54 protein-coding genes, 2 rRNA genes, 4 pseudogenes and 1 riboswitch (1 of these 61 only partly in view) are annotated in these 55,782 nt (G+C 70.4%); of the genes and pseudogenes, 39 read left to right on the top strand and 21 right to left on the bottom strand.

Annotated features, from left to right (window positions below; translation table 11 throughout):
* The 12 genes from ACFU5K_RS06640 to ACFU5K_RS06695 all read left to right on the top strand — a co-directional run.
* Positions 1–73: ribosomal RNA gene (locus tag ACFU5K_RS06640) — 23S ribosomal RNA — on the top strand; the annotation flags it as partial.
* A 96-nt stretch (positions 74–169) separates the two neighbouring features.
* Positions 170–286: ribosomal RNA gene (gene rrf / locus ACFU5K_RS06645) — 5S ribosomal RNA — on the top strand.
* 145 nt (positions 287–431) lie between these two features.
* Positions 432–1,040, top strand: a complete 609-nt coding sequence (locus ACFU5K_RS06650; protein WP_384057666.1) for a CDP-alcohol phosphatidyltransferase family protein — start codon at positions 432–434, stop codon at positions 1,038–1,040.
* 109 nt (positions 1,041–1,149) lie between these two features.
* Positions 1,150–3,645 (top strand): sugar phosphate nucleotidyltransferase, encoded by a 2,496-nt coding sequence (locus tag ACFU5K_RS06655; protein ID WP_384057667.1) that lies wholly within the window; start codon positions 1,150–1,152, stop codon positions 3,643–3,645.
* Positions 3,646–3,743: 98 nt separating this feature from the next.
* Positions 3,744–4,664: a DUF881 domain-containing protein gene (locus ACFU5K_RS06660; RefSeq protein WP_384057668.1), complete on the top strand. Its 921-nt coding sequence runs from the start codon at positions 3,744–3,746 to the stop codon at positions 4,662–4,664.
* A complete protein-coding gene (locus ACFU5K_RS06665; RefSeq protein WP_003970459.1) occupies positions 4,661–4,993 on the top strand; it encodes a small basic family protein in 333 nt (110 codons plus the stop codon). Before ACFU5K_RS06660 ends, ACFU5K_RS06665 begins: the two co-directional genes overlap by 4 nt.
* A 5-nt stretch (positions 4,994–4,998) precedes the next feature.
* Positions 4,999–5,811 (top strand): DUF881 domain-containing protein, encoded by an 813-nt coding sequence (locus tag ACFU5K_RS06670; protein ID WP_384057670.1) that lies wholly within the window; start codon positions 4,999–5,001, stop codon positions 5,809–5,811.
* 190 nt (positions 5,812–6,001) lie between these two features.
* On the top strand, positions 6,002–6,751 hold the full coding sequence (locus ACFU5K_RS06675; protein WP_384057672.1) for an FHA domain-containing protein: 750 nt from the start codon (positions 6,002–6,004) through the stop codon (positions 6,749–6,751).
* 42 nt (positions 6,752–6,793) lie between these two features.
* Positions 6,794–7,537, top strand: coding sequence for a MerR family transcriptional regulator (locus tag ACFU5K_RS06680; protein WP_384057674.1), 744 nt, complete (start codon positions 6,794–6,796; stop codon positions 7,535–7,537).
* Positions 7,538–7,590: 53 nt separating this feature from the next.
* The gene (locus ACFU5K_RS06685; protein WP_006123076.1) at positions 7,591–8,064 is read left to right on the top strand and encodes a bifunctional nuclease family protein; all 474 of its coding nucleotides are present in this window, start codon (positions 7,591–7,593) and stop codon (positions 8,062–8,064) included.
* A gap of 169 nt (positions 8,065–8,233) precedes the next feature.
* On the top strand, positions 8,234–8,851 hold the full coding sequence (locus tag ACFU5K_RS06690; RefSeq protein WP_384057676.1) for a MerR family transcriptional regulator: 618 nt from the start codon (positions 8,234–8,236) through the stop codon (positions 8,849–8,851).
* Between the two features lie 78 nt (positions 8,852–8,929).
* Positions 8,930–10,378, top strand: coding sequence for a DNA polymerase IV (locus ACFU5K_RS06695; RefSeq protein WP_384057678.1), 1,449 nt, complete (start codon positions 8,930–8,932; stop codon positions 10,376–10,378).
* Here ACFU5K_RS06695 and ACFU5K_RS06700 read toward each other — a convergent pair.
* Positions 10,300–10,671, bottom strand: coding sequence for a PRC-barrel domain-containing protein (locus ACFU5K_RS06700; protein ID WP_384057679.1), 372 nt, complete (start codon positions 10,669–10,671; stop codon positions 10,300–10,302). The genes ACFU5K_RS06695 and ACFU5K_RS06700 overlap by 79 nt on opposite strands.
* Positions 10,672–10,805: 134 nt before the next feature.
* Positions 10,806–10,901, top strand: a riboswitch (glycine riboswitch).
* A gap of 193 nt (positions 10,902–11,094) precedes the next feature.
* Here ACFU5K_RS06700 and gcvP point away from each other — a divergent pair.
* Complete coding sequence (gene gcvP / locus ACFU5K_RS06705) at positions 11,095–13,980, top strand: aminomethyl-transferring glycine dehydrogenase (protein WP_384057681.1); 2,886 nt, start codon at positions 11,095–11,097, stop codon at positions 13,978–13,980.
* Between the two features lie 69 nt (positions 13,981–14,049).
* On the opposite strand, the gene ACFU5K_RS06710 is transcribed toward gcvP, so the two are convergent.
* Entirely contained in the window at positions 14,050–14,256 is a 207-nt protein-coding gene (locus ACFU5K_RS06710; RefSeq protein ID WP_384057683.1) for a DUF5999 family protein, read from the bottom strand.
* A gap of 287 nt (positions 14,257–14,543) precedes the next feature.
* Positions 14,544–15,140, bottom strand: a complete 597-nt coding sequence (locus tag ACFU5K_RS06715; protein WP_384057685.1) for a hypothetical protein — start codon at positions 15,138–15,140, stop codon at positions 14,544–14,546.
* Positions 15,141–15,633: 493 nt separating this feature from the next.
* On the opposite strand from ACFU5K_RS06715, the gene ACFU5K_RS06720 reads away from it, so the two are divergent.
* Both ACFU5K_RS06720 and ACFU5K_RS06725 read left to right on the top strand, forming a co-directional pair.
* Entirely contained in the window at positions 15,634–17,139 is a 1,506-nt protein-coding gene (locus ACFU5K_RS06720) for a glutamate-cysteine ligase family protein (RefSeq protein WP_384057687.1), read from the top strand.
* 92 nt (positions 17,140–17,231) lie between these two features.
* Complete coding sequence (locus tag ACFU5K_RS06725; RefSeq protein ID WP_384057689.1) at positions 17,232–18,011, top strand: CPBP family intramembrane glutamic endopeptidase; 780 nt, start codon at positions 17,232–17,234, stop codon at positions 18,009–18,011.
* Between the two features lie 23 nt (positions 18,012–18,034).
* Here ACFU5K_RS06725 and ACFU5K_RS06730 read toward each other — a convergent pair whose 3' ends face one another.
* A complete protein-coding gene (locus ACFU5K_RS06730) occupies positions 18,035–18,856 on the bottom strand; it encodes a PhzF family phenazine biosynthesis protein (RefSeq protein ID WP_384057691.1) in 822 nt (273 codons plus the stop codon).
* Positions 18,857–19,183: 327 nt separating this feature from the next.
* Here ACFU5K_RS06730 and ACFU5K_RS06735 point away from each other — a divergent pair, with 327 nt between their 5' ends.
* The 3 genes from ACFU5K_RS06735 (at position 19,184) to ACFU5K_RS06745 (ending at position 21,592) form a co-directional block, all read left to right on the top strand.
* Complete coding sequence (locus ACFU5K_RS06735; protein WP_384057693.1) at positions 19,184–19,768, top strand: PadR family transcriptional regulator; 585 nt, start codon at positions 19,184–19,186, stop codon at positions 19,766–19,768.
* Between the two features lie 204 nt (positions 19,769–19,972).
* Positions 19,973–20,503, top strand: coding sequence for a Clp protease N-terminal domain-containing protein (locus ACFU5K_RS06740; protein ID WP_384057695.1), 531 nt, complete (start codon positions 19,973–19,975; stop codon positions 20,501–20,503).
* A 63-nt stretch (positions 20,504–20,566) separates the two neighbouring features.
* Entirely contained in the window at positions 20,567–21,592 is a 1,026-nt protein-coding gene (locus ACFU5K_RS06745; protein WP_384057696.1) for a DMT family transporter, read from the top strand.
* Positions 21,593–21,599: 7 nt separating this feature from the next.
* Here the strand turns inward: ACFU5K_RS06745 and ACFU5K_RS06750 are convergent, their stop codons facing one another.
* Positions 21,600–22,286, bottom strand: coding sequence for a pyridoxamine 5'-phosphate oxidase family protein (locus ACFU5K_RS06750; RefSeq protein WP_384057697.1), 687 nt, complete (start codon positions 22,284–22,286; stop codon positions 21,600–21,602).
* A 36-nt stretch (positions 22,287–22,322) separates the two neighbouring features.
* Between ACFU5K_RS06750 and ACFU5K_RS06755 the strand changes: the two genes are divergently transcribed.
* Positions 22,323–23,654, top strand: coding sequence for an aminotransferase class I/II-fold pyridoxal phosphate-dependent enzyme (locus ACFU5K_RS06755; RefSeq protein WP_384057699.1), 1,332 nt, complete (start codon positions 22,323–22,325; stop codon positions 23,652–23,654).
* Here the strand turns inward: ACFU5K_RS06755 and ACFU5K_RS06760 are convergent.
* Positions 23,641–24,663 carry a DMT family transporter gene (locus ACFU5K_RS06760; RefSeq protein ID WP_384057700.1) on the bottom strand — a complete coding sequence of 341 codons (1,023 nt, stop codon included), beginning with the start codon at positions 24,661–24,663 and terminating at the stop codon, positions 23,641–23,643. The two genes, ACFU5K_RS06755 and ACFU5K_RS06760, sit on opposite strands and share 14 nt — an antisense overlap.
* 73 nt (positions 24,664–24,736) lie before the next feature.
* Here ACFU5K_RS06760 and ACFU5K_RS06765 point away from each other — a divergent pair, with 73 nt between their 5' ends.
* A complete protein-coding gene (locus ACFU5K_RS06765) occupies positions 24,737–25,651 on the top strand; it encodes a LysR substrate-binding domain-containing protein (RefSeq protein WP_384057702.1) in 915 nt (304 codons plus the stop codon).
* Positions 25,652–25,697: 46 nt separating this feature from the next.
* Here the strand turns inward: ACFU5K_RS06765 and ACFU5K_RS06770 are convergent, their stop codons facing one another.
* Positions 25,698–26,165 (bottom strand): pyridoxamine 5'-phosphate oxidase family protein, encoded by a 468-nt coding sequence (locus tag ACFU5K_RS06770; protein ID WP_384057703.1) that lies wholly within the window; start codon positions 26,163–26,165, stop codon positions 25,698–25,700.
* A gap of 699 nt (positions 26,166–26,864) precedes the next feature.
* Positions 26,865–27,020: pseudogene (locus tag ACFU5K_RS06775) on the bottom strand (cytochrome P450); the annotation flags it as partial.
* 295 nt (positions 27,021–27,315) lie between these two features.
* On the opposite strand from ACFU5K_RS06775, the gene ACFU5K_RS06780 reads away from it, so the two are divergent.
* The 7 genes and pseudogenes from ACFU5K_RS06780 (at position 27,316) to ACFU5K_RS06810 (ending at position 33,459) form a co-directional block, all read left to right on the top strand.
* Positions 27,316–28,200 carry a HipA family kinase gene (locus ACFU5K_RS06780; RefSeq protein WP_384057705.1) on the top strand — a complete coding sequence of 295 codons (885 nt, stop codon included), beginning with the start codon at positions 27,316–27,318 and terminating at the stop codon, positions 28,198–28,200.
* Positions 28,197–28,580 carry a DUF3037 domain-containing protein gene (locus ACFU5K_RS06785; RefSeq protein ID WP_384057706.1) on the top strand — a complete coding sequence of 128 codons (384 nt, stop codon included), beginning with the start codon at positions 28,197–28,199 and terminating at the stop codon, positions 28,578–28,580. Before ACFU5K_RS06780 ends, ACFU5K_RS06785 begins: the two co-directional genes overlap by 4 nt.
* Before the next feature lie 201 nt (positions 28,581–28,781).
* The gene (gene fabG, locus ACFU5K_RS06790) at positions 28,782–29,543 is read left to right on the top strand and encodes a 3-oxoacyl-ACP reductase FabG (RefSeq protein ID WP_384057708.1); all 762 of its coding nucleotides are present in this window, start codon (positions 28,782–28,784) and stop codon (positions 29,541–29,543) included.
* Between the two features lie 22 nt (positions 29,544–29,565).
* Positions 29,566–30,321, top strand: coding sequence for an SDR family oxidoreductase (locus ACFU5K_RS06795; RefSeq protein WP_384057710.1), 756 nt, complete (start codon positions 29,566–29,568; stop codon positions 30,319–30,321).
* A 119-nt stretch (positions 30,322–30,440) separates the two neighbouring features.
* Positions 30,441–32,022 (top strand): annotated as a pseudogene (locus tag ACFU5K_RS06800) (ABC transporter substrate-binding protein).
* 90 nt (positions 32,023–32,112) lie between these two features.
* A complete protein-coding gene (ung, locus tag ACFU5K_RS06805) occupies positions 32,113–32,832 on the top strand; it encodes a uracil-DNA glycosylase (RefSeq protein ID WP_384057712.1) in 720 nt (239 codons plus the stop codon).
* A gap of 75 nt (positions 32,833–32,907) precedes the next feature.
* Positions 32,908–33,459, top strand: a complete 552-nt coding sequence (locus ACFU5K_RS06810; RefSeq protein ID WP_384057714.1) for a hypothetical protein — start codon at positions 32,908–32,910, stop codon at positions 33,457–33,459.
* A 30-nt stretch (positions 33,460–33,489) separates the two neighbouring features.
* Here the strand turns inward: ACFU5K_RS06810 and ACFU5K_RS06815 are convergent, their stop codons facing one another.
* Together ACFU5K_RS06815 and ACFU5K_RS06820 are read right to left on the bottom strand one after the other, a co-directional pair.
* Positions 33,490–34,002 (bottom strand): DinB family protein, encoded by a 513-nt coding sequence (locus ACFU5K_RS06815; RefSeq protein WP_384057716.1) that lies wholly within the window; start codon positions 34,000–34,002, stop codon positions 33,490–33,492.
* Positions 34,003–34,026: 24 nt separating this feature from the next.
* A complete protein-coding gene (locus ACFU5K_RS06820) occupies positions 34,027–34,218 on the bottom strand; it encodes a hypothetical protein (RefSeq protein ID WP_384057717.1) in 192 nt (63 codons plus the stop codon).
* 208 nt (positions 34,219–34,426) lie between these two features.
* Here ACFU5K_RS06820 and ACFU5K_RS06825 point away from each other — a divergent pair, with 208 nt between their 5' ends.
* Positions 34,427–35,332 carry a Gfo/Idh/MocA family protein gene (locus tag ACFU5K_RS06825; RefSeq protein WP_384057718.1) on the top strand — a complete coding sequence of 302 codons (906 nt, stop codon included), beginning with the start codon at positions 34,427–34,429 and terminating at the stop codon, positions 35,330–35,332.
* Here the strand turns inward: ACFU5K_RS06825 and lnt are convergent.
* The 7 genes and pseudogenes from lnt to ACFU5K_RS06860 form a co-directional block, all read right to left on the bottom strand.
* Positions 35,256–36,881, bottom strand: coding sequence for an apolipoprotein N-acyltransferase (lnt, locus tag ACFU5K_RS06830; RefSeq protein ID WP_384057720.1), 1,626 nt, complete (start codon positions 36,879–36,881; stop codon positions 35,256–35,258). The two genes, ACFU5K_RS06825 and lnt, sit on opposite strands and share 77 nt — an antisense overlap.
* Before the next feature lie 106 nt (positions 36,882–36,987).
* A complete protein-coding gene (locus ACFU5K_RS06835) occupies positions 36,988–37,455 on the bottom strand; it encodes a nuclear transport factor 2 family protein (RefSeq protein WP_384057721.1) in 468 nt (155 codons plus the stop codon).
* 127 nt (positions 37,456–37,582) lie between these two features.
* Positions 37,583–38,907: pseudogene (locus ACFU5K_RS06840) on the bottom strand (MFS transporter).
* 260 nt (positions 38,908–39,167) lie between these two features.
* Complete coding sequence (locus ACFU5K_RS06845) at positions 39,168–39,341, bottom strand: hypothetical protein (protein ID WP_384057723.1); 174 nt, start codon at positions 39,339–39,341, stop codon at positions 39,168–39,170.
* Between the two features lie 457 nt (positions 39,342–39,798).
* A complete protein-coding gene (locus ACFU5K_RS06850; RefSeq protein ID WP_384057724.1) occupies positions 39,799–40,206 on the bottom strand; it encodes an ester cyclase in 408 nt (135 codons plus the stop codon).
* Between the two features lie 313 nt (positions 40,207–40,519).
* On the bottom strand, positions 40,520–41,392 hold the full coding sequence (locus ACFU5K_RS06855) for an undecaprenyl-diphosphate phosphatase (protein ID WP_384057725.1): 873 nt from the start codon (positions 41,390–41,392) through the stop codon (positions 40,520–40,522).
* A 195-nt stretch (positions 41,393–41,587) separates the two neighbouring features.
* Positions 41,588–42,310, bottom strand: coding sequence for a TVP38/TMEM64 family protein (locus ACFU5K_RS06860; protein WP_384057727.1), 723 nt, complete (start codon positions 42,308–42,310; stop codon positions 41,588–41,590).
* A 49-nt stretch (positions 42,311–42,359) separates the two neighbouring features.
* Here ACFU5K_RS06860 and ACFU5K_RS06865 point away from each other — a divergent pair, with 49 nt between their 5' ends.
* From ACFU5K_RS06865 to ACFU5K_RS06880, 4 genes are all read left to right on the top strand, one after another.
* Positions 42,360–43,079, top strand: coding sequence for a DNA alkylation repair protein (locus ACFU5K_RS06865; RefSeq protein WP_384057729.1), 720 nt, complete (start codon positions 42,360–42,362; stop codon positions 43,077–43,079).
* 77 nt (positions 43,080–43,156) lie between these two features.
* The gene (locus ACFU5K_RS06870; RefSeq protein ID WP_384057730.1) at positions 43,157–43,300 is read left to right on the top strand and encodes a hypothetical protein; all 144 of its coding nucleotides are present in this window, start codon (positions 43,157–43,159) and stop codon (positions 43,298–43,300) included.
* Positions 43,301–43,392: 92 nt separating this feature from the next.
* Complete coding sequence (gene tuf, locus ACFU5K_RS06875; RefSeq protein ID WP_384057732.1) at positions 43,393–44,562, top strand: elongation factor Tu; 1,170 nt, start codon at positions 43,393–43,395, stop codon at positions 44,560–44,562.
* 94 nt (positions 44,563–44,656) lie between these two features.
* Positions 44,657–45,502 (top strand): spermidine synthase, encoded by an 846-nt coding sequence (locus tag ACFU5K_RS06880; RefSeq protein ID WP_384057734.1) that lies wholly within the window; start codon positions 44,657–44,659, stop codon positions 45,500–45,502.
* Here ACFU5K_RS06880 and ACFU5K_RS06885 read toward each other — a convergent pair.
* Positions 45,464–46,209: pseudogene (locus tag ACFU5K_RS06885) on the bottom strand (MFS transporter); the annotation flags it as partial. The gene ACFU5K_RS06880 and the pseudogene ACFU5K_RS06885 overlap by 39 nt on opposite strands.
* Before the next feature lie 110 nt (positions 46,210–46,319).
* The gene (locus tag ACFU5K_RS06890) at positions 46,320–47,360 is read right to left on the bottom strand and encodes a hypothetical protein (protein ID WP_384057735.1); all 1,041 of its coding nucleotides are present in this window, start codon (positions 47,358–47,360) and stop codon (positions 46,320–46,322) included.
* A 94-nt stretch (positions 47,361–47,454) separates the two neighbouring features.
* Here ACFU5K_RS06890 and ACFU5K_RS06895 point away from each other — a divergent pair, with 94 nt between their 5' ends.
* Both ACFU5K_RS06895 and ACFU5K_RS06900 read left to right on the top strand, forming a co-directional pair.
* Complete coding sequence (locus ACFU5K_RS06895; RefSeq protein WP_384057737.1) at positions 47,455–47,907, top strand: DUF4442 domain-containing protein; 453 nt, start codon at positions 47,455–47,457, stop codon at positions 47,905–47,907.
* A 129-nt stretch (positions 47,908–48,036) separates the two neighbouring features.
* A complete protein-coding gene (locus ACFU5K_RS06900; protein ID WP_384057739.1) occupies positions 48,037–48,699 on the top strand; it encodes a DedA family protein in 663 nt (220 codons plus the stop codon).
* A 94-nt stretch (positions 48,700–48,793) separates the two neighbouring features.
* Here the strand turns inward: ACFU5K_RS06900 and ACFU5K_RS06905 are convergent, their stop codons facing one another.
* Positions 48,794–49,327: a gamma carbonic anhydrase family protein gene (locus ACFU5K_RS06905; RefSeq protein ID WP_384057741.1), complete on the bottom strand. Its 534-nt coding sequence runs from the start codon at positions 49,325–49,327 to the stop codon at positions 48,794–48,796.
* Positions 49,328–49,475: 148 nt separating this feature from the next.
* Between ACFU5K_RS06905 and ACFU5K_RS06910 the strand changes: the two genes are divergently transcribed.
* Positions 49,476–50,228 carry an acyltransferase gene (locus ACFU5K_RS06910; RefSeq protein ID WP_384057743.1) on the top strand — a complete coding sequence of 251 codons (753 nt, stop codon included), beginning with the start codon at positions 49,476–49,478 and terminating at the stop codon, positions 50,226–50,228.
* A gap of 235 nt (positions 50,229–50,463) precedes the next feature.
* Complete coding sequence (locus ACFU5K_RS06915; RefSeq protein ID WP_384057745.1) at positions 50,464–51,048, top strand: helix-turn-helix domain-containing protein; 585 nt, start codon at positions 50,464–50,466, stop codon at positions 51,046–51,048.
* A gap of 196 nt (positions 51,049–51,244) precedes the next feature.
* Here the strand turns inward: ACFU5K_RS06915 and ACFU5K_RS06920 are convergent, their stop codons facing one another.
* Positions 51,245–51,661, bottom strand: a complete 417-nt coding sequence (locus ACFU5K_RS06920; protein ID WP_384057746.1) for a CoA-binding protein — start codon at positions 51,659–51,661, stop codon at positions 51,245–51,247.
* Between the two features lie 82 nt (positions 51,662–51,743).
* On the opposite strand from ACFU5K_RS06920, the gene ACFU5K_RS06925 reads away from it, so the two are divergent.
* From ACFU5K_RS06925 to ACFU5K_RS06935, 3 genes are all read left to right on the top strand, one after another.
* Positions 51,744–52,379, top strand: a complete 636-nt coding sequence (locus ACFU5K_RS06925) for a YigZ family protein (RefSeq protein WP_384057748.1) — start codon at positions 51,744–51,746, stop codon at positions 52,377–52,379.
* 133 nt (positions 52,380–52,512) lie between these two features.
* Positions 52,513–53,679 carry an exonuclease SbcCD subunit D gene (locus tag ACFU5K_RS06930; protein WP_384057750.1) on the top strand — a complete coding sequence of 389 codons (1,167 nt, stop codon included), beginning with the start codon at positions 52,513–52,515 and terminating at the stop codon, positions 53,677–53,679.
* A protein-coding gene (locus ACFU5K_RS06935) for an AAA family ATPase (protein ID WP_384057752.1) crosses the window boundary here: on the top strand, positions 53,676–55,782 show its 5' portion. The gene runs 968 nt beyond the window's last position; 2,107 of the gene's 3,075 nt are visible here — the first part of the coding sequence; the start codon lies at positions 53,676–53,678; its stop codon lies off the right edge, out of view. The genes ACFU5K_RS06930 and ACFU5K_RS06935 overlap by 4 nt, the downstream gene beginning before the upstream one ends.

Consider the following 55,782-nt stretch of genomic DNA (forward strand, 5'->3'; position numbering starts at 1 on the left):
GTTGATAGGCCAGATGTGGAAGCCCGGTAACGGGTGGAGCTGACTGGTACTAATAGGCCGAGGGCTTGTCCTCAGTTGCTCGCGTCCACTGTGTTAGTTCTGAAATAACGAACGGCCGTGACTGTGCTTGATTAAGCGCAGTATCCGGTGTTGGTTAATTTCATAGTGTTTCGGTGGTCATTGCGTTAGGGAAACGCCCGGTTACATTCCGAACCCGGAAGCTAAGCCTTTCAGCGCCGATGGTACTGCAGGGGGGACCCTGTGGGAGAGTAGGACGCCGCCGAACAATTATTCCGGGAAAGCCCCGTGCCCTTGTGGCACGGGGCTTTTCTGCGTTCCCGGCCCGTTCCGCCCCCCTGTGCACCGTCTCCCGAGGACTGAGGGTAGGGTCAGGGGGCATCATTGGCACGTTCTTCACAGGAGGCCCCCGGGTGGAGGTCCAGGAGACTCGAGTTCAGACGGACCGAGTACTCACCATCCCCAACATCCTCAGCATGGCTCGCCTCGTCGGGGTCCCGCTTTTCCTGTGGCTGATTCTTCGCCCCGTGTTCGGTGGGCCCAACAGCGATGGCTGGGCCCTGCTCGTACTGATGCTGAGCGGTGTCAGTGACTACCTCGACGGCAAGCTCGCCCGGAAGTGGAATCAGATCAGCAGTCTGGGCCGGCTCCTGGACCCGGCCGCTGACCGTCTCTACATTCTGTCCACCCTTGTCGGGCTCACCTGGCGCGAGATCCTTCCGCTATGGCTGACGGCCGCGCTCCTCGCCCGGGAGCTGATGCTGCTCGTCATGGTGGCAATCCTGCGCAGGCACGGCTACCCGCCGCCCCAGGTGAACTTCCTCGGCAAAGCTGCAACCTTCAACCTGATGTACGCCTTCCCCTTGTTGCTGCTCAGCGACGGAAGTGGTTGGCTGGCAACGCTGGGTACGATTTTCGGATGGGCGTTCGCCGGATGGGGTACAACCCTCTATTGGTGGGCAGGGATCCTGTACGTGGTCCAAGTCCGCCGTCTGGTCAAGGCGGACGCAGTAGCCGATTAGCCCGTTGTCGTGGCGCCGTGCAGAGTCGCCGGCCCGCACCGCTCGCCGGTGCTGCCCCGACGGGTGAAGTCGGCTGGACCGTCGTCTCTTCGAGGAGGACGTTACCGACATGAAGGCCGTCGTGATGGCAGGCGGCGAAGGCACACGCCTTCGTCCCATGACTTCGAGCATGCCCAAGCCGCTCCTGCCCGTGGCCAACCGGCCCATCATGGAGCACGTGCTGAGGCTGCTCAAACGGCATGGGCTCAACGAGACCGTCGTCACCGTCCAGTTCCTCGCCTCTCTCGTCAAGAATTACTTCGGCGACGGCGAAGAACTTGGGATGGAGCTCAGCTATGCCAACGAGGAGAAACCACTCGGCACCGCGGGCAGTGTGAAGAATGCCGAGGAAGCCCTCAAGGACGACACCTTCCTCGTCATTTCAGGCGACGCGCTCACCGACTTCGACCTCACGGATCTCATCGCTTTCCACAAGGAGAAGGGCGCACTCGTCACGGTGTGCCTGACCCGGGTTCCGAACCCCTTGGAATTCGGGATCACCATCGTGGACGAAGACGGGAAGGTCGAGCGCTTCCTCGAAAAGCCGACATGGGGCCAGGTCTTCTCGGACACCGTGAACACGGGCATCTACGTCATGGAGCCCGAGGTATTCGACTACGTCCAGGCCGACACCTCCGTGGACTGGTCGGGCGACGTGTTCCCCCAGCTCATGAAAGACGGCAAGCTCATCTGCGGTTACATCGCGGAGGGCTACTGGGAGGACGTGGGCACGCACGAGAGCTACGTGAAGGCCCAGGCCGACGTGCTCGAGCGCAAGGTCGACGTGGAACTGGACGGCTTCGAGATCTCCCCCGGGGTCTGGGTGGCGGAAGGTGCCGAGGTCCATCCGGACGCTGTCCTCCGGGGCCCGCTCTACATCGGCGACTACGCCAAGGTCGAAGCGGGCGCGGAAATCCGCGAACACACCGTGATCGGCTCGAACGTGGTCGTGAAGTCCGGTGCTTTCCTGCACCGGGCCGTCGTCCACGACAACGTGTACGTGGGTGAGCACAGCAATCTCCGCGGCTGTGTCATCGGAAAGAACACCGACGTCATGCGGGCGGCCCGCATCGAGGACGGCGCGGTCATCGGCGACGAGTGTCTCATCGGCGAGGAATCGATCATCCAGGGCAACGTCCGGGTGTATCCGTTCAAGACCATCGAAGCCGGCGCCTTCGTCAACACCTCGGTCATCTGGGAGTCGCGCGGACAGGCACATCTCTTCGGAGCTCGCGGTGTCTCCGGAATCCTCAACGTCGAGATCACACCGGAGCTTGCCGTACGGCTCGCCGGTGCCTACGCGACGACGCTGAAGAAGGGTGCGACGGTGACCACCGCGCGTGACCACTCCCGTGGTGCCCGCGCACTGAAGAGAGCCGTCATCTCCGCACTGCAGGCCAGCGCCATCGACGTACGTGACCTGGAGAACGTGCCACTGCCCGTCGCGCGTCAGCAGACCGCCAGGGGCAGTGCCGGCGGGATCATGATCCGAACGTCGCCCGGTGTGCCCGACTCGGTCGACATCATGTTCTTCGACGAGCGGGGTGCCGACCTCTCCCAGGCGCGGCAGCGGAAGCTGGACAGGGTCTACGCGCGGCAGGAGTACCGCAGGGCCTTCCCCGGCGAGATCGGGGACCTGTACTTCCCGTCGAGCGTCTTCGACTCCTACACGGGCTCCCTGCTCCGCAACGTCGATACGGCGGGTATCGCCGACGCGGGTCTCAAGGTCGTCGTCGACGCCTCCAACGGCAGCGCCGGGCTCGTCCTGCCCAGCCTGCTCGGCCGCCTCGGCGTCGACGCGCTCACGATCAACCCCGGGCTCGACGAGTCCCGGCCGACCGAATCCGCGGAGTCGCGCAGGGCCGGCCTGGTGCGTCTCGGTGAGATCGTGTCCTCCGCACGCGCTGCCTTCGGCGTGCGTTTCGACCCGGTCGGTGAGCGGCTGTCCCTGGTGGACGAGAGGGGCCGCATCATCGAGGACGACCGGGCCCTGCTGGTCATGCTCGATCTCGTGGCGGCCGAACGGCGGAGCGGGCTGGTGGCGTTGCCGGTGACGACCACGCGCGTCGCCGAACAGGTCGCTGCCTATCACGGCACGCAGGTGGAGTGGACGACCACGTCCCCGGACGACTTGACACGGGTGGGTCGGGAAGACTCCACGATCTTCGGTGGCGACGGCCGGGGCGGGTTCATCATCCCCGAGTTCAGCAGTGTCTTCGACGGCGCCGCCGCCTTCGTCAGGCTCATCGGTCTGGTGGCGAGGACGCAGCTCACGCTCAGCCAGATCGACGCCCGCATTCCCCGCGCCCACGTGCTGCGCCGCGACCTCGCCACCCCGTGGGCGGTCAAGGGTCTGGTCATGCGCCGGGTCGTGGAGGCGGCGGGCGAGCGCAGCGTGGACACCACCGACGGTGTCCGGGTCGTCGAGACAGACGGCCGTTGGGTGATGGTCCTGCCGGACCCGTCCGAGGCGGTCACCCATCTGTGGGCGGAAGGACCCGACGAGGCGGCTACCCAGGCGCTGCTCGACGAGTGGGCGGCCGTCGTGGACAGCGCGGGCGACTGAAGCCGGTGACCTCGGCCCGGAAGCCCTTGCACGGCGGCTTCCGGGCCTATGGCGGGCGCATTCGGCGGCGGCAGCCATGACGTGCGACGATGTGCGGCATGTCGCAGCCGCCCCCCGATCGGAGTAGCGCAACGCCGCCTCCCCGCCCCGACGCGTCCATGTCGCTGCTGACCACGGTGATGGAGCACAGCCTCGACGAGGGATACGCCGAGGCCTCGGCACGTCGCAGGGCGGACGGCAGCGCCGGTATGCCGCGCACGCTCAAGGCGAAGATCGGCCTGGCGGCCGGGCTGGTGCTTGCCGCCCTCGTCGTGACCCTCGGCGCCGCGGAGGCCCGGGTCGCGGCCCCGGTCCTGGCCAAGGAGCGCGAGGAACTCATTGACCGCGTCAACGCCGAGACGTCCACGGCAGACGCGCTCGAGAAGGACGTTGAGGCCCTACGCGAAGACGTCGGCGAACGGCAGCGCAAGGCGCTCGAACAGCACGGCGGGGACCAGGGCGGGCTCGTGGCGCTGCTTTCCGGCGCAACTCCGGTCGAGGGGCCGGGCGTCAAGCTGGTCATCGACGACGCGGAGGACACCGACCAGGGCGGTGGTGGCCCGCGTGAGTCCACCGGCTTCGCGGACACGGGGCGGGTGCGTGACCGGGACATGCAGCGCGTCGTCAACGGCCTCTGGCAGTCCGGAGCGGAGGCCGTCGCCATCAACGGGCAACGGCTGACCGCCCTGTCGGCGATCCGTGCCGCGGGCGACGCCATACTGGTCGACAACAGGCCGCTGGTGCCGCCGTACACGGTGCTAGCGGTGGGGGACGGGAAGAAGCTCGTCAGTACTTTCCGCGACAGCGCGGACGGCCTGTATCTGCAGGCGCTGCACGAGAACTTCGACATTCGCACCAGCATCTCCGCCCAGGAGATGGTGCGTCTGCCTGCCGCGCCCAGCCTGATCGTACGAACAGCAGAGCCTCAGGCCGCAGACACGGGCAGTGGTGCGGCAGACTCAGGGAAGGGCACATCGTGATCGCCGTACTGGGCCTCGTCGTGGGAGTCGTGGTCGGACTGTTGGTCCGGCCCGAAGTGCCGGCGGTGGTCGAGCCGTATCTTCCGATCGCCGTCGTGGCAGCGCTGGACGCCGTCTTCGGCGGCCTGCGGGCCATGCTCGACGGGATCTTCGTGGACAAGGTCTTCGTGGTGTCGTTCCTCTCGAACGTCGTGGTGGCGGCACTCATCGTCTTCCTCGGCGACAAACTGGGTGTCGGCGCGCAGCTCTCCACAGGCGTGGTGGTCGTGCTCGGCATCCGGATCTTCTCCAACGCCGCGGCGATCCGCCGCCACGTCTTCCGGGCTTGAGGCCGATGAGCAACGAACAGCACTCGAGCAGCGAGGAACCGCCCGGCCCGCTCCCGGCGGAGACACCCGTGCCCCAGCCGTCGGCCGCGCCCGAGGAGGTCTCCGGCCGTCAGCGGCTGAGGGCCGGGCTCTGGCCGCCCAGGGTGAGCAGGGCTCAACTCATCGTCGCGCTGCTGCTGTTCGTACTCGGCCTTGGTCTCGCGATCCAGGTCCGGTCGAACAGCGACAACAGCGCGCTGCGAGGCGCCCGCCAGGAGGACCTGGTGCGCATCCTCGACGAGCTCGACAACCGCACCCAGCGCCTCGAGGACGAGAAGCAGCGCCTCGACGACCAGCGGACCGAGCTGGAGAACAGCTCCGACCAGGCGGAGGAGGCCCGTAGGCAGACGCTCGAGAAGGAGCGCCAGCTCGGGATCCTTGCCGGTACCGTCGCAGCGCACGGCCCCGGCATCACACTGACCATCAAAGACCCGAGTGGTGCGGTCGAGGCCGACATGCTCCTCGACACCATCCAGGAGCTGCGCGCCGCGGGTGCGGAGGCCATCGAGATCAACGGTGTCCGCGTGGTCGCCAACACGTACTTCTCCGGTGACGCGGGAGACCTGAGGGTCGACGGCCGGAAGGTCGAGGCTCCGTACGAGTTCAAGGTCATCGGCAAGCCGCAGGACCTGGAGCCGGCCCTGAACATTCCCGGCGGGGTGGTGCAGACGCTCGAGAAGGAGCAGGCCACGGCGGAAGTAGCCCGTGCCCAGGACATCGTCGTCGATGCCTTGCGCCCGGCGAAGCAGCCTGATTACGCTCGGTCGTCGTCCCGGTGAGGACGTGGTGCACAGTGGTCGAAGGACACGGGTGCGAGGTTGCGGGGGGTCGGCGCAACGGATCCGTGGCCCGTGGTGGAAACTGTCGGGTGGACACGGACGTTGTGAAGATGTCCGGGTCGGCAGGTGTGTTCGTTCAGGGTTCGTCCTGCCCCACGGGCGGGTCTATTTCGGTCAAGGGGAAACGCCCGTGAAGTTGTTTGCGAAGTTGTTCGGAAAGAGCGCACGCGAGGACAGCGGCAGTGCTGCCCGCCACCGTGCTCCGCGCCAGGGCCAGGGGGCCGAGGAGCAGGGCACTGAGCGCCCGCTCTTCCGCGATGAGATGCCGGGTTCCCCCGGCGGGTCCGGCGCGTCGTCCGGCGGCCCCGCCGGTGCAGGACGCATAGGCTTCGGTGGCCCGTCGGCCGGTGGTGGGCTGGTCTGTCCGAGGTGTGGGCACGACAACGCAGAGGCCGGCCGCTTCTGCTCCAACTGCGGTGCGCCGCTGAGGGGCGGGATTCCCGAGCGCGCCTCGGAAACGACGTCGACGATCTCGATCTCCGGCATCGAGGCGTACGAGGCCGAGGCGACAGGCCAGACGGTCCTTCCGTCGCTCTCGCCCGAGGCTCAGGCCGCGGTCGACGCCCTGCCTGCGGGATCGGCGCTCCTGGTGGTCCGCCGAGGCCCCAACTCGGGCAGCCGGTTCCTGCTGGACGGTGACCTGACGACGGCCGGCCGGCACCCGCAGGGTGACATCTTCCTGGACGACGTGACCGTGTCGCGGCGCCATGTGGAGTTCCACAGGAATTCGGACGGTAGTTTCACGGTGGGCGACGTCGGCAGTCTCAACGGCACCTACGTCAACCGTGAGCGCATCGATTCCGTCGCGCTGTCCAACGGCGACGAAGTCCAGATCGGGAAGTACCGACTGGTCTTCTACGCGAGTCAGCGAGGCGTGTGACCCTTCCCCGGACTCCGTCCGGGGGGACCCCCAGGAAGGTCCATGCTGCGAACACCGACAGGCGGTGCCGGTCACGGCACCGCCGCCGCGGTCGAGCGTGCGATGAGCATCGGCACGGTGCTCCTCCAGCTGCGCGACGAGTTCCCCGAAGTCACCATCTCCAAGATCCGCTTCCTGGAGGCGGAAGGGCTCGTCGAGCCGGAGCGGACACCATCGGGCTACCGGAAGTTCTGTTCCGCCGACGTCGAGCGGCTGGCCCAGGTCCTGCGGATGCAGCGGGACCACTATCTGCCGCTCAAGGTCATCCGGGAGCACCTGGACGCCTTGGAGCGCGGTGAACAGCCCACCCTGCCCTCCGGAGGAGCACCGGGCGAGCCCGGCGATGCTCCCTGGGACCAGGGCGCCGGACGGACCACAGCCTCCCGCATCGGACGCTCCGAGCTCCTGGCGGCCGCCGGGATCAGCGAGGAGCAGCTCGTCGAGTGGGAGGCGTACGCCCTGGTCGCGCCCGCGGCAGGGGGCAGCTACGACGCCGAGGCCGTGACCGTGGCCAGGCTGGTGGCGGATCTGGGCCGATTCGGCCTGGAACCCCGGCATCTACGGGCTGTGAAGGCCGCCGCCGAGCGGGAGGCCGGTCTGGTCGAGCAGGTGGTCGCGCCCCTGCGCCGACACCGGAATCCGCAGACCAGGGCCCATGCGGAGGCCACCGCGAGGGAGCTTGCGGACCTGTCCGTCCGGCTCCACGCGGCACTCGTGCAGACGGCGCTCAAGGCCGGCTTCCACTGAGTCCGGAGGGGCCCGACTATCCAAACATGGCGAGCACGTCCTAGGGTTGCTGTGTGAACGAGCTCGACGTTGTGGGTGTCCGGGTGGAAATGCCCTCCAACCAACCGATCGTGCTCCTGCGTGAAGTGGGAGGCGACCGGTACCTCCCTATTTGGATCGGCCCTGGGGAAGCGACCGCGATCGCCTTCGCCCAGCAGGGCATGGCTCCGGCCAGGCCGCTGACCCATGATCTCTTCAAGGATGTGCTCGAGGCCGTGGGCCAGGAGCTCACCGAGGTCCGGATCACGGACCTCAGGGAAGGGGTCTTCTACGCGGAGCTGGTCTTCGCCAGTGGTGTCGAGGTGAGCGCGCGGCCTTCCGACGCCATAGCGCTCGCCCTGCGCACCGGTACGCCTATCTACGGCAGTGACGGTGTGCTCGACGACGCCGGCATCGCCATTCCCGACGAGCAGGAGGACGAGGTGGAGAAGTTCCGCGAGTTCCTCGACCAGATCTCGCCGGAGGACTTCGGTACCAACAGCCAGTGACCGTCCGCCGGTGGCCGGCATCAGCGCATCCGACAAGCCGTTCCCGGAAATCAGTCACGGGAAACCACCCTCAGGGTGATTATCACTCGGCGTGCCGAGTGTGGCGATCGTTGACGCACCCCTGGTGACTGCCTACCTTCGAGATGGCAGGTCAAGGACGGAGGTCGGCGTGAGAAGCAGCGGCGACGGTACGGCTGAGGGTGGGCCGTACCGGCAGCACGGCAGTGCGGCCGGCCACTCCATCAGACAGCCGGTTCAGCCGGCAGTGGTGGCAGCGGACGGTGTGGCAGTGGCAGGGGACATCGGCTATCGGGGGCCCACAGCGTGCGCGGCGGCCGGGATCACCTACCGACAGCTCGACTACTGGGCACGCACGGGGCTCGTGGAGCCGAGTGTGCGTCCGGCGTACGGTTCGGGGACTCAGCGTCTCTACAGTTTCAGGGACGTCGTACTCCTCAAGATCGTCAAACGGTTCCTGGACACAGGTGTGGCGCTCCAGAACATTCGCACCACCGTCCAGCATCTGCGGGCCCGCGGGTTCACGGATCTTGAGCGGATGACCCTCATGAGCGACGGGGCGACGGTCTACGAGTGCTCCTCGCCCGACGAGGTCGTCAGTCTCCTCCAGGGAGGACAGGGGATCTTCGGCATCGCCGTCGGCGTTGTCTGGCGGGACGTCGACGTGGCACTCTCGCAGCTCCATGGCGAGCGCATCGACACCGGCGAGACGCTGGTCGGCAACAACCCCGCCGACGAACTGGCCCGGCGGCGCAACCGCGCGGGCTGAGACGGCATCGCCACTGACAACCGCCCCGCACGTGCCGTGCGGGGCGGTTGTCAGTGGTGTAGGGCAGCATCGGTCCATGTGAGACCAGTGCCCACCATCCTGCATCTGGACATGGATGCCTTCTACGCCTCTGCTGAGCAGGCGGCGAAGCCCAGCCTGCGTGGCAAACCGGTGGTGGTGGGCGGCCTCGGCATGCGGGGCGTGGTCGCCACCGCGTCATACGAGGCCCGGCGCCTGGGTGTGCACTCGGCGATGCCGATGGCGCAGGCCAGACGACTGGCGCCCAACGCGGCGTATCTGGTTCCGCGCTTCGCGCTGTACCGGACCGTCAGCGACCAGGTGATGGAGCTGCTCGGCCGGCTCTCCCCGCTCGTCGAGCCGCTCAGCCTGGACGAGGCCTTCGTCGATCTGGAGGCCGGCGGCGTCGCGGACGACTCCGCCTCGGCACGCGCCCTCGGCCTGCAGTTGCGCACGGTGATCAGGGCGGTCACGGGACTCAGCGGATCCGTCGGCCTGGCCGGGTCGAAGATGCTGGCCAAGATCGCCTCGGAGGAGGCGAAGCCCGACGGGCTGATGCTGATCGAGCCGGGCACCGAGCGAGAGCTCCTCGCGCCGAAGTCCGTGCGGATCCTTCCCGGTGTGGGACCTGCCACCGGTGACCATCTCCGGCGAGCCGGGATGACCGTGGTCCAGGACCTCGCGGAGGCCGGTGAGGCGGAGCTCGTGCGCCTGCTGGGCAAGGCGCACGGGGTCGCGCTCCACCGCATGGCCCGGGGCTTCGACGACCGTCCCGTCATCGCGGAGCGCGACGCGAAGTCGGTCTCGGTCGAGGACACCTTCGACGTCGACCTGCACGACCGCGTCCGGGTCAGGACCGAGGTGGAACGCCTCGCGGACCGCTGTGTGCGGCGGCTGCGCGGCGCCGGGCGGTCCGGCCGGACGGTTGTGCTCAAGGTGCGCCGCTACGACTTCTCGACGCTCACCAGGTCCGAGACCCTGCGGGGCCCCACCGACGACCCCGGGGTGGTAAGGGAGGCCGCCGCCAGGCTCCTGGAGGCCGTGGACACCACCGGCGGCGTGCGGCTGCTCGGGGTCGGAGTCACGGGGCTCGCCGACTTCACGCAGGAGGACCTGTTCGCGCAGGCGGCTGAGGCTGAGCAGGCCGGGGTGTCCGCAGCGGCCGACGCCGTCCCGGCCGAACCCGCTGCCACCGGCGAGGAGGAGGCTCTGGAGGGCGCCGTGCTGCTCTCCGCCCGCCGCTGGCCCGCCGGACACGACGTACGGCACGAGGTGCACGGGCACGGCTGGGTGCAGGGCAGCGGTGTCGGCAGGGTCACCGTGCGGTTCGAGGAACCGTGGACGGCGCCGGGAAGGGTGCGCACGTTCCGGGTCGACGACCCGGAGCTCCAGCCGGCTGATCCCCTTCCCCTCGTGCGGGATCCGGTGGACTACTCCTCGTGGCCGGCCAGCCTTCCGAAGTCCCTGTCAGGGGCGGGCGAGCCGGGCGCGGCGGAGTCCAGCCCGTAGTGGCGGTAGAGCTGCAGCTCCTGCTCGGGTGAGAGGTGGCGGCCCACCCCGAAGTCCGGCGCATCCTTGATCAGCGCCCGGTCGAAGGGGATCACCAGCGAGCCGTCGACGAGTTCGCTCGGCTCCAGCGGGACGAACGCGTCCCGGGTGAACAGGCCGGTGCGTACCGCGGCCCATTCGGGCACACCCGTCGCGTCGTCGAGATAGACCTCGTCCACGGTTCCGATCTTGGCACCTAGGCGGTCGAAGGCCTTGCGGCCGATCAGGCTGCGCGGATCGATGTCGGTCTGCACGGTGCCTCCCACTGCTCGCAACTGCGTCAGGGTGGTCGCGACTGCTCCACAGGCACTACAAAAGGCCAGATCCGGGCCGTCGGCCACTCGAGACGGGCATCGCCCGGCCCGCTGGTAGGCTGGAACACGGCTGCTGACCCCGCGCGGGAGAGTCCTTCGGAGCGATCCGGAGGCGCCGAAGGAGCAACTCCTCCCCGGAATCTCTCAGGCCCCCGTACCGCACGGACAAGGCCACTCTGGAAAGCAGGACGGAGTCCATGCGGCACCAGCCGCGGCGGGCACCGCCCTCACCGACGGTGAAAGCCGGTGTGCCGCAGGGCGTGCCGGTGAAGCTCTCAGGTCGAGATGACAGAGGGGGAGGCCGTACGGGCAGCCACGCCGTGGCGCCCCTCGCAGGTCGTGACAGACCAGGAGGCCTCCATCATGACCCCCCGTCGCACTCCGCTCTCCCAGCTGGAGCAGGGCATCCCCTTCGAGCAGCGCCACATCGGGCCCGATGCCGAGGCCCAGGCGAAGATGCTGGCCCAGGTCGGCTACGGCTCCCTCGACGAGCTGACCGCCGCCGCGGTGCCCGACGTGATCCGGAGCGCCGAGGCGCTCGACCTTCCCGCGGCGCGCACCGAGGCCGAGGTCCTGGCCGAGCTGCGGAGTCTCGCGGACCGTAACCAGGTGCTCACCCCGATGATCGGGCTCGGCTACTACGGCACGTTCACCCCGCCGGTCATCCTGCGGAACGTCATGGAGAACCCTGCCTGGTACACGGCCTACACGCCGTATCAGCCGGAGATCTCCCAGGGCCGCCTGGAAGCCCTGCTGAACTTCCAGACGATGGTCGCCGACCTGACGGGGCTCCCGACCTCGGGTGCCTCGCTCCTGGACGAGGGCACGGCCGCCGCGGAAGCGATGGCACTGGCGCGGCGCGTCGGCAAGGTGAAGGACGGCGTCTTCCTGGTCGACGCCGACACCCTGCCGCAGACCGTCGCCGTGATCGAGACCCGCGCCGAGCCGACCGGCGTCGAGGTGGTCGTCGCCGACCTCTCTGACGGTATCCCGGCCGAGATCGCCGAGCGGGGCGTGTTCGGTGTGCTCCTCCAGTACCCGGGCGCGTCCGGTGCGGTGCGCGACATCAAGCCGGTCATCGACCAGGCGCACGAGCTCGGGGCGATCGTCTCCGTCGCCGCGGACCTGCTGGCGCTGACCCTGCTCACCTCGCCCGGTGAGCTCGGCGCGGACATCGCGGTGGGCACCACGCAGCGCTTCGGAGTCCCCATGGGCTTCGGCGGACCGCACGCGGGCTTCATGGCCGTACGCGAGAAGTTCGCCCGCAGCCTCCCCGGCCGCCTCGTCGGCGTCTCCGTCGACGCTGACGGCAACAAGGCCTACCGCCTGGCCCTGCAGACGCGTGAGCAGCACATCCGCCGTGAGAAGGCCACCAGCAACATCTGCACCGCCCAGGTGCTGCTCGCGGTCATGGCCGGCATGTACGCCGTCTACCACGGTCCCGACGGCCTGCGCACGATCGCGCGGCGCACGCACCGCTTCGCCGCCATCCTGGCCGGCGGACTGCGTGCCTCAGGGATCGACGTCGTGCACGACGCGTACTTCGACACCCTCACCGTCCGCGTCCCCGGCGCGGCGGCCGACGTGGTCACCGCCGCGCGCGGGCGCGGGGTGAACCTGCGCCTCGTCGACGGCGACCACGTCTCCGTCGCCTGCGACGAGACCACCACGCGCAGCGCGATCTCCGCGGTCTGGGCGGCCTTCGGGGCGGAAGGGGACATCGAGGCGCTGGACGGCTCGACGCCCGACGCTCTCCCCGAGGACCGGCTGCGCACCGACGCCGTCCTCACCCACCCAGTCTTCCACCAGCACCGCTCCGAGACGGCGATGCTGCGCTACCTGCGCAAGCTCGCCGACCGGGACTACGCTCTGGACCGCGGCATGATCCCGCTCGGCTCCTGCACCATGAAGCTCAACGCCACCGCCGAGATGGAGTCGATCACCTGGCCCGAGTTCGGTGCGCTGCACCCGTTCGCGCCGGCCGAGCAGGCGCAGGGCTTCCTCACCCTCATCCGTGAGCTCGAGGAGCGCCTTGCCGAGGTCACCGGCTACGACGCCGTCTCGATCCAGCCGAACGCCGGCTCGCAGGGCGAGTTCGCCGGTCTCCTGGCCGTGCGCGCTTACCACCGCGCCAACGGGGACCACGGTCGTACGGTCTGCCTGATCCCGTCCTCGGCGCACGGCACCAACGCGGCGAGCGCCGTGATGGCCGGCATGAAGGTCGTCGTGGTCAAGACCGCCGACGACGGCGAGGTCGACATCGCGGACCTCCGCGACAAGATCGCGAAGCACCGCGACGAACTCGCCGTCCTCATGATCACCTACCCCTCCACGCACGGGGTCTTCGAGGAGCACGTCGCTGACATCTGCGGCGAGGTGCACGACGCCGGCGGCCAGGTCTACGTGGACGGCGCCAACCTCAACGCGCTGGTCGGTCTCGCCAAGCCCGGCCACTTCGGCGGTGACGTGTCGCACCTCAACCTGCACAAGACGTTCTGCATCCCGCACGGCGGCGGCGGCCCGGGCGTCGGCCCGGTCGGTGTGCGCGCCCACCTGGCGCCCTACCTCCCCAACCACCCGCTGCAGCCCGCCGCGGGCCCGGAGACGGGTGTCGGACCGATCTCGGCGGCCCCGTGGGGCTCGGCCGGCATCCTGCCCATCTCGTGGGCGTACGTGCGCCTCATGGGGGGCGAGGGGCTGAAGCGGGCGACGCAGGTGGCCGTACTCGCGGCCAACTACATCGCCAAGCGGCTGGAACCGCACTTCCCGATCCTGTACAACGGCCCGGCCGGCCTGGTCGCGCACGAGTGCATCGTCGACCTGCGGCCCATCTCCAAGGCGACCGGTGTCAGCATCGACGACGTGGCGAAGCGGCTGATCGACTACGGCTTCCACTCGCCGACCATGTCGTTCCCGGTGGCCGGCACGCTGATGATCGAGCCCACCGAGAGCGAGGACCTCGCGGAGCTCGACCGGTTCTGCGACACGATGATCGCCATCCGCGGCGAGATCGAGAAGGTCGCCGACGGCACCTGGACCGGCGATGACAACCCGCTGAGCAACGCCCCGCACACCGCGGCCGCGCTCGGCGGGGAGTGGACGCACGCCTACAGCCGCGAAGAGGCTGTCTTCCCGGCCGGTGTCACGCCCTCGGACAAGTACTGGCCGCCGGTGCGCCGGATCGACGGTGCGTTCGGTGACCGCAACCTGGTCTGTTCCTGCCCGCCCCTGGACGAGTACGACCAGTAGGCACTCGGACGCGCGTCGGGGCCGGTTCGGAGAGTTCTCCGGGCCGGCCCCCTGTGTTCCCGGCCGCGGTCAGGCGGCCTTCACCACCTGACCGCTCTTCAGGGGCCGGTGGGGCGCGATGATCTGGCCGTCCGGGAGCAGCTCGCCGGTGTCCTCGAAGAGCAGGACGCCGTTGCACAGCAGGCTCCAGCCCTGTTCCGGGTGGTGGGCCATGAGGCGCGCGGCCTCCCGGTCGTTGGAGTCGGCGGTCGGGCAGGGTGGCTGGTGCTGGCACATGGATGGGTTCTTTCGCTGCGTCGATTCGAGTGTCCTGCGGCTGGACGAGGTGTTCATGGCCGCCCCCGTATCAAGTCGGTCCGTTCCCAGTGTTGCCCTACGGGCGTCGATCCGCAGGGATTTCGCTGCAGCTGCTGTTCTCCTCCCATGACGCATCACCCGGCCGGACGGTTCAATCCAACTCCACTGTCCGTTCGGATGGTTCAGGGTGACCCGGCCGGACTAGTCCGGCCGGGTACACGTGTGCCCCCGCCGAACTGTTCGGCGGGGGCACGTGACGCCGAGGATCAGGCGGGCGTGCCGAGGAGACCGGGTAGCGGAGCCGGGGTGACACGCAGTGTCATGACCGGCAGCAGGTCCGCGACCCGGTGCGGACGGTGCGGCGTGATGCCGGGAGGCGCGGGAGCGAGGGGCACCAGCACGTCGTTCGGTGCGAGCGCGCCGGCGCCGGCGTCGTCCTCGGTGTCGCGGTGCAGCCACAGCGTGAGCATGTACAGCTCGGGAATCGAGAGCAGCCGCGGCTGGTAGTGCGTCGTCGCCGACTCGGCCTGCCGTACGGCGATTTCGGTGGAGACGATGTACGGGCCCTCGAAGAAGTGGGAGAAGGTCCAGCCGTCGGCGGTCAGCAAGATGTCCGCGGCGGCGACGGCGCGTTCCTTGCTCCGGATGAGGAACCGCCAGCCCGCGAGGCGGGTGAGGGGTGCTGCCTCGTGCGGCACGACCCGGTCCAGCACGTGGACGGGGAGCGGGAGTTCGGGGCTCAGTGATCCCTGGACGGACCGGAGAGCGGGCGTATGGGCCTCGCGGACGGCGGTGGGAGAACCGAGTGCCGCGAGAACGCTGCGCAGTGCGGGCGCGGGAGCCGGTGAAACATGCAGCGGCATAGTGGGTCGCCTCTCACTTCGGAGACACGGTGGTGCGTGGGCGGGTGCAGACGGCGCTGTCGGCGTGCAACGGGGCCAGAGGAAGGCCGGTGACGGGCGGACTGGCCGATGCGTCAACTCTCTGCCTCGTTCGCAGAGTTTATACGACAAATGTTCACACGATGTTTCGGCTAGCCTTCCCGCGTATTGCACGCAAGGCGGATTCGAGCCTTTGAATTGCGGAGTTCCTGTGGATTCAGTCCGGTCCGGACGTCTACCGCCAGGTATTTTCCCTCCGCGGCGGTAGGCTGAAACCCGTCGGCGTTTCCACCCGTGGTGCAACAGTGCAAACTGCATATGCCGCATGCCGACGGAATGTGCCTCCGGTCTCAGTCCTCACACTACTGGGAGTCCGCGGGCGGCGGGGGCGTTACGGATCATCTCGGCGGGGCATTATCGATCGTGATACGAGCGGCCTGTGCCGTGGGCCGCCCACTCGAGGAGGGACCCTTCGATGGGGGAGAAGATCGTGGCGGGTGCCTTCGCCCCGTCCGATCGGCAGGCGTACCGCGAGAAGCTCACCCAGTGCCTGAGCGGGCTGGAGAGGCTCCTGTCGGAGCGGAGGTTCGACCGGCCCAGGAATCTCATGGGGCTGGAGATCGAGCTGAATCTCGCGGGTTCGGACGGCATGCCGAGGATGCGGAATGCTGAGGTGCTCCAGCGCATCGCCAGCCGGGATTTCCAGACGGAACTGGGGATGTTCAATCTGGAGGTGAACATTCTTCCGCACCGGCTGAGCGGCCGGGTATTCGATCAGCTGGCCGAGGAGCTGCGCACCGGACTCGCATATGCCCATCGGAAGGCCGCCGAGGTCGACGCAGGGATCGTGATGATCGGCATCCTGCCGACACTCGGACGCGAGGACGTGGTGTCCGCGAACCTCTCGGACGTCGATCGCTACACCCTGCTCAACGATCAAATGGCGGCGGCCCGCGGCGAGGAATTCGTCCTCGATATCGAGGGCGTCGAACGACTGGTCTCCACCTCCGCTTCGATCGCCCCCGAATCAGCCTGCACATCGGTGCAGTTGCACCTGCAGGTGACACCGGACCGCTTCTCCGACGTCTGGAACGCAGCGCAGGCCGTCGCGTCCGTGCAGATCGCCCTCGGTGCCAACTCCCCGTTCCTGTTCGGCAAGGAACTGTGGCGTGAGTCGAGGCCACCGCTCTTCCAGCAGGCCACGGACGTGCGCCCGCCCGAGCTCAGGAACCAGGGGGTACGGCCTCGTACCTGGTTCGGCGAGCGCTGGATCGACTCGGCGTACGAGCTCTTCCAGGAGAATGTGCGCTACTACCCGCCCCTGCTGCCGATCTGCGACGACGAGGAGCCGCTGCGGGTCCTCGACGAGGGCGGGGTGCCGGCCCTGGGCGAACTCGTCCTGCACAACGGCACGGTCTACCGGTGGAACCGGCCGGTGTACGGAGTGGCCGACGGCGTCCCGCATCTGAGGGTCGAGAACCGGGTGCTGCCCGCGGGGCCGACCGTCACCGACGTCATCGCCAACGCCGCCTTCTACTACGGACTGGTGCGCGCGCTCGCCGACGAGCCCCGGCCCGTGTGGACCAGGCTGCCCTTCGAGGCGGCGGCGGAGAACTTCGACGCCGCCTGCCGCCACGGCATCGACGCCGAACTGCTCTGGCCCCGCCCCGGCCGCTCGGGAGGCGTGGCGAAGGTGCCCGCCGTCAAGCTCGTACGGGACGAACTCCTGCCGCTCGCGGCTGCGGGGCTGGACGCCTGGAACATCGAGCCCGCTGACCGGGACCGCTACCTGGGCGTCATCGAGGAGCGCTGCCGGCTCCGCGTGAACGGTGCCTCGTGGCAGGTCGACACCTACCACCGCGCGCTGGACGCCGGTCTCGAACGGGAGGGTGCTCTTGCGGCCATGACCCGGCGCTACGGCGAGCTGATGCAGGTCGGCGAACCGGTCCACACCTGGCCCGTCGGCTTTCCCGCCCCCTGAGCCGGCGGGCCGCCCGGTGTCCCGCCACCGCCGCGCCGTCGTGCAAGCTAGGACGCACAACCGACGGCAGGCGTACAGGTAAGGCGGGTCGCGTGACTGCAACCATTCCCCGGGAGGAGGCGTCCCCGCGGATCCTGAGGTCGGAGACCCTGCTGGTGCTGGCCCTCTCGCTCGGGGCCAGCGGCGTCTCCGCACTGATCAGCTTTGTCGGGTCGCTGACGAAGCCCGGGGGCCTCAAGGACCAGGCCGCGACGCTGAACGGGTCGTACGCCCCGGGACGCCCATGGCTCGATCTCGCGTGGCAGCTGTTCGGCATCGCGACCGCGCTGGTACCTGTCGCCCTGGTGGCCCATCTCCTCCTGCGCGAGGGGGCCGGTCTGCGGACCCTCGGACTGGACCGCACCCGGCCCCGGCAGGATCTCGGCCGGGGCACCCTGGTCGCGGCCGCCATCGGCAGCGCCGGGCTGGGGTTCTATCTGGCGGCCCGCGCCGGGGGGTTCAACCTGACGGTGGTCCCGGAGTCGCTGCCCGAGGTCTGGTGGAAGTTCCCCGTACTGGTCCTCTCCGCCGTGCAGAACTCCCTCGTCGAGGAAGTCATCGTCGTCGGCTACCTCCTGCGCAGGCTCGGGCAGCTGGGATGGACGCCGATGGCCGCCCTGGTGGCGAGCTCCGTGCTCCGCGGCTCGTACCACCTGTACCAGGGGATCGGCGGGTTCATCGGCAACGTGGTCATGGGCGTGGTCTTCGTGCTGCTCTACAGGCGCTGGGGGCGGGTCGGGCCGCTGGTCGTCGCGCACGCGCTGCTCGACATCGGGGCGTTCGTCGGATATGCGCTGCTCGCCGGCAAGGTGGGCTGGCTGCCCACCCCGTGAGGTGCGGTCCGGCTCCGTCCAAGTCAGAGCGCGGTGAGCAGTTCCCCGTCGACGACCGTCACGGCGCTGCCGGTCAGTAGTGTGCGTGCGCCCCGCAATGAGGTGCGCACCAGCCCGGAGCGGGCCGACGCCTGGAGGCCGGTGAGGTCGTCGCGGCCGAGCCTGGCGGACCAGAAGGGTGCGAGGGCGGTGTGCGCGCTGCCGGTCACCGGGTCCTCGTCGATGCCTACCCGCGGGAAGAAGCCGCGGGACACGAAGTCGTACGCCCCCGCAGGGTCTCCGGCCGCCGCGGTGGCGATGACTCCTCGACGGGAACACGCGGCCAGGAAGGCGAAGTCCGGCCGCAGCGCGCGCACGGTCTCCTCGTCGCGCAGTTCCACCAGGAGGTCGCCGACGTGGTCCCCTGTGTCATGCACGGAGAGGGGCGACGCGCCGAGCGCTTCCGCGAGGCCGGAGGGTGCGGGGACGGGCGTCAGGGGCGCCGTGGGGAAGTCCAGCGTGAGGGAGCCGTCCTCGTGCGCGACGGTGCGAAGGATGCCGGAACGGCTGGCGAACCTGACGGTGCCGCTCGCGGTACCCGTGGTGTGCAGGATGTGGGCTGCGGCGAGTGTCGCGTGTCCGCACAGATCGACCTCGGTGGCCGGGGTGAACCAGCGCAGCGCCCAGTCGGCGTCACCGCCCGGTGGCAGCGGATGGGCGAAGGCGGTCTCCGAGAGGTTGAGTTCACGGGCGACCAGCTGGAGGCGGGCCGACTCGGGGAACGGGCCCGCTTCCAGGAGGAGGACCCCGGCGGGGTTGCCGGCGAAGGGGCGGTCGGTGAAGGCGTCGACGATACGGATCTTCATGCCGCCGACAGTAGGTGTGACGGCTCCGTGCGGTCCAAGGCCAATCCCGGATGTGCGGCTCGTCCGGGCCCGGCGGGGCATCCGGACTCTCCTGGCCCGGCGGGATGTCCGGACCGTGTCCACGAAGACCGCCTCCCCGGCCCGGACAGCGGTGTCCGGGCCGACGGGTGGCCTCCGCCTCCGGGTCAGCACGTCGACTTGCGGTCACTGTGGGGGGTCGAGGTGATGGTCTTGTCAGGCGATAGTTTCCGATATATCGTTGAGGCATCGCGACAGATCAATGACAAAGTCGCGTGACAAGACAACGCACAGGAGAGGAGCGCAGTCATGCGTTCACATGGACACGAACACGGATGTGGCCCCGGGCGCCGGGGCGCCGGCGGGGGAGACTTCGACGGCGGCCGCCCCGCCTTCGGGCCCTTCGGCCCCCCCTTCGGTGGCGGCGGGCGTGGCCGGGGAGGCGGCCGGGGAAGGGCCAGGCGTGGTGACGTACGCGCGTCGATCCTGACGCTGCTCAAGGACCGCTCGATGCACGGGTACGAAATGATCCAGGAGATCGGCGAGCGCAGTGGAGGGGCCTGGCGGCCCAGTCCCGGCTCTGTGTACCCCACGCTCCAACTGCTTGAGGACGAGGGTCTGATCGTCAGTGCGAGCGAGGGTGGCAAGAAGTTGTTCACCCTGACCGAGGCGGGTCGCACGGAGGCCGAGTCCGGCCCCGACGCACCCTGGGAGGAAGCCGGGCGCGGAGTCGACTGGGAGGGCGTGAACGAGATCCGGCAAGCAGGCTTCGGGCTGATGGAGGCGTTCGGCCAGGTCTGGAAGACCGGAACCGCCGACCAGCGGCAGAAGGCGTTGACGGTGATCGGCGACGCCCGGAAGAAGCTGTACCTGATCCTCGCCGACGAGGACTGAGCCGTGCGGCTCGCAGCATGCCTGAGAGGGGCCCCGTCCGCGGGGCCCTTTTGCGTCGGTGCGCCGGGCGACTGGAAATGCACTCCGTGATGGCGTGATCTCATCCAGAAGGATGAGGAACCCCTGGCGGACCCCGCCTTCTGCGGGATGCCGGATGGGCCGTACCGGGGATGTTTTCGCTCGCCTGGCTGGTGAGGTGGAGTGGTGCAGTTCCGGACACGAGGTACCCCCGAGCAGATCCCGCCGAACCATCCGCGCCCCGATGCTGCGCTGAGCCCCGCCATGACGGTGGTGGCGAGCGGCGCGCGACGGCGTGCGCTGCGCGACGGCGACCGCCACGTCGACACGGCCCATCTCCTGCACTCGCTCGTCGAGTCGGACACCGCGGTCCGGGAAGTGTTCGACGGAGCGCCTCAGCTGGCCAGGGTGCTCGGCTATCTCGTGCAGCGCAGCATCGGCTACGGACTCCGGTGGCAGGCTGCGCGGGAGGATTCGGGCGCGGTGCCGGTCGTACGGGAACCCGGCGGTGAAGGCTGGTCGCCCCCGGCGGCGGCGGCGCTGGACCGGGCGGCCCGGCGCGGACAGGCCCACGCCGGCGGGCTGGATCTGCTGGCCGCGCTGCTCGCGGATCCCCGCTGCCGGGCTGTCGAGGTGCTGGAGCGGGCCGGGGTCGTGGTCGCGCGGCTTGCCGCCCGCACCGAGGACCGGCTGGTCGCGGGGGAGCCGCCACGGTGAGAGTGCGTAGAGGTCAGGTGCATCGGGGGTGACGCTGCTGACCGCTGCTGCCATGATGTGCCGATGCATGCGTCTCAGGGGAGAAGTGCCGGACTGGGCCTGGCCCTGGTCTCGGCTCTCGCGTTCGGTGGTTCAGGGGTGGCGGCCAAACCGCTGATCGAGGCGGGACTCGACCCGTTGCACGTGGTGTGGCTGAGGGTGACGGGCGCGGCTCTCGTCATGCTGCCCGTCGCCTGGCGGCATCGGAATCTGGTGCGCGAGCGGCCCGCCCTGCTGGCGGGTTTCGGGCTGTTCGCCGTCGCCGGTGTACAAGCTTGCTATTTCGCGGCGATCTCCCGCATCCCGGTCGGGGTGGCACTGCTCGTCGAATACCTGGCCCCGGCACTCGTCCTCGGCTGGGTGCGCTTCGTGCAGCGCAGGCCCGTCACACGGGCCGCCGCCGCGGGTGTGGTGCTCGCGGTCGGCGGGCTCGCGTGTGTCGTCGAGGTGTGGTCCGGGCTGAGTTTCGACGCGGTGGGACTGCTGTTCGCGCTCGGTGCGGCCTGCTGTCAGGTGGGCTACTTCGTGCTGTCGGATCAGGGCGCGGGGCACGGGGACAGAGGGGATGCCGAACCTCCGCAACCCTTCGGGGTCATCGCATACGGGCTGCTGGTGGGAGCCGTCGTGCTGACGGCCGTCGCCAGGCCGTGGGGCATGGACTGGGCGGTGCTCGGCGGCGACGCGGTCATGGACGGGCGCGGCGTCCCGGCAGTGGTCCTGCTCGGATGGATCGTGCTGCTCGCGACGGTGCTGGCCTATGTCACAGGTGTCGTGTCGGTGCGGCTGCTCTCGCCCCAGGTGGCAGGGGTCGTCGCGTGCCTGGAGGCGGTCATCGCCACAGTGCTCGCCTGGGTGCTGCTGGGCGAACACCTCTCCGCGCCGCAGTTGGCGGGCGGCGCAGTGGTCCTGATCGGGGCGTTCATCGCCCAGTCGTCCGCGCCCAAGCCGCCGACGGGGCCCGTCGCGTCGGGGCCGAGTCTGCTGAGCGCCGAGGCGGTGGGGGCCCGGGAGCCGGCCGGCGCTGCGCCGCCGCGATCCGAGTGCTGTTGACGACGACTCAGAGCGCGCGGAGGTAGCCCGGCACCTGGACCGCGGGGTCCAGGTCGTCGGACGGCACCGGCGTCCCATAGGCCCGGGCCACCGGGACGACGCCCGCCCAGTACGGGAGGGAGAGGTCCTCCGGCTCGTCGTCCGGGCCGCCCGTGCGGATCTTCGCGGATACCTCGTCGAGGTCGAGGCGGATCACCGCGGTCGCCGCGAGTTCCTTCGCGTCCGCAGGCCGCGAGTCCTTCGACCTGCCGGGCACGGCCTGGTCGACGATGGCGTCGAGCGCGACGCGGCGCTCCTGTGGATCCGTCACCGCGCGGGCGATTCCGTGCACCACCACTGAGCGGTAGTTCATCGAGTGGTGGAAGGCGGAACGGGCCAGCACGAGGCCGTCGACATGTGTGACCGTCAGGCAGACGGAGAGGCCGGGGTCGGCCGCGCCGGCCTCTCGGAGCGGGCGTGACCCGGTCGAGCCGTGGACGTACAGCCGCTCGCCGATCCGGCCGAACAGTGTGGGCAGCACCACCGGCGCCTCGTCGCGGACGAAGCCCAGATGGCACAGGTAGGCCGCGTCGAGTATCGAGTGGACGGTCTCCTTGTCGTACGAGGCGCGCTGCCTGGAGCGGCTCGGCACCGTGCGCTCCGTCGGTTCGTAGGAGGCGGCTCCGGTGCCGGCGGGCGGAGGGGTTTCGGGCATTTGCCTACTCCATTGCACTAGTGCATAGTAATGTTTGTGCTAGGAGAGTATCGGATCAGTGGCCGGGGTGCATCGGACATTTCCGCGAGTGTGGAGAGAGGGGTGGCTTCGGGCGACCTCGCGCCCGGTCATGTGCTCCCGCCCATGCGGGCGCTGGCGCAGGAACTCGGGGTCAATCCCAATACGGTGGCTGCCGCGTACCGCGTGCTGCGGGAGCGCGGAGTCATCGAGACGGCGGGCAGGCGGGGGAGCAGGGTGCGGCAGCGTCCTGCCAGCACGGCGCGCGGTTCCCTCCGGGTGGAAGCGCCCCCCGGTGTGCGCGAGCTGGGCGACGGTAATCCGGACCCGGCGATGCTGCCGGACCTCGGGCCCGCACTGGCCGCGGCCTCGAAGGCGTACGCGGACAGGCCCGGCCTCTACGGGGATGCCCCCGTGCTCCCTGAACTCGCCAGCCTCGTACGGGCCGGTCTTGATGCCGACGGCGTCCCGGCCGGGCCGGTGGCGCTCGCCTCAGGGTCGCTCGACGCGATCGAACGTGTGCTGACGGCGCACCTCAAGCCCGGTGACCCGGTGGCCGTCGAGGATCCGGGATGGGGCGCCCTGCTGGATCTCATCCCGGCGCTCGGTATGCACCCCGTCCCGGTGGCACTGGACGGCGAAGGGCCGCTGCCCGGTGATGTGGAGCGGGTGCTGAGATCGGGTGCCAGGGCTCTGGTGGTCACCGACAGGGCGCAGAACCCGACCGGCGCCACGGTGAGTGACACGAGGGCGGCCGCGTTGCGGGCCGTTCTCGCCCAGCACCCCGCGGTGCTCCTGATCGAGGACGACCACGGCCACGCGATCGTCGACCTTCCGCTGCACCCGCTCGCCGGTGTCACGGAGCGCTGGGCCTTCGTCCGGTCCGCCTCCAAGGCGTACGGCCCCGATCTGCGGCTTGCCGTGCTCACCGGCGACGCGTTGACGGTCGATCGGGTGACAGGACGTCAGAATCTGGGGGCCGGCTGGGTGAGCGGTCTGCTGCAGCGGACCGTGCATCACCTATGGGCGTCCGGCGCCGTCGATCCGGTGGAGGTCGCCAGGTCCTACGCGCAGCGGCGGGACGCGCTGATCCGGGCGCTGGGCGAGCGGGGGGTGCCGGCGTACGGGCGGACCGGGATGAATGTGTGGGTGCCTGTGAGCGACGAGACCGGAGCGGTGACCAGGATGCTGCACGCCGGCTGGGCGGTCGCCCCCGGAGCCCGCTTCCGGATCGCTTCCCCGCCGGGAGTGCGGCTGACCGTGTCGCCGCTGTCCGCCGCCGACATCGAACCGCTGGCGGACGCGGTAGCGGCGGCGGCGCGTCCCGCTCGGCCGGTCAGCTACGGCTGAGCCTGCCTCGTCGTGTACCGGTGCCGGTGGTCCCGCCGGACGTGGCCGTCGAGCCGCGGACCCTGCTCTGGGTGAGGGCGGCACCGGCGAGGACAACCAGCGCGCCGACCGGGGTGTTCCAGTTCAGCTCCTCGCCGAGCAGTGCCACCCCGGCCGTGGTGGCGATGACAGGGATGAAGTAGGTCACCATCTGCGCCGTCGTCGGGCCGACCTCCTCGACGAGCCCGTACTGGAGAAGGACCGCGAGGCCCGTCCCGAGGGCGCCGAGCGCGATCACCGCGAGCGTCGGCGCGAGCGGGAAGTGAGTCGGCATCGACGTGAACAGCGGTGTCACCAAGGCCAGTAGCAGGGTGGCGACGAGGAGCTGGCTTCCGGTGAGCGCAAGCGTGGACGCGCCGGTGCCCGCCAGGGTGCGGCGGACGTAGATCCAGCCGATCGGGTAGCTGAGGGAGGCGAGCAGGGCCATCGCCGTACCCGTGAGATCCAGCCCGGTGAATCCCTGCCACGCGCCCAGCACGGTGAGTACGCCGATGAAGCCGAGGCCGAGCCCGGCGACGCGGCGGCGCGTCGGCCGGTCCTGGGACAGGGCGACGACCGACAGCGCCATGCCCCACAGGGGAGAGGTCGCGTTGCAGATCCCGGCGAGCGTGGACGGGATGGTCAGCTCCGCGTACGCGAAGAGCGAGAAGGGCAGCGCGTTGAGGAAGAACGCCGCGACGAACAGATGCGCCCAGGTCCGGCCGGAGCGTGGCAACCGCTCGCGACGCACGGCCATGGCGGCGACGAGCACCAGCGTGCCGAACAGCAGGCGGCCGGACGTCACCTGGAAGGGGGCGTAGCCGTCGGTGCCGACTTTGATCAGCAGGAAGCTGAATCCCCAGATCAGCGACAGACCTGTGAAGCGGACACGCCAGTCCAGGGCACGTCCCGGCGTCCGGGGATGAGGGGTGGAGGTGGCGGGCGGTGTGCCGGGGGCCTGCCGGATTCCCGGTGCGGAGGGAGCGCTCATGGAGTAACCATGACCGGCGGAACCACGTAGGACAAGTGAGACTTCATTGGGCCTATCCCGTAGGATCGCTTACATGTTGAACCTGGAGCGGCTGCGCACCCTGGATGCCCTCGCCCGTCACGGCTCGGTGAGCGGTGCCGCCGACAGTCTCCACGTCACCACTTCAGCTGTCTCCCAGCAGATGGCCAAGCTCGAACGCGAGGTCGGCCAGCAACTGCTGGCCAAGAACGGCCGTGGAATCCGGCTCACGGATGCCGGTCGCCTGCTCGCGGACCACGCCGCGAAGATCCTCTCCCAGGTCGAGATCGCCCAGTCCGACATCGAGGCCCAGCGCGGCCAGGTGGTGGGCGAGGTCAGGCTCGCGGCCTTCCCGACTGCCGCGCGCGGGCTGTTTCCGGCAGCCCTTACGGCCCTTCGGGAGCAGCACCCCGAACTGGGGGTGCGTACGGCGGAGATGGAACCCGAGAGCGGAATCCGCGCCGTACTCCGGGGCGACGCGGACCTCGCCGTCGTCCTCGACTGGAGCAACAAGCGACTACCGGTCCCCGGCGGCCTCGCCAGGGCCGGACTCCTCGACGACGCACCGGACATCGCCATGCCGTCCGGTCATCGGCTGGCAGACCGGACGGAGGTCGGCCTGGAAGACTTCGCCGACGACGAGTGGGTGTCCTGGCCCGAGGGCGAATTCTGTTACGAATGGCTGATGTTCACCCTGAGGTCCAAGGGGATCGAGCCTCGCATCGCACATCTCGCGGGTGAGCACCACACACAACTCGCCCTGGTCGCAGCTGGGTTCGGTGTCTGTGTAGCACCCCGCCTGGGGCGGGGGCCGGTACCCGAGGGTGTCCGGCTGGTGCCGGTGCGTCAGACCATGCGCCGCCATGTCCACGCCGTATGGCGCACGGACGCGGACCGGAGACCGTCGATCAGGGCCGCCGTCGACGCGCTGCGCGCGGCTGGGCGGTCCCTGCACGAGCCGATGGGCTGAGCGCCCCGTCACCCTGCGGTAGTGATCATCGGCCGCAGTGACGGAATCAGGGGCTGGTCAGCTTGCGGAAGTCCCATGAGGTGACGGCTTTTGGAGTGAGCCGGATCCAGGCGTGCCGGGAGTCGTGCGGCAGGGTGTCCATGTCGAAGTACTTCGCGGCGAACAGTCGCTCCGGCGAGTCGAGTTCGGCGTGCTCCTCACCCGTGCGCGGCACCTCGCCGACGAACTCCGCCTGGCCGGACAGCTCCACGCCCCGCAGTTCGCCGTACTCCACGCCGTCGTCGACCACGACGGCGATGCCGGGGTTCTGCCGTAGGTGTGCCCAGCGCAGGCTGCGCGTGAGGGAGTACAGCCACAGCGACGTGCCGTCCCACACGAACCACAGCGCGCTGATGTGGGGCCGTCCTTCCGCGGAGACCGTGGCCACCCGGCAGGTGCGCTGCCCGGCCAGGTAGGCGTCCCGTTCGGCACCGGTCATCATGATCCGGCGGCCGCGGCGCTGGGTGACGGACATGGGGGGACCCTCCTGCGTCGGCCGGGGTTCGTCCGGATGTCCGAAAGCATGAAGGCTGTGCCCGCCAGGGGCAATGGGTAATGGCTCGCGCGGCCGCCGGCGCCCCTGTCGTACGTCGGCGGCGCGGGCTCGGGCCGAGTGGCGGGTTCCGTCCGGAGGACGGCGCGGGTCCCACCGGGGGCGGCGCGGATTCCGGCCGGGGGAGGCCTGCGGGGGCCTTCCGCCCGTGCCGGAACATCCGCGCCGGAACATCCGCCGTCGTCGCTGCGGGCGTGCGAAGCCGCGGGCGTGCGAAGCGGCGCCGGCGCCGGCCTTCCGGCGGAGCCGTCGGGCTCCTCCGCCCTCGGGTATGTCGGTGGTCCTGGCGAGCACCTCGCCGCCGCCCTTCCCGGCCGGCTCCACCGTGTCCGAGCCCTCCCCGTCCTTCGCGCCGCCGCACGCGGTGAGAGCGGCGGCCACCCCCGCCGCACCGACCGCCGCCACGACGGTACGGCGCCCGAGGTGGACCTGACGCTCCTGCGATGCGCTCATTCCGGCATTCCCTTCTTCGGTGTACGAGACTTCGCATGGGGATACGGCCCGGCGCGGCCCGGCGTTCACGCTCGCACCGACTCCTTCCCCCCGGTCAGGCGAAGTGAACTGTGACCAGCCGCGGTGTCCTGGTGCCCGGCAGCGCGACTGTCGTCGCACCCCGCGGGCTCAGCCGTGCACGCGTACCGGCAGTTCCCGCACGCTGTTCCCCACGAACGACGCGTGCCGGGGCAGTTCGGCCTCGGGGACGGCGAGGTCGATGGCGGGGAAGCGCGCGAACAGTTGCTGAAGCGCTGCCGTGCCTTCCGTACGGGCCAGTTGCGCGGCCTTGGGAACCAGGACGTCGTACAACAACAAGGCGAATCGCGCACGGGTCCGGGTCCCGGGGCTGCAGGGGGTTCTCGACGACCGCGCGGACCGGTTCGTCACGTCCGCTGACGTGGCCGCGATCCGCCGGACGTTGCGGAGGCGGCTTTCGAGGTGCTGAGCGCCTGACGGCAGCTCTCGGGGCTCCACGGATGTTCCCGCACCTGTGCCGGGGGGGCATCCGCGGGCGTCGCACGGGCAGCGGACCTCGGACCGTGGATCTTCAGGGAGCCGCGCCGTATAACCTGGGGAAATGCTGACAGAAGTCACCGCGACCCGCTACGTGACACCCCTGCGGGAGGGCGGATCCCTGCCCGGGATCGTCGAGGCCGACGACCTGGGCACGTACGTCATGAAGTTCACCGGCGCGGGACAGGGCCGCAAGACCCTGGTCGCCGAGGTCATCTGCGGAGAGCTCGGCCGGAGGCTGGGACTTCGGGTGCCCGAACTGGTGACCATCCAGCTCGACCCCGTCATCGGGCTCGCCGAGCCGGACCAGGAGGTGCAGGAGCTGCTCAAGGCCAGCGGCGGCCTCAACCTCGGGATGGACTACCTCCCGGGCTCGCTGGGTTTCGACCCGCTCGCCTACGAGGTGGACCCGGTCGAAGCCGGACGGATCGTCTGGTTCGACGCGCTGATCAACAACGTCGACCGCTCGTGGCGCAACCCGAACATGCTCGTCTGGCACGGCGACGTGTGGCTCATCGACCACGGCGCCACCATGATCTGGCACCACAACTGGCCGGGTGCTCAGGCATCGGCGGCCAAGCCGTACAACGCCTCCGACCACGTCCTGGCGGGCTTCGCCCCGGACATCGCGGCGGCCGCCGCCGAACTCGCGCCCCTCGTCACGGAGGAACTGCTCACCGAGGTGATCGCCCAGGTCCCCGGCGAATGGCTGGCCGGGGAGCCCGGCTTCGAGACGACGGACCTGCTGCGGCGGGCCTACGCGGAGCCCCTGCTGGCCCGCGCCGGCAGCATTCACGAGCGGATCACCCTCGGGGAGCCGACCACGACGCAGCCCTCCCGGGCCCCGGGCTGGCTCACCGAGCACGCCACCCCGTGGCCGCATCCCACCAAGAAGGACCGCGACGCACAGGCGGCCGCAGGACGAAGCAGCAAGGACGGCGGCCGATGAGTCAGCGCGATGTCTTCGAGTACGCGGTCCTGCGGGTCGTCCCGCGCGTCGAGCGCGGCGAGTGCTTCAACGCGGGGGTGCTGGTGTACTGCCGAGCCAAGTCCTTCGTGGCGGCGCGGACGCTCCTGGACGAGAACAAGCTCAAGGCGTTGGACCCGCGGGCAGACGTGATCGGTGTGCGAGCCGCCCTGCGTGCGGTGGAAGGGGTCTGCGGCGGCGGCCGGGCCGCCGGCCAGGCCGCCGGTGACGACGCTGGACGGCGCTTCCGCTGGCTCATCGCGCCACGCTCCACGGTCGTTCAGCCGGGTGTCGTGCACAGCGGTCTGACCACGGACCCGGCGGCCGAGGTAGAGCGGCTGCTCGACCTGCTGGTCCGCTGAAACGGGCCGGCGGGCGCCGCCCGGGATAGAGCCGGCCGGAGCGCCGTCCGGTGTGACATGCGCCCGGGCCCCCGTGTGCCGTTGACACCGGGTGCCAGGGCTTCTAGCGTCTCGTCTGCTGAAGGTACTAAGCGGTTGCTCAGTTATCGGGAACTTCCTGACGTCCGCTGAGCCGCGATCCAAGGGCGAGGAGAACCAAGCATGTCCACCACCGAGCAGCGCGTCGCCATCGTGACGGGAGCGGCGCGGGGCATCGGCGCCGCCACCGCCGTACGCCTGGCGGCCGAGGGCCGCGCCGTCGCCGTACTCGACCTCGACGAGGCCGCGTGCAAGGACACGGTCGAGAAGATCACCGCGGCCGGGGGCAAGGCCCTCGCCGTCGGGTGCGATGTGTCGGACAGTGCGCAGGTGGAGGCCGCCGTCGCGCGCGTGGCCGCCGAGCTCGGCGCTCCGACCATCCTGGTGAACAACGCGGGTGTGCTCCGCGACAACCTGCTCTTCAAGATGACCGAGTCCGACTGGGACCTCGTCATGAACGTTCACCTCAAGGGTGCGTTCCTGATGGCGAAGGCCGTCCAGGCGCACATGGTGGAGGCCAAGTTCGGCCGCATCGTCTCCCTGTCCTCCTCGTCGGCGCTGGGCAACCGCGGCCAGGCCAACTACTCCGCGGTCAAGGCCGGTCTCCAGGGCTTCACCAAGACGCTCGCCAAGGAGCTCGGCAAGTTCGGTGTCACCGCCAACGCCGTGGCGCCGGGCTTCATCGTCACCGAGATGACCGCGCAGACCGCGGCCCGGGTGGGCATGGGCTTCGAGGAGTTCCAGGCCGCTGCCGCCACGCAGATCCCCGTCCAGCGCGTGGGGCACCCCGAGGACATCGCCAACGCGATCGCCTTCTTCACAGGCGACGCCGCGGGCTTCGTGTCCGGGCAGGTCATGTACGTCGCCGGCGGACCGCTCAACTGACCCCCGAAGGGCAACGGACACCATGGCTGTGCAGGACAGTGGCAAGGTCGCGCTCATCACGGGCGCGAGCCGGGGCATCGGCTACGGCGTCGCCGAGGCGTTCGTCGCCCGGGGCGACCGGGTCGTCATCACGGGACGCGGCGAGGACGCCCTGAAGGAGGCCGTCGAGAAGCTCGGCGCCGACCGGGCGATCGGTGTCGCGGGCAAGGCGCACGACGAGGCGCATCAGGCAGCGGCCGTCGAGCGTGCCATGGAGGCGTTCGGCCGGGTCGACTTCCTGGTCAACAACGCCGGTACGAACCCGGTCTTCGGGCCCATGGCCGAGCTCGATCTCGGCGTGGCTCGCAAGGTCTACGAGACGAACGTGATCTCGGCGCTCGGGTTCGCCCAGCAGACCTGGAAGGCCTGGCAGAAGGACAACGGCGGCGCCATCGTGAACATCGCCTCCGTCGCCGGTGTCTCCGCGTCGCCGTTCATCGGTGCCTACGGGATGAGCAAGGCGGCCATGGTCAACCTGACCCTCCAGCTGGCGCACGAGTTCGCCCCGGTCGTGCGGGTCAACGCGATCGCCCCGGCGGTGGTGAAGACCAAGTTCGCGCAGGCGCTCTACGAGGGCCGTGAGGCGGAGGCCGCGGCAGCTTACCCGCTGGGCCGGCTCGGCGTGCCGGAGGACATCGGCGGAGCCGCCGCGTTCCTCACGTCGGCTCAGTCCGACTGGGTCACGGGTCAGACGCTCGTGGTCGACGGCGGCATTTTCCTGAACGCCGGCGTGGCCTGAGGGAAGCCTGGGCGGGTTTGGCCCTGATTGACTCAAGTGCCCCGCCGGGCGAGCGGATTGATCCGGCGGGGCGCTGCGGTATGGTCTGCCGACCCCAAGGCAGATCGAGGAGCGTGCACGTGTTCTACCGGGCCAGCCTGCAGACCGCTGCGGCCTTTGCTTCCCTGTCCGTCCTGGCCGGCTGCGGCCTGTTGTCGGACAGCAGTTCCGAGACGGACCAGCAGATATCGCTCGGAACGACGAGCTCGCCCCTCGACCCTCGATCCGGCGGCGGCCTGGGACGGCTCCTGGGAGCTGATGAGGAACGTCTTCCAGACCTTGGTGAGCTTCCCGACCGGCAGCATCAGCCCCGAGCCGGACGCGGCGGAGTCTTGCACGTTCACCGATTCCGCGAGCATGGCCTACAGCTGCACCCTGAAGTCCGGGCTGAAATTCTCCAACGGCGAGAAGGTTGACGCCGAAGCCGTCAAGTACTCGATCGATCGTATCAAAAAGATCAAGGTGAAGGGTGGCCCGGCCGGCCTGCTCGGTTCCCTCGACCGCGTGGAGGCCAAGGGTGACGACACCGTCGTCTTCCACCTCGGCAGGCCGGATGCGACCTTCCCGTTCATCCTGGCGACCCCCGCGATGTCGCTCGTCGCGCCCGGCGACTACCCCGCGGACAAGATCCGCGACGACGGGAAGGTCACCGGCTCGGGGCCGTACGTCCTGGAGTCGTACGAGCCCGGCAACAAGGCCGAGCTGACCAGGAACCCGGGCTACAAGGGCTTCGCCGACCGGAAGAACACCGCCGTCACCATCCGCTACTTCAAGGACTCCACCCCCATGGTGGCGGCGCTGAAGGACAAGGAGATCGACGCCACCTACCGAGGCCTGGCCGCCGAGGAGGTCGTCGGTCTCGAGGACGACAAGGAGGACAACGACGGCCTCCAGATCGTCGAGACGGTCGGTGCCGACATCCGCTTCCTTGCGTTCGACCCCAAGGACGCGGCCGTCGGGAAGCTCCCCGTCAGGCGCGCGGCCGCGCAGCTCGTCGACCGCGACGCGCTCGTCGCCAAGGTCTACCAGGGCACCGCGGAACCGCTCTACTCCATGGTTCCCAAAGGCATCGCCGGTCACACCACCAGCTTCTTCGACTCCTTCGGTGACCCGGACCCGGCCAAGGCCGAGAAGATCCTCACCGACGCGGGCATCACCGAGCCGGTCGAGCTGACCCTCTGGTTCACCACGGACCGCTACGGCTCCTCAACCGCGCCCGAGTTCGCCGAGCTCAAGCGGCAGCTCGAAGCGTCCGGCCTGTTCCGCGTCAAGCTGAGGAGCGCGCCCTGGACGACCTTCCAGGAGGGCTTCACCAACGGCGACTACCCGGTCTTCGGGCGAGGCTGGTTCCCCGACTTCCCGGACCCGGACAACTTCATCGCCCCGTTCGTGGGACAGGACAGCGTCACAGGCACCCCTTATCCGGCCGACGAGATCACCCGGGAACTGCTGCCGTCCTCCCGCAAGGAGAGCGATCGCGGCTCCGTCTCGCAGCAGTTCAAGCGGGCCCAGGGGATCCTCGTGGAGGACGTCCGGCTGCTGCCGCTGTGGCAGGGCAAGCTCTACGTCGCGGCGGGCGACGACATCGGCGGCGGCGAGCGCGCGCTCGACCCGCAGACCGTCATGCAGATGTGGGAGCTGTACCGCAAGACCAACTGGTAGCCGGGCGGCAGTGGGCTCGGCGGGTCCGTTGTCAGTGGCCCCGGGTAGGTTCTGTGGTCAAGAACCTATTGCTTACCGGAGGTTGTGGACGTGACCGACACCGACCTGCTGCCCGAGTCCTGGCGTGGCGTCCTCGGCGAAGAGCTGCAGAAGCCCTACTTCAAGGAGCTCATGGACTTCGTCGAGGAGGAGCGGGCCGGCGGGCCGGTGTATCCGCCGCGTGACCAGGTCTTCGCCGCACTGGAGGCCACGCCGTACGACCGGGTCAAGGTGCTGGTCCTCGGTCAGGACCCCTATCACGGCGAGGGCCAGGGACACGGGCTGTGCTTCTCGGTGCTGCCGGGGGTCAGGACGCCTCCCTCGCTGCGCAACATCTACAAGGAGATGAACGACGAGCTCGGCCTGCCCGTCCCGGACAACGGCTACCTCATGCCGTGGGCCGAGCAGGGAGTGCTGCTGCTCAACGCGGTGCTGACGGTCCGCGGCGGTGAGGCGAACTCGCACAAGGCCAAGGGCTGGGAGAAGTTCACCGACGCGGTGATCCGCGCGGTGGCGGAGCGCCCCGACCCGGCTGTCTTCGTCCTCTGGGGCAACTACGCGCAGAAGAAGATCCCACTGATCGACCAGGAGCGCCACGTGGTGGTGAAGGGTGCGCACCCCTCGCCCCTCTCCGCCAAGAAGTGGTTCGGCTCCCGTCCCTTCACGCAGATCGACGAGGCCGTAGCCGCCCAGGGCCACGAGGCCATCGACTGGCGCATCCCTGACCTGGGCCTTCCGAGGACCCGGCCGGCGGCTCGGGCCCGCGCCTGAGCGGTATTGCGTACCGCTGCGGTTAGCGTTCGACCGACCGGAACATGCCGGACGCCGATCAGGGAGGCCTCTGACGTGGAGCAGCGGGAACTGCGGGGCGACCCCGTCATGACCAGGATCGGCCAGGCGATCATGCTGCTCCACGCGGGGGACAGGGAAGAGGCTCGCAACCGGTTCGGCACCCTCTGGTCGGAGCTCGGGGAGTGCGGCGACGCCCTGCACCGCTGCACGCTCGCCCACTACATGGCCGACACACAGGACGACCCGGGCGACGAGCTCGCCTGGGACCTGAGGGCGTTGACCGCCGCCGAAGGAATGGCGGACGGACCGGGGAGAAACCCACTGGGCGGTCGCGACAGCTCCGGCGGACGCGACGGGACCGGTGCGCACGGTACTGCCCAGGGGCACAGGGACGCGTCGGCGGTCCGTACGTTCTTCCCCTCGCTGCACCTCAACCTGGCCGCGGACTACCTGAAGCTGCAGCGCTTCGAGGCTGCCCGCATCCATCTGGACCTGGCCTGGGACGCCGTCGGCGTGCTGGAGGACGACGGTTACGGCGACGCGGTCCGCGCCGCGATCGGACGCATGGAGCAGCGGATGCGCGGAAGGCCGGCGGCGGGGGAGTGACGGAGGCCCGGCCCGCGTCGGCCCCGTGCGTCACTGCCCCGTGGCGCCGTCGATCCGTTCGCGTACGAGGTCGGCGTGGCCGTTGTGACGGGCGTACTCCTCGATCATGTGCGTGTAGATCCAGCGGAGGGTGAACGCGCTGCCGCTTCTGGTCCTGCCCACCGAGAGGCCGTCGAGCTCGATCTTCGCGGCATTGGCCCGGGCGGCGTCGATCTCCGCATGCCACGTCGTCCTGGCTTCTTCCCAGGTGTCGGCGTCGGTGACGTGGAACTCATGGTCCGGATCGTCGTCCGTCGAGTAGAGCGGCGGGAGTTCCTCACCGGCCAGCACGTCGCGGAACCAGCCCCGTTCGTTCTCTGCCAGGTGCCGCACGAGGCCCAGAAGCGTGAAGGCCGACGGGGGCACGGAGGCCTCGCGCAGCTGGGCGTCGGTGAGGCCCTCGCACTTCATGGCCAGGGTCGCCCGGTGGTAGTCGAGCCATCCCTCCAGCATCTGGCGTTCTGCAGCGTCGAAGGGGGGTTCGGGCCGTTCCTGAGTCGTCATGCGGTCCATAGTGGCGATAGATGATCAACTGCGCCACGGGCCAAGCAGGTCCGGTCTGGCGTGGCGCTCCGGTTCGCCCGACCCGGCCGCCGCAAGCAGGGCGACATAGCGGCACTCCAGCAGTTCGGTGCCGCCGGTCAGGTAGCGGTGCAGCGCGTGTGCGAGCGCGGCGGCCACACGCTCGGGATTTCCGCCCCCGGGCAGCTCAGGTGTCACGGCTGACGAGGCTGTCCGGCGGGCCGGCCGTGGCCCTTCGCGACTGACTGCTGTCCACGGTCTCCCGGCTCGGGCCCGGGCTCGTCCTGCGCACGTTCGACGGGATCGCCGACTGGCGGCCCCGCAGCGCACGTATGCTGCCGGAACCAGGGACGGGCAGACGACGCGACCGTGACAAGACCCTGGTCAAGGCGACAGGGAGAACCTCGTGAAGGTCGGCTGCATCGGGCTCGGAGACATCGCGCGGAAGGCGTATCTGCCGGTACTGACGGCCCTTCCCGGCGTCGAACTGCACCTGCAGACCCGCACCCCGGCCACGCTGGCGAACGCCGCCGCCGCCCACCGGATCCCGGCCGAGCGGTGCCACGAGGACCTGGGCCGGCTCCTGGCCCAGGGGCTGGACGCTGCCTTCGTCCACGCGTCGACCGCAGCGCACGCGGAGATCGTCGAGCGGCTCCTGGAAGCGGGCGTCCCCACCTACGTCGACAAGCCGCTCGCCTACGAACTCGCCGACGCCGAGCGGCTGGTGGCCCTCGCCGAGGAACGTGGTGTCACGCTCGCCGTCGGGTTCAACCGCAGGCTTGCCCCGTCCTACGCCCAGTGCGCCGACCACCCGCGCGACCTGATCCTCCTGCAGAAGAACCGGGTGGGGCTGCCCGAGGATCCGCGCACCATGGTGCTCGACGACTTCATCCACGTCGTCGACACCCTCCGCTTCCTGGCTCCCGGCCCCGTGTCGGGCGTCGTCGTGCGCGCGCGGATCGTCGACGGGCTCATGCACCACGTGGTGCTGCAGCTGTCCGGCGAGGGATTCACCGCCATCGGCATGATGAACCGGCTCAACGGATCGACGGAGGAGATCCTCGAGGTCTCCGGCCAGGACTCCAAGCGCACGGTCCTCAATCTCGCCGACGTCGTCGACCACAAGGGCCAGCCGACGCTGCGGAGGCGCGGCGACTGGGTGCCGGTCGCCCGCCAGCGCGGCATCGAGCAGTGCGTCCTGTCCTTCCTGGACGCGGTACGGGCCGGGGAGGTGCTCAGCGCGCAGGACGCTCTGGAGACCCACCGGCTGTGCGAACGGGTGGTTCTGGACGCCCTGGAGCAGGCCTCCTGAGGGGCCGCAGCCCGAGCATGCCGAAGAACACGGCCAGGACCGCCAGCGCTCCGTACACGGGCCAGGCGCCCAGCCGGACGTAGAGCGTCGTGCCCCGGGCGAGCGGCACGTCGAACACGGCCGCCTTGCTCGCGTCCGTGCCGAGCGGTGCCCCCACCCGCTCACCCCGCGGGCCGTACACGGCGCTCACGCCGGTGAGCGTGGCGTGCACCATCGGACGGCCCGTCTCCGCCGCCCGCAGGGCTCCCAGCGAGGCGTGCTGTTCGGGCGCCCAGCTGTGCTGGAACGTCGAGGTGGACGACTGGGCGACGAGCACCGCGGCGCCGTCCTCCACCAATCGCCTGCTCATGTCGGGGAACGCCGTCTCGAAGCAGACCAGCGGCCCCACCCGCAGTCCGTTCGGCAGGTCCATCACGACGGGGGCGTTGCCGCGCAGCCGGTCCTCACCCGCCGCCTTGCCCACCGAGGTCGCCCAGCCGAGCAGGGAGCGCGCCGGGACGTACTCGCCGAACGGCACCAGGCGCATCTTGTCGTACCGGTCCCCGGTCGGACCGTCAGGGCCCACCAGCACCGCCGACTTGAAGATTCCGGCGCGCTCGGGGCCATCCGTGCGCCGGGCGTCCATGTTGACCAGGATGTCCGCACCGACCTGACGCGACAGCGCGGCGACCCGGTCCGCCGTCTCCGGGTGCCGTGACAGATCCACGGCCACGCTGCTCTCGCCCCACACCACGAGGTCCACGTCCCGGCCCGCCAGCCCTCGGGTCAGCTCCTCGCTGCGTGTGAAGCGGTGCCCGATACTGCCGGGACCGCCGACGACACCCGGTTGCACGACGGCGATCCGGACCGTGCCCTCCTCCTGCGGCCGCGGTGCCCACAGGACCGTCGCTCCCACACCGACCGCTCCCACGACCCCGCACACGGCCGCCGTCCGCCGGGCTGAGGGCACGGCGAGCAGCAGCGCGACGGCCGTGTTCACGGCGACCACACCGAGACTGACCAGCCACACGCCGCCCACCGACGCGGTACGGAGCGCGAACGGGACGTTCCACTGGCTGGCCCCCAGCAGACCCCACGGCCCGCCGAGTCCCTCCCACGAGCGCACGAGTTCGATCATCAGCCAGCCGGAGGGCACCACGAGGACCGCGGCGACGGACCTGCGGACGGACGGCGATCCCCCGAGCAGCCGGGCCACCAGAAGGCCCCAGGGAGCCCACAGCAGTCCGAGCAGTGCCGCGAGCACCACGATGAACACGTGCAGGCTCGGCATCAGCCAGTGGTGGACCGCGATCATGAAGCCCACGCCGCCCAACCAGCCGTCGAGGGCGGCCCTCCGTCCCGTGCCCGCCGACCGGATCAGCAGCATCCACGGCACCAGTGCGACGTACGCGAACCACCAGAGGGACGGCGCCGGGAACGCCAGGGCGGGAAGAGCACCGGCGCAGACAGTGACGGCGCCCCGGCCTACGCGAGAGCGCAGCAGCCGCTCGAACAGCCGCGCACCCCCGTGGGCGGTCGCGTCCGGAAGCCGCGCGCCACGCATCGGCATGCCCTGTCCTCCTCGCCGGTCATCCGCTCGCTCCCAGTGTGCGCCAGAAGATCAGGAGCGCACAGGGGGGAGCGTCCGGGCGGGCCAAACCGGCCGTGAGGGGCGCTCAGCCGGTGGTGTACCCGGGTCCGTACCGCCACTTCTCGTCCATCGTGACGGTGTGTATCCGCCAGCCCGGTTCCGTACGCCGCAGGTCGAAGACGTACCGGCCGCCCGACATCGTCGTCGGCGCAGTCCCTCCCGCCTCCCCGCCCCTTCGCGGGCTGAGGTAGTCCGCCCTCAGTCGCGCCAGGTCGCCGGGATACCCGCCCAGGTCCTGGAGGTCCAGGCGCCGGTTCACGATCAGGTGCTGGCGGACGGGAAGGAGCCGCATGCTGTCCTCCAGCCAGCGCACGGCCTCGGCCACCGGACCCTCCTCCCCGCCCGCACCCCGGTGGTCGACGCGGCCGTCCTGCGTGAACAGCGCGGCGTAGGCATCCCAGGCGCCGTCGTCCACCGCGGCAGCGTAATCACTGATCATTGTGTCGATGGAGAGCCGGTCCATCACCGTCGCGAGAGCCACGCGCTGTGTCATCGCCCAAGTCTCGGCCAGAGGGAGCGGCACGCCAAGAGGCGTGCGGGGTCGCACCGGACCGGATTCCCGCGCCGCCGGCCTTCGGGCTCCCCGGCGACGGCGCCGGGGCAGGGGAGGCACCTGGCCTTCACGGGGACGGGGAAGGGGCGCTGCCGGCCCCGGAAGCTCCGGACCGGCCGGACTGCCGCTCGTAGGGCGCCCCCGGAAGCGCGCGCCCGAGGCGGGCGAGTGGGGACAGGGCCATCACCGCAGGGGACAGCATCATTCCCGCGGCCGCCACCAGGAGACCGGTGCGCACCCCCCACTGCTGGGCGAGGAGGCCGCCCAGCACGGAACCGAGCGGTGTCAGACCCATGCCGACGAACGTGATCGTCGCGGCCGCGCGGCCCTGCATCCCGGCCGGCGTGGCGCTCTGCCGGATGGCCATGACCGCCACATTCACCATCTGCCCTCCCGCTCCGAACACGAAGCCGACGGCGACGAGCGCCGGAAGTGTCACCGCGGGGGAGCCGCGCAAAGCGGGGACACACAGGAACGCGCCGTCGCCGATCGTCGCGGCGCCGACGAGTACCGCACCGTAGCCGAACCGCTTCGGAAGGGCGGCGGCCAGCACGGAGCCCAGGAGCGCGCCGGGCCCCGTCGCCGCGAGTGCCAGGCCCACGGCGGCGCCCGACAGGTGCAGTTCCCGTGGCAGGAAGAGCAGATACACCGTCATCAGCGCGGCGAAGGAGAACTGGAAGACGGCCGATGCCAGGCACACGCTCCGCAGCGAGGCGTCGCGCAGGACGAGACGGAGGCCCTCATGGATCCGCCGCCACAAGGGGGGTTGGCGCTCCGAGCGGTCCGGGACCCGCTCGGTCCGGTGGATCCGGTGGACCGACAGGCACGAGAGCGCGAAGAAAAGGGCTCCGGAGGCCACTGCCAGGGGCGCGGAGACCAGGGACACGAGGGCACCCCCGAGGGCGGGACCGCCGACCTGGGCCGCCGAACGGCTGCCCTCGAGCGCGCTGTTGCCCCGCACCAGCTGGTCACGACGCACCAGACGCACGAGAGATGCCTGGTAGGCCACGTCGAAGAAGACGGACAGGACCCCTACGGCGAAGACGGCCGCGAGCAGCGTGGCCGTGCCGAACCGCCCGAACAGTGCGATCAGTGCCGCCGCGCCCAGGACGAGGGCCCGGCCGCTGTCCGCGAGCACCATCACCGTGCGGGTCCGCCATCCGTCCACCCACGCGCCGACGAAGAGTGTGAGCAGAAGGACCGGCGCCTGGCCGACGGCGCGCAGGACACCGAGAAGGCCGGGATCGGCGCCGAGCGTGAGGACCGCGTAGACTGCTCGCCGAGTTGGGAGGACGTCTGCCCCCACCACAGTCTGCGGAAGTCACCGTCCCTCAGAAGGCCCGGCGGAACAGGCCGGTCGGAATGTGGCGCGGCGGGGGAAGCGGACGGCACGGGAGACCCCTCGGTTTGCCGACGACGAGGCCCGCAACCGGGCACACCGGGGTGCGCCCGCGGTTCGGGCGTGAGAAGGCTCGCTGTGCCGCTACATCAGGGGCGGCACGCGATGACGGGCCGGTGAAGGCCGGGACGTCAGCGCGCGCCGGGACGACCGGGCATACCCGCAACTCCTCGTATGTCGTTCACCGCTGACGAACACCCGGTCCGATGGCCCGGCGCGGAAGCCGCTCCGGAACGCACGGCGGGCCGGCGGGTCACGCCGCTTCAGCGGCGCCGTGCTGCACGGCCGATCCCCACTCGACCAGAAGCCGTTCGTACTCCTGGCGGGCCTCCAGGGTACCCAGGCCACCGTCCACGAGCGTGCGGATCTGCGCGTTCAGCTCGGCGAGCGAGCGGACCCGCGTCGGCTCGGTGGAAGGGGTGGGCATGCGCAGATTCTACGGGCGTGAGCCGACAATCCGACCGGGTGCGTAGGGCATCCGCCTGTTTCGCCGTGCATCCTGCGGGCCGCGGACCCACCGCCCAGGCCGCTGCCGGGTCGGCGACCGGCCTTGCCCGACGGGCCGGCCGGGCCTCGCGAGCTGCTCACCTCTCCAGGTGACAGCGCTGTCCCATCTCCACGAGGCGTGCGGCCACGCCGCCTACCGTCAGGAACGCTCGGGAGATTTCCGGGAGATGATCTTCGCCTCGGAAGAATGGAATATTCCTGGCCGCCTTCCCCGGCGCACGTGATAGCCGACGCCGGGTATGTGCGCATCTGGCAGGTTATGAGGCGCTATGCCATCCGGCTGGTGTACGGCGTTCTTCCGCCGGTGGCCGGGACGGGTCCCCGGCGATGAGGGCCGGGCCCTCGAACATGCCTGCCCGGCCTGCTTTCGTCCCGTCTCAGGCGAGGCCGAGCTGCCGCATCATGCCGAGTTCGTCGCTGCTTCCCCAGCGTTCGACCAGCTTGCCGTTCTCGAAGCGGCTGATCTGCATGCCCCGGTAGGTGACCGCCTTCCCGGTCGGGGCATGGCCGAGCAGATCGCCGCGGTGTGTGCCCTTGATGGTGTAGGCGAAGGCGAGTTCGTCGTCGGTGGCCACCAGGTGCTCGACCTCGACCCGCAAGTCCGGGAACGCGATCCTCAGCTCGCGGAACATGCGCTGGTAGCCCTCCGGGCCCGGCCCCTGACCGGGCGCCGGGTCGTGGTCGACCGATCCGGGAGCGACCAGGTCACTGAGCGCGTCGAGGTTCCCGGTGGTGACCGCCTCTCCGAACGCGGTCTGCACGGCGATGTTCTCCTGCTGGGACACAGCTGCTCCTCGGTCTCGTGAACGCGCGCGGCGGCGCCGGAACAGCCGCCGCGGACACCGATCCTGCTTCGGCTGCCCGCAGGAGCGTGCCGACATGCCGAAGGCCACCCCGTACGGGTCACGCCTTGCCCCCACACGCCGCAGCCCGGCAAACCACCAGGACGGCGACCCTGTTCGTGACCCGCTGCGCAGCCGTCACCCGGACGGGACGACGCCGGGCCGTCCGTGGCGCACCCGGACGGCCCGTGACATCACGACCGGCCCGGGGACTCGCCCGGTCCGGCCGGGGGGCTCCGCCCCGGAACCGTTCGCCTCAGCCCGCCGACTCGCCGGCGTGGGGGCTCAGGGCACCCGCGCCGATCAGGGCGAACAGCACGATGCCCAGGATGATGCGGTAGACGACGAACGGCATGAAGCTCTTGGTGGTGATGAACTTCATAAACCATGCGATTACGGCGTATCCGACCGCAAAAGCGATGATTGTCGCGAAAATGGTGGGTCCCCAGGAGACGTGCCCCTCGCCCGCGTCCTTCAGTTCGAACACGCCCGAGGCGAGCACCGCGGGAACGGCCAGCAGGAAGGAGTAGCGCGCCGCCGCCTCGCGGGTGTAGCCCATCAGCAGACCACCGCTGATCGTCGCGCCGGACCGTGAGACGCCCGGGACCAGTGCCAGAGCCTGGCAGAAGCCGAAGATCAGGCCGTCCCTGACGCCCAGTTCCTTCAGGGACTTCCGCTCCTTGATCGCCCGGTGCTTGCCCCCGGTCTCGTCGCGGGCCGCGAGGCGGTCCGCGACGCCGAGGACCACACCCATGACGATCAGGGTCGTGGCGATCAGACGCAGATCACGGAACGGGCCCTCGATCTGGTCCTTGAAGGTCACACCGAGCACACCGATCGGAATCGACCCGACGATGACCAGCCACCCCATCTTCGCGTCGTGGTCACCACGCATGGCGGAGTTGGTCAGCGACCGGAACCAGGCCGAGACGATGCGCGCGATGTCCTTGCGGAAGTAGATGAGGACCGCGGCCTCGGTGCCGATCTGGGTGATCGCGGTGAACGCCGCTCCCGGGTCGTGCCAGCCCGCGAACGCCGCGGTCAGCCGCAGATGCGCGCTGGAGGAGATCGGCAGGAACTCGGTCAGTCCCTGAACGAGGCCCAGGACGAATGATTCGAACCAGCTCATGGGGCTTTGGCCATCCCGGAGATGCTCATGCAACGGCCGACGGACACGAAGGCCGTCGGCGGTGTGCGGATGCGGTCAGAAAAGGGGCGGGACACCACGGTCCCGGACATCCTCTGTCGGATGCGCGCAGCGTATCGCCTGTGGGTGAACGGACTGCCCGCTGCCCCCCGGCTTCGCCGCACCCACGCGCCCTCGTCAGGAGGGCCCGGCCGCCATGGCCAGCCGGTGGCGCCTGCGCCAGGCGACCAGTGCCGCACCGGCGCCGGACAGCACGATGAAGCCCATGGCCGCCAGGAAAACCGGCGAGGTCGGCGAGGACGCCGTGCTGCCCGCGACGACGTACGCCGCCGTGTTGGGGATGGAACCGAGCCCGGTGGCCAGCAGGAACGGTGGGTAGCCCATGCGGGAGGTCGCCGCGCAGTAGTTGGCCGCGGCGAAAGGCACCCCGGGGAAGAGCCGCAGCGCCAGCATGGACCGGAATCCGTGCCGGCTCAGCAATCCGTCCGCTGCCTTGAGGTACTTGCCTCGCAGCAGTGTGCGCAGCGCGTCCTGCCCCAGCACTCTGCCGAGCAGGAAGGAGATACCGGCGCCGACGACGGTGCCCGCCAGCGCCGCCGCCAGACCGGTCTGGGCGCCGAAGAGAGCTCCGGCGGCGAGGTTGAGCAGCGGGCGTGGCACGAACGCCACGGTGCACACGCCGTACGCGAGGCCGAACAGCAGCGCCGCGGCGGAACCGGTGAGCTGAGGTGGCCACCCGGAGGCCAGCAGTCTCTGTGGTTCGAACAGCACCATGGCGGTGGCGGCAGCGAGCAGGACCGCCACGAGAAGGGAGAACCGGGACCAGGGGGAGAGCAGCGCCCTCGTACAGCGCACTGCCAGGCCACCGGGGGGCCGTGTTGCGGGGACGGGGTCGAACATCTGGGGAGCGTAACCGAAACAGGTGTGTGATCGCCGTAATGTGCACAGCATGAGCAGCCCGGCGCAGCCCGTCCCCGTCGTACCGGCAAGTGCGCTCGCCGACACGGTGCTGCGGCGGCTCGTCCACGTGTATCCCGAGGCCGCCGATCCCGAACGTGCGGCCCAGGCGGCCGCGTACATGAAGAACGTCGCGCCCTTTCTCGGCATCGCCGCCCCTCGACGCCGGGAGCTGTCCAGGACCGTCCTGGCGGGCACTGACAGGCCGGACGAGACGGATCTCACCGCGATCGCCCTGCGCTGCTGGGAGTTGCCCGAGCGCGAGTACCAGTACTTCGCCGCCGACCTGCTGCGCCGCCACGCCGCACGCTGCTCGGCGGACTTCGTGCCGGTTCTTCGCCATCTCGTCTCCACGGTCCCCTGGTGGGACACCGTCGACGTGCTGGCTGCCCATGTGGCCGGGCCCCTCGTCGCGGCGGAACCGGAACTGCGGACCGCGATGGACGGCTGGATCGAGGACGACAGCGTCTGGATCGCCAGGACCGCGCTGCTGCACCAACTCCGTTACAGGGAGCGAACCGACACCGGCCGTCTCTTCGGCTACTGCCTGCTGCGCGCGGACCATCCGGACTTCTTCATCCGCAAGGCGATCGGCTGGTCCCTGCGCGAGTACGCAAAAACGGCCCCGGACGCCGTACGTGACTTCGTCGACGGCGCCCGGGACCGTCTGTCGCCCCTCTCCGTGCGCGAGGCGCTCAAGAACATCGGCTGAGGAGTCCCGGTCCTGGGACCGCCCGCCCCGCCGGAAAACCATTCGACGACGCCCGGCCGCTCCGCCATGATCAGGGCATGTTCCGGTACGCCTACCCCACAGCGCAGTCCGCAGTCGCGGACACGCCGAAGGCTGCCGCGAACCCTGAGGCCGCGACCGCAGCAGCACTCGACGCAGCGTTCACCGTTGTCACGGCGCCCTTCGGCGGCGCCCGAAGCTGACCCTCCCCCGACAGTCCGGCGGACCCCGTGAGGGGAGGGTCGGCGGGGCCCTGGGGTCTTCTCTCTCAGCTTCGAGCACCAAGGATCGAGACATGCCCAAGACGGCATACCTGCGCACCAAGCCGCACCTCAACATCGGCACCATGGGTCACGTCGACCACGGGAAGACCACCCTGACCGCCGCGATCACCAAGGTGCTCAGCGACCGGGGTACCGGCACCTTCGTGCCGTTCGACCGGATCGACCGGGCTCCCGAGGAGGCGCAGCGCGGCATCACCATCAACATCGCGCACGTCGAGTACGAGACCGACACCCGCCACTACGCGCACGTGGACATGCCCGGACACGCCGACTACATCAAGAACATGGTCACCGGGGCGGCGCAGCTCGACGGGGCGATCCTCGTCGTGTCCGCGCTCGACGGCATCATGCCGCAGACCGCGGAGCACGTCCTGCTGGCCCGTCAGGTCGGTGTCGACCACATCGTCGTCGCCCTCAACAAGGCCGACGCGGGTGACCCCGAGCTCACCGACCTGGTCGAGCTCGAGGTCCGCGAACTGCTCACCGCGCACGGCTACGGCGGGGACTCCGTTCCGGTCGTGCGGGTGTCGGGGCTCGGCGCGCTGCAGGGCGACCCACGCTGGACCGCGTCCATCGAGGGGCTGCTGGACGCCGTCGACACCTACGTACCGATCCCGGTGCGCTACACCGACGCGCCGTTTCTCCTGTCCGTGGAGAACGTGCTGACCATCACTGGCCGGGGCACCGTCGTCACCGGGGCCGTGGAGCGCGGCACGGTGCGCGTGGGGGACCGTGTGTCGGTGCTCGGCGCGGACGTCGAGACGGTCGTGACCGGGCTGGAGACCTTCGGGAAGCCGATGGAGTCCGCCGAGGCCGGCGACAACGTCGCGTTGCTGCTGCGAGGCGTCGAGCGTGACCGGGTCCGCCGCGGTCACGTGGTGGCCGCGCCCGGCAGCGTCACCCCGAGCCGGCGCTTCACCGCGCAGGTCTACGTCCTGTCGGGGCGGGAGGGGGGCCGCACGACGCCGGTCACCACGGGATACCGGCCGCAGTTCTACATCCGCACGGCCGATGTCGTCGGTGACGTCGACCTCGGCGAGGCGGCGGTCGCGCGGCCCGGCGAGACGGTCACGATGACCGTCGAACTCGGCCGTGACGTCCCGCTGGAGTCCGGCCTCGGCTTCGCGATCCGCGAGGGCGGCCGGACGGTGGGCGCCGGCACGGTCACCGCACTTCTCTGACCGTACGTCGCCGTCCGCCCCCCGGCCCCCGGGGACGCGGGCGGCGACGGCCGGTCCGTCCGGCCGAAGGCCCGGCGCCCGTCACAATGGGGGAGTGAACGAGTCGATACCCGTCATCCGCGACACCGGCCACGGCACTGCCAGGCTGCTGCCCGACGTCGACCGGGAGCGGGCGTGGCTGCTCACGGTGGACGGTGCCCCGCAGTCCTACGTCGACCTCGACGACCCGGAGCACCTGGAATTCGAGTACGTACGCCGGCTCGGCCATGTCGTGGACCGTGCCGCGGCCCCCGGTGTGCCGCTGGACATCCTGCATCTCGGCGGCGGCGCCCTCACGCTGCCGCGCTACGCGGCGCGGACCCGTCCCGGCTCACGTCAGGACGTGGCCGAAGCGGACGGCGGGCTCGTCGAGATGGTCGGCGAGTTCCTGCCGCTGCCCGAGGGGGCCGGGGTCACGGTGCACGCCGCCGACGCCCGGGCCTGGCTCGAACAGGCGCCGCGGGACTCCGCCGACCTCCTGATCGCCGACGTCTTCGGCGGCGCGCGGGTGCCCGCCCACCTGACGTCCGCCGAGTACGCCCGGTCCGCCGCCCGCGTCCTGAGAGCGGACGGGATCTACGCGGCCAACCTGGCCGACAGTGCGCCCTTCGCGTTCCTCCGCTCGCAACTGGCCAACTTCGCGGATGTGTTCGACGAGCTCGCCCTTATCGCCGAACCGGCCGTCCTGCGCGGCCGGCGCTTCGGCAACACCGTGCTTCTCGCCTCCCGGGCGCCGCTCGACATCGCCCCGCTGACCAGGCTGTGCGCCGCCGACGCCTTCCCCGCGAGGGTGGAGCACGGTGCATCGCTCAACCGTCTCGTCAACGGTGCGAGGCCGGTGCGGGACAGCGAGGCCGTCGCCTCACCCGAGCCGCCCGACGGGGCTTTCAGCATCGGCTGACTCCCGGGGGCGACCGGCGCCCCTATGTCCTTGACCGTGCTTCGGCGCGTCAGACTCCGTACGTCCGGCACCAGCAGCACGCCCGCCGTCACCAGGACGATCAGCGCCGCGCAGCCCCACAACGCCTCGCTGCGGCCCACGAGCGACTCGACCGGACCGGCCGCGGCCGTGGCCAGCGGCACCATCGCGACCGACCCGAACCAGTCGTACGCCGACACCCGGGACAGCTTCTCTTCCGGGATCTCCTGGTGCAGGGCCGTCATCCAGGACACCCCGAACACCTCGATGGCGATCCCGGTCACGAACATCACCCCGCAGAGTCCGGCCACCGGGAGGGGGATCGCGAGGCCCGCGGAAGGCAGCGCAAGCGGGAACACGCAGAGCGTCCCGGCCAGCAGCAGCTGTCGTGGTCTCCAGCGCATCATCAGGAGCGCCCCGCCCAGGGTGCCGACGCCGAACGCGGCGAGCGCGAGCCCCCAGGGGCGGGCACCGCCGAGCTGATCCCGCGCCACGAGTGGTCCGTATACGGCCTCCGCCGCCCCGACGACGGCGACGACCACGCTGAACTGGAGCACGATCGCCCAGAGCCAGGGCCGGCCGGCGACTTCCCGCCACCCGTCGCGCGGATCGGAGAGCAGCCCGCCGCCCGGGGCGCGGCCGGGGATGTGGCTCACGTCCAGAAAGGCCCGCCGGCCTTCCCGCACGGCGCGGCGCGTGGGAAGGGGGGAGGAGGCGGGGGAGGTCACCAAGGGACTATCCCCCGCAGCGGCCCCCCACCGCCAAATGGGTGCGCCCTGTGCGCCGGGCTGCCGGGGACTCAGGAAGGGCTCGCGCCGCTCTCCGCGCTTTCGGTCAGGCGCACGGTGCTGAGGATCTTCTGAATGGTGGCGTCCGGGAGTTCATCGTCGACCCCTGCGTTGGCGTAGAGGATCCAGGACGCGTACTCGGCCTTGGCGTTCTTGAAGGTGAACGCGATCGACTTGCCGTCGGTGTCGCACTTGTCCTTGTTCGCCAGATCTGTCGCCGTGGCGGTGGCGACGCTGCCGGAAAGGCCCGACTTGGTCGTGTAGGGCTTGGGCTCGCCGATCTTGACCTTGCTCTTCGGGTCCTCCTGCGCGTAGGCGGCCCAGACCCAGTTGGCTGCCTCGTTCTTCGCGGCCTCGTCGGTGCTCTTGGCGCCTTGGCCGCCCTTGGTGCCGACACCGGCCAGGCCGGTGTCCTCCTTGGTGCCGTCCTTGTCCGCGTCGTCGACGCACCACTTGCTCTTGTAGTGCGCGGGTGCGGAGAAGCCGACGGCCGGTGGGCCGGTGGGGTCCTTCACGTCCTCGAAACCGGAGAACACGCCGGTCCCCGCGACCTCCCAGTCACCGGGCACGTCGAACCGGGTGCCCCACTTGGGATTGGTCACGACCTTCCAGCCCGGGACGGTGGGCGCGGCGTCCTCGCCGCCGCGCGGGTTCGCCGCGGGCGAGGACGCCGTGTCGGACGGCTTCGCCGACGGCGACGAGGACGACTTGCCGCCGGCCACCGCCGGCCCGCCCTTGTCGTCCTTGTTGTTCATGACCACGACGCCCGTCACCACCGCCACTGCGACGACCGCGGTGGCGGCGACGACGGCGACGATCGTCGTCTTCCTCTTGTCGTCGGGTCGCGGGCCCCCGGGCTGCCCCGGTACGGCGTACTGCGGCGCGGTCGGCTGCTGGTACGGGTTGGGCTGCGGATAACCCGGCTGACCCTGCTGCTGGTACCCCGGCTGCTGATAGGGATTCGGCTGTTGGTACCCCGGCTGCTGGTACGGGTTGTGGTTCTGGTCCTGCGGGTTCTGCTCGCCCCCGGGCGGCTGCTGTCCTGGCCACATGGCCAGTAACCATAGAGGGGAGGGGCGCCCGCTGCTATGGGCGCCCCTGTGAGGGGATGGTCAAAGCCTGCTACTGGCTAGTAACATGACGTCCATGAGCACCCAAGAGACGACAGTCGGCGACATGCTGTCCGCGAGCGTCCCGATGGTCAGGACCCTCGGCATCACGTATCTGGAGACGACCGCGGAGCGCGCTGTCCTCTTGCTCCCGGACCAGGCCGAATATCACAACCACCTCGGTGGGCCGCACGCCGGAGCGATGTTCACCCTCGCCGAGTCGGCCAGCGGCGCGATAGTCGTGGCCGCCTTCGGAGATCAGATGGCACGGGCGGTCCCGCTGCCCGTCACCACGGAGATGGCCTTCAAGAAGGTGGCCATGGGTGATCTCACCGCGACCGCGGTGCTGGGCCGCCCGGCGGCCGAGGTCGTCGCCGAACTCGACGAGGGCAAGCGCCCCGAGTTCCCCGTGAGCGTCGAGATCCGGCGCGCCGACGGGGCCGTGACCAGTGAGATGAGCGTGGTCTGGACGCTGCGTCCGAACCGCTGAACGGGCACCGCTCCCACGCGGACCTGCCCGGGGGTCGCGACGACCGCTCCCGCCCGCCGGACCGGTAGGCTGCCCGCCGTGCACCATGCGTGGTGCACGGCGACAGTTTTTTTACGGGAAGGACCGGCGATGCACGTCCAGGAGTGGTTGGAGACCGTACCCGCGGTCAGCATTTACCTCCTGGTGGGGGTCGTCATCGGGCTCGAAAGCCTGGGCATCCCGCTGCCCGGCGAGATCATCCTCGTGAGTTCGGCTCTCCTCGCCTCCCAGCACGGCGACATCGACCCGGTGGTGCTCGGCGCCTGCGCCTCGGCCGGGGCGATCATCGGCGACTCGGTCGGTTACGCCATCGGCCGCAGAGGCGGCCGCCCGCTGCTCGCGTGGCTCGGCGGCAGGTTCCCCAAGCACTTCGGCGCGCCACAGATCGCCCTGGCGGAGCGGTCGTTCGAGAAATGGGGGATGTGGGCGGTCTTCTTCGGCCGCTTCGTCGCACTGCTGCGGATCTTCGCAGGGCCCCTGGCAGGCGTCCTCCGGATGCCGTACTGGAAGTTCCTGATCGCCAACGTGCTGGGCGGGATCGTCTGGGCCGGTGGCACCACCGCCGTCATCTACTCGGTGGGCGTCGTCGCCGAGGCGTGGCTCAAGCGCTTCTCATGGCTGGGGCTGCTGGCGGCCGTGCTGTTCGGCCTCGTCTCCATGCTGGTGCTGAAGAACAGGGCCAGGAAGGCAGCCGAACAGGCCGACGCTCCTGTCGCGGCACCCGAGCCGGACGCGGTGCCGGCGGCCGACTGAAACCGGCTTCGTCCCGAGCGGGACATGGGGCGGCCTCTTCCGGTGCGCCCTCGCCCCGTTGGTTCCGGTGCGCGTGCGATGCGCCTTCGCCCGGTCAGTTGTTCCGGTGCGCCTCGCGGTGCGCCTTCGCCAGCTCCACGTAACCGGCCGCGTTGAAGGCGATGCCCTCCCGCTCCTCGTCGGTCAGCTGCCGCTTCACCTTGGCGGGTACTCCGGCGACCAGGGAGCCCGGGGGGACTCGCATCCCCTGCGGGACGAGTGCCTGCGCCGCGATCAGTGAACCAGCGCCGATGTGGGCGCCGTTGAGCACGGTGGCTCCCATGCCGACCAGGACGTCGTCCTCGATCACGCAGCCGTGCAGCACGGCGTTGTGGCCCACGGAGACGCGGGCGCCCACGGTCAGGGGGAAGCCGGGGTCGGTGTGGACGCTGCAGTTGTCCTGGATGTTGCTGCCCGGTCCGAGCGAGATGGGACCGCAGTCGGCGCGCAGCACGGCCTGGTACCAGACGCTGGAACCCGCGGCCAACGACACCTCGCCGACGACGACGGACGTCGGTGCGAGGAAGGCGTCCGGGTCGATGTCCGGTTCCCTGCCGCCGATGCCGGTGACCAATGCCTGCTCTGCCATCGCCTGCTCCTCCGCTGGAATATGGTGCGTGCGGCGCCCCTTGCTCCGGACGAACCGTAATGGACGCCCCCATCTGCCCGCTGAGGTGGGGTGAACATCACAGCCCGCCGCGCGGACCCGCTCCGGACCGGCCGACTACCGTGAGCGGGTGCCGAAGAACCGAAACACGTTCTCCTCCCTGGCCCGCATCCGCCGTGGTGTCACGTCCCGCGCCGTCCACCGTGTCTGGGCCTGGGCGCAGGAGACCGGAGCGGTCACCTCGCAGCATCCGGGGCGGCTCCGATTCGGCCGCATCGGTACGGGCACCCGCCTCGCCTTCCCGCAGGGCACGGTGTTCGGGGAGCCGTGGATCGAGCTCGGCGACCACTGCATCATCGGAGAGCGGGTGACCCTCACCGCCGGGCTGATGCCCGACCTCGACCTCGGCTCCGAGCCCATCCTGACGCTCGGCAACGGTGTCGTGCTGGGCCGCGGAAGTCATGTCATCGCCGACACCACGGTGTCGATCGGCCCGGACACGTACTGCGGCCCGTACGTCTACATCACCTCCACCAACCACAGTTACGACGACCCTCACGAGCCCGTCGGCAAGCAGTGGCCGCGCATGGAGCCGGTCTCGATCGGTCCGGGGTGCTGGATCGGCACCGGAGCGGTCATCCTTCCGGGTGCCAGGCTGGGCCGGAACGTCGTGGTCGCGGCGGGGGCCGTCGTGCGCGGAGAGGTACCCGACCACGCGGTGGTGGCGGGGGCACCGGCCAGGGTGGTGCGGAGCTGGGACCCGCAGGAGGGCTGGCAGCCGCCCCTGCGGACGCCGGCACCGGTGCCCATTCCGGACGGGGTCACTCCCGAACAGCTCCAGGCCGTGGCGCTCCTGCTGGAGGAACCGGCGCCGGAAGCCTGACCCCTGCCGGGAGCGGCGGACTCGATCGACCCGTGCTCGCCGGGGCGCCTGTCCGGCAGGGCATGCGCCGGGTGAGCAGGCCGCCGCCGAAGTCGGCCAGACCCCACAGCAGGCTCGTGGCCAGGGCGAACAGGGCTGCCATCGAGCGCCTCGCAGTACAGTGCGGTGGTCGGGTGGGTGCACCACACCGTAGTGCAGTATTTTCGACTCTGTCATTCAGGATATTGGACGGAATGTGTCTGACCTCGATCAGCTCACGCAGTCGCTCGCCCGCAACCTCAAGCGCTGGCGAGGTGAGCGGGGGTTCACCCTGGACGCCCTCGCTGCCCGGGCGGGGGTCAGCCGGGGCATGATCATCCGGATCGAGCAGGCGCGAACGAACCCGAGTGTCGGGACCACTGTGAAGCTGGCCGACGCGCTGGGAGTCAGCATCACGGCCCTGCTCGACTACGAGCAGGGTCCACAGGTGCGACTGGTGCCCGAAGAACAGGCGGTGCGCATGTGGTCGACGGAAGCGGGCAGTTCGACGACACTGCTGGTCGGCACCGAGGCCCGGGGGCCGATCGAGCTCTGGTCCTGGCGCCTCATGCCCGGTGACGCCAGCGCCTCCGACCCGCACCCCGAGGGCACGGTCGAACTCCTCCACGTCACGGCGGGCAGGATGACGCTGGTCGTGGACGGTGAGGCGCACCACGTGCCGGCCGGGACGTCGGCGACGTTCGAGGCCCATGTGCCGCACAGCTACCGCAACGACGGTGACGAGCCTGCCGAGATGACCATGGCCGTGTCGATCCCGCCGGTGCGCCGGGAGGGCAAGTGAGCCGCCGCTGAGGGATGTCGGCGTGAGCCGTATGCGCGCACCCCTGGGCACCTTCAGTGATGCCCCGCCCGCCGCCGAACGGCTGGACCTGCTCATCCCGCCTCGTACTCCCACCAGCGGCGCCTTCCGTCCGGCGCAACCACGCAGCGGTAGGCGCGTCGCCGTCAGCGGCGGGCGCGGGGGCGTGCGGGGATGATCAGGAGCGGTGGGGCAAGCGGGGTATCTCGATTGCGGGACAGCGGTCCATCACGATGTCGAGCCCGGCTTCCCGCGTGCGTGCGTACGCCTCCTCGTCGATCACGCCGAGCTGGAACCAGACCGCCTTCGCCCCTGCCGCCACCGCCTCGTCGGCGACGCCTCCGGCCAGTTCGCTGTTGACGAAGACGTCCACCACGTCGACGGGGAAGGGGATCTCCGCCAGCGAGGCGTATCCCTGTTCGCCGTGGACCCTCTCGGCCTTGGGATGGACCGGTACCACCTTCTTCCCGAAGAGCTGGAGGACCTCTGCCACCCCGTACGCGGCGCGGGAGCGGTTGCCGGACAGGCCGACCACCGCCCAGGTGTCGCCCGTGTCCTGGAGAATCCTGCGGATCGTGTCATCGTCTGCGTACATGCCCGGACAACGGACGGTCACGCCGAACCATTCCCCACGGGAGAGTGAAGGGCGCGGTGGAGCGGGCGCATAGGGTGGGCGGATGCAGGAGCAGTACCGCACCGTCGCCCGCGCGGGTGTGCACGAGACCGAGGTGGGCCGATCGCGCTTCCTCTGCGCACTCGCCCCGGCGGCCACCGAGCACGAGGCGCAGGAGTTCGTCGCGCGCATCCGCAAGGAGCACCCCACCGCCAACCACAACTGCTTCGCGTACGTCATCGGGGCCGAGGCCGCGGTGCAGAAGGCCAGTGACGACGGCGAACCCGGCGGGACGGCGGGCGTCCCGATGCTGCAGATGCTCATGCGCCGTGAGGTGCGGTACAGCGTGGCCGTGGTCACGCGCTATTTCGGCGGGGTCAAACTCGGCGCGGGCGGGCTGATCCGCGCGTACGGCGGCGCGGTCGGGGAGGCGCTCGACGTTCTGGGCACGGTCACCCGGCGCCGGTTCCGGCTCGCCACCGTGACCGTGGACCACCACAGGGCGGGCAAGCTGGAGAACGATCTGCGCACGAGCGGCCACGCCGTCCACGACGTCACATACGCGGAGGCGGTCACCTTCGGGATCGGGCTCCCGGACGCCGAGGTCGACGAATTCAGGGGCTGGCTGGCCGACGCCACAGCGGGCTCCGCGACCCTCGAACTGGGTGGCGAGGCGTACGGGGACGTCCGGGGCGGATGAGGTGTCCCGGACCCCGCGGCACTAGCGTGGCCGGGCCCGGCGCGGAAACCCGCGGCGGGCAGGACGCCGGACCGGTGAGGTCCTGGGGGCGGAGGAAGTGGAACATGCGGGTCGAAACAGCCGGAGTGACGTCGTGAGGATCCTGCACACCTCGGACTGGCACCTGGGCCGGTCGCTCCACAGGGTCTCCCTGCTCGAAGCCCAGGCGGCGTTCGTCGACCACCTCGTGGGGACGGTGCGGCAGCGGGCGGTCGACGTCGTCGTCGTGGCCGGAGACGTGTACGACCGAGCCGTTCCGCCACTCACGGCCGTCCAGCTGTTCGACGACGCGCTGCACCGGCTCGCGGCGGCCGGAGTGCCCACGGTCATGATCTCCGGGAACCACGACTCGGCCCGCAGGCTGGGCGTCGGCGCCGGGCTGATCGCCCGGGCCGGCATCCACCTGCGCACCGAACCCGCGGACTGCGCCACCCCGGTCCTGCTGGAGGATGCCCACGGCGAGGTGGCGTTCTACGGGCTGCCGTATCTCGAACCCGCCCTCGTGAAGGACACCCTGGGCGCCCCGAAGGCCGGGCACGAAGCCGTCCTCACGGCAGCCATGGACCGGGTACGGGCCGATCTGGCCTCCCGGCCGGGCGGGACCCGCTCCGTGGTCCTCGCCCACGCGTTCGTCGCGGGCGGTGAACCCAGCGACAGCGAGCGCGACATCACGGTCGGCGGGGTGGCGGCGGTGCCCGCCGGCGTCTTCGACGGCGTCGACTACGTCGCGCTCGGCCACCTGCACGGCTCCCAGACCGTCACGGAGAGGGTGCGCTACTCGGGCTCGCCGCTCGCCTACTCATTCTCCGAGCACGTGCACCGCAAGTCCATGTGGCTCGTCGAACTCGGCCCCGGTGGTGAACTCGGCGCCGAGCGGATCGACTGCCCGGTACCGCGCCCTCTCGCCCGCCTGCGCGGACGCCTGGGCAGCCTCCTCGACGACCCCGCGCTCGAACGGCACCGCGACTCCTGGGTGGAGGCCACTCTCACGGACCCGGTACGCCCGGACGAGCCCATGGCCAGGCTCACCGAGCGCTTCCCGCACACCCTCAGCCTGGTCTTCGAACCGGAGCGGCGCCCCGAGGACCCCCTCACGTCGTACGCCCAGCGGCTCAGGGGCCGCGACGACCAGCAGATCGCGGAGGACTTCGTGGCCCATGTACGCGGCGGCAGCGGCCCCAGCGCACAGGAGCGGACGGTACTGCGTGACGCCTTCGACGACGTGCGGGTCGATGACGTGGTGGACGAGGTGGCGCGTTGAGGCTGCACAAGCTCACCCTGACCGCGTTCGGGCCGTTCGGCGGCACCCAGGAGGTCGACTTCGACGCCCTGTCCGCCGCGGGGATCTTCCTGCTGCACGGACCGACCGGCGCGGGCAAGACATCCGTACTCGACGCCGTCTGCTACGGCCTGTACGGCGCCGTCCCCGGTGCCCGGCAGAGTCCGGGCACCTCGTTGCGGAGTGACCACGCCCCGGCGGATCTCCCGACGGAGGTGCGCCTGGAGCTGACCATCGGCGGGCGCCGCCTGGAGATCACCAGGAGGCCCGCGCAGCCCCGCCCGAAGAAGCGGGGCGGGGGTTTCACAACGGAGAAGGCGCAGAGCCTGCTGCGCGAGTACGACGCCGAGAAGAGCTGGCAGGCACTCAGCCGCTCGCACCAGGAGATCGGCGAAGAGATCGGCGTGCTCATCGGGATGAGCCGCGAACAGTTCTGCCAGGTCGTCCTGCTGCCCCAGGGTGACTTCGCCCGCTTCCTGCGCGCCGACGCCGAGGCGCGCGGAAAGCTGCTCGGGAGGCTCTTCGACACCCGCCGTTTCGCGGCCGTCGAGGACCGCCTGGCCGAGCTGCGCCGGACGGCCGAGGCCCGGGTCAAGGCCGCCGACGAACAGATCCTCGCCCTGGCCCAGCGCATCGCACAGGCCGCCGGACCGGCAGCGGAAGAGGCGGACCTCCCCGAGGAACGTCCGGGTGAGCCCGGACTGGCCGAGGGAATCCTCCAGTGGGCCGCGGTCGCGCGCAGCGGGGCCCAGGAGCGACTCGACATCGCCCGATGCGTCCTGGACGGCGTGGAGGGCAGGAACGCGGCCGCGCGTGAGGCGCTCGAGGCCGAGCGTGAACTCGCCCGCCTCCAGCAGCGGTACGAGGAGACCCGTCGGCGTGCCGCGGGACTGGAGGACCGTCGCGCCGAGCGCGACCGCTGCCACGAGCAGCTGACCCGCGCGCGCAAGGCCGACCTCGTCGTCCCGGCGCTCGAACTCCGGGACGACGCGGAACGTGCGCACCGCTCCGCCGTCGCGGAGCGCGAGCGGTCCCGCGCCGGACTCCCGCCCGATCTGGCCGATGCCGGCTTCGACCAGCTCGCCGAGAGGGAGCGGGGCATCCGGGCGGAGCTGGGAGCGCTCGACGCGGCGCGCCGGGCCGAGCGGCGCAGCAGGGAGATCGACGCCGAACGGGCGGGACTGGAGCGGCAGTCCCGTTCCGATGACGAACTGATCCTGGAGGCGGCGGACTGGCTGGCGGGATGGGACGCAACCCGCCGAGGTCTCACGGAACGTGTGGAGACGGCGCAGCTCGCCGCGACCCGGGCGGAGCAACTGGCGGGCCGGCTCGCCCCGGCACGCAGGAGGCTGGACGCGGCACGCCGTCGTGACGCACTCACCGCGCAGGAGGAACAGGCGACGGCGGACCTCACGCGGGCCCGTGAGCGGGCAGTCGCGGCACACGAGCACTGGCTCGGACTGCGCGAGCAGCGACTTCAGGGCATCGCCGCGGAACTGGCGGACCGGCTGGTCGACGGCTCGGCCTGTGCGGTGTGCGGCTCGGTCGAACACCCCGACCCCGCCCGCGCGGCGGCGGGCCACGTGGACCGGGCCACCGAGGAAGCGGCGCTCGCCGCTCACCGGCGGGCCGAACAGGTACGCGCGGAGGAGGAGAGCGTGCTCGGCGTGCTGCGTGAACGGCTGGCGGCGGCACGGGCGGAAGCCGCCGGAGACGGCGACCCGGCTGATCCAGCCGGAGCGGGGCACGAGCCTGGCCCGGCGGACCGTGGGTACCCCGCCTCCGTCGCCGGGCTGCAGGAGGCCGTGGACCGGCTCACCGGGGAGCACGCGCAAGCGCACCGGCTGGCCGCCGGGACGCACGCGGCCCGGGAAGCCCTCGCCGCCGCCGAACGCGAGCACCTCGTGCGGCTCGACGCACGCCGGCAGGCGGAGCGCCGTGCGGCGGCCCGGACCTCCCAGAAGGAAGCCCTCGACCGAGAACAGGGCTCACTGGAAGTTGAGTTGGCCCAGGCGCGCGGCACCTGCGGTTCGGTCGCCGAGCATGCGGACCTGCTGGGGCGGCGGGCCCGTCTGCTCGCGGGCG

It is taken from the genome of Streptomyces sp. NPDC057428, from assembly GCF_042803195.1.
Lineage (GTDB): Bacteria > Actinomycetota > Actinomycetes > Streptomycetales > Streptomycetaceae > Streptomyces.

Bases quoted from the DNA above. Each gene is read 5' to 3' on its own strand.
- ACFU5K_RS06905 (WP_384057741.1), bottom strand. From the start codon at position 49,327: ATGGCAGAGCAGGCATTGGTCACCGGCATCGGCGGCAGGGAACCGGAC.
- gcvP (WP_384057681.1), top strand. From the start codon at position 11,095: ATGACCCCCCGTCGCACTCCGCTCTCCCAGCTGGAGCAGGGCATCCCC.
- ACFU5K_RS06670 (WP_384057670.1), top strand. From the start codon at position 4,999: ATGAGCAACGAACAGCACTCGAGCAGCGAGGAACCGCCCGGCCCGCTC.
- ACFU5K_RS06765 (WP_384057702.1), top strand. From the start codon at position 24,737: ATGTTGAACCTGGAGCGGCTGCGCACCCTGGATGCCCTCGCCCGTCAC.
- ACFU5K_RS06925 (WP_384057748.1), top strand. From the start codon at position 51,744: ATGCAGGAGCAGTACCGCACCGTCGCCCGCGCGGGTGTGCACGAGACC.
- ACFU5K_RS06730 (WP_384057691.1), bottom strand. From the start codon at position 18,856: ATGAAGATCCGTATCGTCGACGCCTTCACCGACCGCCCCTTCGCCGGC.
- ACFU5K_RS06895 (WP_384057737.1), top strand. From the start codon at position 47,455: ATGAGCACCCAAGAGACGACAGTCGGCGACATGCTGTCCGCGAGCGTC.
- ACFU5K_RS06745 (WP_384057696.1), top strand. From the start codon at position 20,567: ATGCATGCGTCTCAGGGGAGAAGTGCCGGACTGGGCCTGGCCCTGGTC.
- ACFU5K_RS06870 (WP_384057730.1), top strand. From the start codon at position 43,157: ATGTTCCGGTACGCCTACCCCACAGCGCAGTCCGCAGTCGCGGACACG.
- tuf (WP_384057732.1), top strand. From the start codon at position 43,393: ATGCCCAAGACGGCATACCTGCGCACCAAGCCGCACCTCAACATCGGC.
- ACFU5K_RS06655 (WP_384057667.1), top strand. From the start codon at position 1,150: ATGAAGGCCGTCGTGATGGCAGGCGGCGAAGGCACACGCCTTCGTCCC.
- lnt (WP_384057720.1), bottom strand. From the start codon at position 36,881: ATGCCGATGCGTGGCGCGCGGCTTCCGGACGCGACCGCCCACGGGGGT.
- ACFU5K_RS06680 (WP_384057674.1), top strand. From the start codon at position 6,794: ATGCTGCGAACACCGACAGGCGGTGCCGGTCACGGCACCGCCGCCGCG.
- ACFU5K_RS06865 (WP_384057729.1), top strand. From the start codon at position 42,360: ATGAGCAGCCCGGCGCAGCCCGTCCCCGTCGTACCGGCAAGTGCGCTC.
- ACFU5K_RS06900 (WP_384057739.1), top strand. From the start codon at position 48,037: ATGCACGTCCAGGAGTGGTTGGAGACCGTACCCGCGGTCAGCATTTAC.
- ACFU5K_RS06855 (WP_384057725.1), bottom strand. From the start codon at position 41,392: ATGAGCTGGTTCGAATCATTCGTCCTGGGCCTCGTTCAGGGACTGACC.
- ACFU5K_RS06715 (WP_384057685.1), bottom strand. From the start codon at position 15,140: ATGCCGCTGCATGTTTCACCGGCTCCCGCGCCCGCACTGCGCAGCGTT.
- ACFU5K_RS06845 (WP_384057723.1), bottom strand. From the start codon at position 39,341: ATGCCCACCCCTTCCACCGAGCCGACGCGGGTCCGCTCGCTCGCCGAG.
- ACFU5K_RS06735 (WP_384057693.1), top strand. From the start codon at position 19,184: ATGCGTTCACATGGACACGAACACGGATGTGGCCCCGGGCGCCGGGGC.
- ACFU5K_RS06815 (WP_384057716.1), bottom strand. From the start codon at position 34,002: ATGACGACTCAGGAACGGCCCGAACCCCCCTTCGACGCTGCAGAACGC.
- ACFU5K_RS06835 (WP_384057721.1), bottom strand. From the start codon at position 37,455: ATGACACAGCGCGTGGCTCTCGCGACGGTGATGGACCGGCTCTCCATC.
- ACFU5K_RS06890 (WP_384057735.1), bottom strand. From the start codon at position 47,360: ATGTGGCCAGGACAGCAGCCGCCCGGGGGCGAGCAGAACCCGCAGGAC.
- ACFU5K_RS06660 (WP_384057668.1), top strand. From the start codon at position 3,744: ATGTCGCAGCCGCCCCCCGATCGGAGTAGCGCAACGCCGCCTCCCCGC.
- ACFU5K_RS06770 (WP_384057703.1), bottom strand. From the start codon at position 26,165: ATGTCCGTCACCCAGCGCCGCGGCCGCCGGATCATGATGACCGGTGCC.
- fabG (WP_384057708.1), top strand. From the start codon at position 28,782: ATGTCCACCACCGAGCAGCGCGTCGCCATCGTGACGGGAGCGGCGCGG.
- ACFU5K_RS06760 (WP_384057700.1), bottom strand. From the start codon at position 24,663: ATGAGCGCTCCCTCCGCACCGGGAATCCGGCAGGCCCCCGGCACACCG.
- ACFU5K_RS06720 (WP_384057687.1), top strand. From the start codon at position 15,634: ATGGGGGAGAAGATCGTGGCGGGTGCCTTCGCCCCGTCCGATCGGCAG.
- ACFU5K_RS06860 (WP_384057727.1), bottom strand. From the start codon at position 42,310: ATGTTCGACCCCGTCCCCGCAACACGGCCCCCCGGTGGCCTGGCAGTG.
- ACFU5K_RS06780 (WP_384057705.1), top strand. From the start codon at position 27,316: ATGCTGACAGAAGTCACCGCGACCCGCTACGTGACACCCCTGCGGGAG.
- ACFU5K_RS06750 (WP_384057697.1), bottom strand. From the start codon at position 22,286: ATGCCCGAAACCCCTCCGCCCGCCGGCACCGGAGCCGCCTCCTACGAA.
- ACFU5K_RS06710 (WP_384057683.1), bottom strand. From the start codon at position 14,256: ATGTGCCAGCACCAGCCACCCTGCCCGACCGCCGACTCCAACGACCGG.
- ACFU5K_RS06795 (WP_384057710.1), top strand. From the start codon at position 29,566: ATGGCTGTGCAGGACAGTGGCAAGGTCGCGCTCATCACGGGCGCGAGC.
- ACFU5K_RS06785 (WP_384057706.1), top strand. From the start codon at position 28,197: ATGAGTCAGCGCGATGTCTTCGAGTACGCGGTCCTGCGGGTCGTCCCG.
- ACFU5K_RS06920 (WP_384057746.1), bottom strand. From the start codon at position 51,661: ATGTACGCAGACGATGACACGATCCGCAGGATTCTCCAGGACACGGGC.